Raw genomic sequence first — 57671 nt, forward strand, 5'->3', positions numbered from 1 at the left:
TTAACGCTAAGGGGTTTTCTAAATGTGCACTGCTAGCGTCAATGCGCGCAAGTGTTTGCATAAAAGAGTCTGCGTGTAGCTGATAATCCCAGGTACTTCTGACTATTACTACATCATACTGGCTGTAGTCTATTTCTTTATCATGCCATGATACATCGTCAACCTGCCAGCCAAGCGCGGCTAAATGCGGTTTAACTAAATCATCGTAAACAAAGAAATTTTCGAGACCTGTAGTGGTTAAGAATGCACAACGACCCATGTAAAATCTCATCTTGGGATTTGAACTGGGCCGTAGCCTAAGGTAAAAACACACTGGGGTCGAGTGAAAAAAATTATAAACAAAACAAGCTTGACAGAGCATCACATAAGCACAGCAAACTACTTAGACAAAAATGTGCCTCTGTTTTGCCTGGCAACTTCTGTCATTAAAGTAGAAAAGCGCAAACTATCTTCGCCTAACGCGCGACTAGCTTGGCGAAAGCCAATGGCATGAATACGGGCTAGCTTCTGGCCATTTGCGTCGGTGTTTAGGCGATTTATGTTGGCTAAGGTAAGGTCATACGAACCACCCGAATAGTCATCGCCAAATACATAGAGGGCAAGGGAATCGGTTCGTTTAGCGTAAACCTGCAGCGCCCGCTCTATACCTTCAACGGGAGAACTATTTGAGCTACCCGACCATACGCTCATGGCTCGCAATACTCCACTACGCTGGGCTGGCGTGTCATTTCGCCAGCGGCCCGCGCTAGTAGACAATAAATACTCACCGTTGTCGGACATAACTTGAAAGCCTTTTACCTCGGGGTGATTATTAAGTACTTCTCGCATGCTGCTTATGACTGTCGCCCACATGCTTTTCATACTGCCAGAAGTATCCACAATAAAAATAACATAGTCACTATCTACCGGAATACCGCCTACTTCGTCATCACGCTCGGGTGCATCGCCAACACTTATAGCCGCTCGTTTGCGCTGTTCTAATACTACTTCAAGGCCAAAAGCTTCGTCGTTAAGCTGCTGTAAATTTTGCTGAGAACGGTTTATGTCTGCTGCTAAGGCTTGGGCTTTTGAATCATTGCTTGCTCCTTCTTGCTGCGCACTTTGCAACTTTGCTTGCTGGGCGGCCATTTGCGCTTCTAAATCCTCTAATGTGGTTTGGGCATCAGACAACGCGGTAATCGACTCGGTAATCGACTCGGTAATTTGCGCTACGTTAGCCGACTGGCTAAAATCAGCTTCCTCGCCGTTTTTCGCCAGTAGTATAAGCATAACGACCGCGCCAAAAGCACATGAAATCACATCTAAAAACGACAGGTTAAACACTTCTATTGGGGTACGTCTTTTCTTCATGGCCAAGTGCCAGCAGGGCTTATAAATGTGCCGCCTGTTACGCTAGCCCACTGCCAATATAACGCCGAGGCCTGTGGATCGCCTTCAAGGGGCAATAAAATGACATTGGTGCGCGCACCTGCCAATTTATTTATGTTTAAAGTACGTTGCATCACCGCGACTCTGCAAGCACCCGATATAGTTGCCTGCTGGCCTGGCAATGGATTACAGCCGCGCGAAGTAGAAAATCCGCTTGATGCGTTAATTAAAGACGGCAATCCATCAGTAATAATATATAAATCGGTCATGTCAGGCATTACGCTTTGAAGCTGCGCTAAGCCTTCTTGTAAGTTTGTGCCATTTTGCGGCACTAGGGCATTTACGTCGGCAACTAGCGCTTGTATGTTAGTACTTACCTTAGCGCTGATAACCGCCTGAGAGCCAAGTACCTGCGCCTTATCGTTAAAACTTACCACCGCAACGCGCGCGCTATCAGGCAGACGTGCTAGCATCCATTTAACAATATTCAAAGTTCGCTGCCACTTAGGACCGGCCTTTTTAACCGCATCGGGGGCAAGTTTGCGCTTGATAATATCAATTAAGCCCTCGTCGGTCATAGAGGCGCTGGTGTCTATTAAAATGCCAATTCTTTGCCCTTCAACAATAAGGCCTAACAAATAGGTTTCTTCATTGATTACAGGTAGCGCAATCGCATCATCGGCAGTTTGCGGCGCAATAGCGGCAACCGCATCTTCAAGCTTGGCAATTACTGCTTTTTTATCTGCTATAGCCTGCTGCAGGGCTTTTTGCTGAATGCTCAATTGCCCAATGCGCCTTGCTTGTTCGCTTGCATTAGCCTGCTGCTGCGATACTTCTTGCGCTTGATTACTCAAACTATTAGCAAGGCTTTGGGATTGATTTTGTGCAGCGGCAAGCTCTTGCGCTAAGGTTTCTATTTCGTCACTGGGAATAAGTGTATCGTCGTTAAAATTCACAATGAGGAGGATGAGTAAAACCGCCCCTAAGCCACAGGCCATTACGTCTAAAAAGGCGAGATTGAAACCGTTTTCACGTCTTTTAGTGACCATAATTAACGACCATAACTATCCACTGTAACTATCCACTGTAACTATCCACTATAACTATCCACCATATTCAACCCGCATAAACGACACTATTCCTGCTGGTGAAGCTGCGTTAACAAGTGTTTTTCGCAGTTCTTTTGCGTGTTTATTACCATTTCGTCTTGTCTGTTATTTAGCACATGTAGTAAATACATAAGAATAATGGAGATTATTAAGCTCACAAGGGTTGAGTTAAAAGCGACGCCGAGCTTGTCGACCATGCCTGAAATATCACCTGCCACCGCTTCTTCTGCCTTTGCCAAAGCAGAACCAATACCTCTTACAGTGCCAATAAACCCGATGCTGGGAATAGCCCAAATAAAATATCGGATCATGCTGTTACCCGATTCTAATTGCGCCGCGAGCATCTCTACATTTTCGGTAATGGCGTTGGAAGCGTGCTGCACGTTCTGGGTGTTTTTATAGCGGCGTAAACAATTAATCCAAGTCGACATAGAGCTGTTTTCTGCGTAGGCGCTTTGCTCTAATTCGTTAAGCGCTTCGCTGACATTAAGCGCTTGTGTTTTGTCATATGCCTGTAGGTAATCCATGGTAAAAAGAGGCTCTTCGTGAAACACAATGCGCTGGTATTTATACATAATCAAAAAACCACAAAACAGCCCAATAGTCACACTAGCCTGCTGTTCAAAGTCTTTTAATATAACCCAAATATTGCTAGTGGCACCGCTGCCATAGGCGGCAACGGCAGCTTCAGCGAACGGCCTTATTGCGCCTTGGTAAAGCAGATGTACAGCGGTAACTATGACTAAGAAAACAATCATAGATACCACCTGCGATGGGTTCATGCTTGAGGTATGCGCGCTGATTTTTGCCATTTAAATATCGCTCGGTAAGCTAGCTGGCGAGTCTATACTAATTTGCACCGCGGTAACCACGCCAGCGGCGGCTAATGCAGCAAGGCACAGGCCTATTAGGATAAGTTTACGTCTTGTTTGTTTATTCATTATTTGCTCTATTTAGTCCTTACGTCGCTCAAACTGAGCCTTGTTTACGTGTATTAAGCAACTGCTACCAATGCCGGTTAGCGTCTATTGTAAAGCCTATTCACGGCTATCATAACGGGCAATTCTAAAACCAATCGTTTCTTTCCCCGACGAAGAGAATTCGCGAAATGCCGCACGCAGCTCTCGTAAACGTCCAGTTTCATAATTTCCGCCTTTTATTACCCACGATTCACCGCGCGCTGCCCCTAGGTAATCAAGATGGCGCTTACTCATATCGGGCAAAGAAGTGGTGTAATAATCGTGAACCCATTCACTTACGTTGCCGTCTAAGTCATAAAGGCCAATGCGGTCGGCCTTAAAGCTGCCCACGTCGGCAGGCCCTGCCTTACCATCTTCGTAGTCATCAAAAAAGATAAGCTGGGCGGTATTCATACTTTTGTCAGCAAAATTCCCTTGATTGTCCCGCAGTTTCTCTTGATTGCCCCACACGTATACGGTACTGACAGCGCGTTTCGCTTTTTTGGCAAGCCACTCCCATTCGCCCTCAGTTGGCAGTCTATAACCGTTTGATGAAACATCTGCGCCCATGTAGCGCCCATTATTGAAGCGGTAAAAAACCGGTAAACCTTCTTGCTGACTCAGCCAGTTGCAATATTGCGCCGCCTCTAACCAGCTTATGCCCGTAATGGGTAAGTTAGAATTTACGCCAGTGCTGGCACCCAAAAAAGCACTAAACTGCGTTTGGGTGATTTCTTTTTCAGACACCCAAAATGGCCTTGAGAAATCAAGATCTACTTGATGTTCGTTGCGCCGTCTGCCAGTTTCGTTGGCAGGTGAACCCATGGTGAATGCGTCACCGTTGAACTTACGCATAGCAATACCCAGGGTATTGATGAACAAAGGCTTACCTTCAGCCTTTCTAGCAGCAAATTCAGTGAGCAAGTTTATGTTTACATTATTGGTCTTGTTAGCTTGAGGAGTAAAGCTTGTGCTAGCACTTCTAAAGCCTTGTGCACTGGCTGTTACACTTTGCTTTACCGCTAAAAAACGCGCGCTTACGGGGCTTTTCTGTGTGCTATTACCGTTTATACTCAACGCGGCGGGCACATTAGTGGTAATGGTTACTTGACCATATAAGGGCGTTAAGCTCACGTTTATGCGTGTGGGAGTCTCTTTGTTTACGTTTATGGTATTAATGTAAGACGTATGCCCCGCTTTAGTGTAGTGGATTTTATGCGGCTTATTAGCCGCAAGGTCAATTTGGCCTAAGCTATATTCAATATTGTTAATCAGCAACAAGCCGTTGTTTGGCGACGCGCTAATATTCAGCACACCAGGCTTTGGCAGTAGCTGGTAATTTCTTACAGGCGATAAAGTATTGGTCTGCACTGCAATTGTCTCTTCTATAGTAAGGTAGTCGTCGCTGCTTAGACGCACCGCATATCGGCCACCTTTCGCGGCAAATATCAACGGGGTTTTCCCCTGATTATCGCCGTCTATGTTTACCTCTACTCCTGATGGAAGCGAGTTAATGGTGATTATTCCGCTCACCTCCCCTAACCTAGCCGACAGTTCTACAGTTTGCGCACGCACTAAACTAAGTGATTGTATTGAAGCTGTAAAATAAGGGTTAGTGGCCCTTAACTGATAGCTACCTGGCGCAGTTTTATATTCAAGTTCAGCGCCTATATAAATTAATACACCATCTAAAAACCATTGCGTTTGCGCTAAATATTGCGTTTGTGAGCGGCTGTTTTCGCCTAAAATAACTTGCGCATTAATAACCGCAGGGCTTGGCATTAGCATAATGTCAATTGTGCTGGGGCTTTGATCATTGATACTCACAAGGCTAGGCTCAAACGTGGGTGCACTCACTTTTATGCTCACCTCACCGCCTAAAGTATACACACTGCTGTTACCTACCCAAGCAAAGCCTGATACTAGCTCAATCTTCGCACTGCTAAGTGCGTCGCTAGGCCCCACCAGCACACTAAACCCTTTGATAAAAAACAGCCATAGCCCGAATGCGCCAAGCACCCCCAGCGTTAGCAGGCCTGTCAGCACATACACACCGGCTCCTTTACGTTGCGCTCGTTTAATTTTTGAGTCGATGGGCTGCATAGTCGTGATTATTCTCTTTGGTCTTATTTAAATGCGTTCATCGCATATTAAGGTGAGTGATATGGGCGTATTGGCGTCAACCGTAAATTCAAGGCGTTTATTTCGGTAACCTTGTCGTTGTCCTTGCAATACGTATTTTCCGGGATTCAGAGAAATTATTTTTTGTGCATGCTCGCCCACATGACCTACGCCTACGACTGTAATGTAGGTAAGCCCGTCTGAATTTATGCGCACCTCAACGGGTTTATTATATTCATCAATACTCTTTGCCACATTTTCGATTTGCTGCTGCAAGCTAGGCGACAGTAAAGACGCTAAAAAGGCAGTTTGCACGGCGCTAGACGCTGCCTCTCTTATATTGTCGTCAGCCAATCGCTTGGGCGCAGCAAAAAAAGGGGCAAGTGATTGTTTAGCCGACAGTACTTGCTGCGCTTGGCTTCTATAATTCTGCAAATCTGTGTCACTTGGGTGCTTTGCTAAGGTAGATGACACTAGCGCACTTACCTGCGTCCAGTCATCGTTTTGTGCGGCGCTCTTTATACTCTTTTTTGTCGCGGTTAAGCTTTGCTGGGCCCTAGCCTGATATATTTGCGCGCTGAGTGCTTGCGCCCCTTTACTGTTGGGCTCAATTGCTTGTGCCTGACTCACTAGCTGCTGAGCTTTATTTAATGCGTTTGCACGCAACGCTTGTGCAGCTTGCCCTAAATACTTGGCTAGCTGCTGCTTGTCGTGCTGAGCCTGTGCGTTTGCCAACGTTTGGGCCAACTCACCGCGCAAGGGATCTATTTCAATAATATCGGTAATAACCGCTACCTGCTTAGGCCAATTATTCTCAGACACCGCTATTTTTAACTCTTGCATTAATTTAGAGGCCTCACCAAAGGCATAAATTCTATTTTCTAGTGCCATTGCTTTAATATTACTGGGGGAAAGCGCCAACGCTTTGTTAACCTGCAGCTGAGCTTGCGCCATTTCATCATTGCTAAAGGCTTGTTGACCATTGCTTACATGAAGCGCTATCTGGGCCTGCCATGCATTTATTAGTATAGTTGATTTTTGCGCGAGCTCTTCAATAATCTGGGTCGATTGGACAAAAGCTCCTTGCGCAAAAGCGGTAAGGGCTTGGTCTTTTATTAACGCCAGTTCACTTACTTTGTTAGCCCGAAAGTCAGTCATCATTATTATTTCGTTTATACTGGGCTGGACATTAAGCTCGTATTGAATTAATGCTTGCTTAAAGGCTTCACGAAGCGCTGCCATGTCTGCTTGCGACATACTTACCTCAGCCTGAATTATCTCTGCGTCGATTTTTTCAGCCGGCTCAGCGCTAAGCACGTAGTACAATACAATGCTCACCAGCGTTATTGCAGCAACAATACCCGCGCCGCCGAATAGCTTTGTCTTTTGCTGCTGATGTTGTTTCCTATGCGCCTGAATTTGTGCATCGGCTTTGTTATTCTCGCTTGACACCTATCTATCCTTTTTTACACACAGTGACCAACCAAAGTATCCTTGCTATAAACAAACGATACCTTTATTGCCTTAGAGCTGAACGTCTGGCGTTTTTTCTTCATCAAATACTTTGCGTAAATGCGTTTTCCACTGCATGTACTGTTCCTGTGCGGTACCCTGCAGCTCAACAGTTTCATTTTCAAATTCAATTACCGTGGGGCTAACGCTTAGGTCGAGCGCTTGGCCTTGCTCTTCAATAACTGCGCTTTGTACTTTTAAGCGTGAGTTGTTTTTAAACGCTTCGTTTATCGCCCAGATTGAACCAATACCGGTCGCAATTGCGCCAAGCTCGAACTCAGATGTGTCTCTACCTTTGCTACCTTTAGTGTTGGCGTTTTTGATTAAAATAGCGGTTAGGATCGCACCGCCAATCGCCAAAGCAGTGGATGTATTACGTTTTCTCTGCGCTTCACGCGCCGCAATTACTTCAGGCAGTGTTTCTTCTTGCCAAGTCGCGTAAGCGGAGCGGGTTTGTGCTTGAAACACTTCGAAATTATCCTGCAGGCGGTCAACAAACAGCAGTTCTTGTGCTCTTAAATCTTCTATACGCTGCAGCATTGGATCGTTACCGTCTGGAATACCGGTTAATTCAAACTTGTAGTAGCGCTGCCCGTTTTTGCGTTTGAGCGATGAAGTCAGATATTGCGAGTAATTTTCAGGTGAGTAATAGCGTGCATAGCGCATAAGTGACATGTTCTTTATCGCTTGCTTGTCGCTTGTCGATAATTCAGCCAGCAGGCTCACAACATAGTCGCTGGCTTGATTGAATACGGGCTGATAAGGGTTTTTGCCCGCGTTTTGCTGATCGCGCAGAAATCCGCGAGAGACGGTATGCTCAAATGACCTGTTGCCAAGTATTTCGCCGCTGCTGTCTAGCACCGTTATTTCAATTTCAACTTGCTCACTGTCAGACTGTTTAATTTCGCCCAATACAAATAGATCTGAAGGCGTGCTGGCGCTTGGCACCACGCTGACGCTAGCAAATACTTTTTTATTATCTAAGGCCTCTTTCATTTGGGATGCAAATAACTTCGCTTCGGTACGCCGCAACTGCGGCCAAATGCCGTCTTCTACTAACTCATCACCGTCGATTTCACCGAAGCTATCTAAGGGTAAGCCGGGAGAAAACGTAGGGATCGCGACGTCCAAAAAAATCTCCGCGTTTATAAGCTCTGAGGGAATTTGCGTATTACTGTTAGGCCTAGTTTGTATGTCTGATGGGCCTACGAGTATCGGTGCGTTTCTACTGTTAGATGTTGTGCTTTCACAGCCCGTTATCACCATCGCGGCGCTTAATAGGGCCCAACAACACCAGCTAGCGACTCGTTTGTCAGAACGTGGCACACTGCTGTGCTTCGTTATACGTGATACTAATTGCTTATTCTTTACTATCATCTGTATTCTCTTCAGTATTATTAGCCGCAGGCATAATTGTTGTATTGCTGCCTAAGCCCCTTTAGCATATCAGGATCTTGCGTTTTTGTGATCTCTTGATACAACAGCTTACAAATTATTCGGTCGTTGTCTTTAGGTGCAATGATACCTCTTACAGAAGTTGTAGAACTCTTACCTGAGATGCTAGCGCCTATTCGATTTTGCATTGGCGGTATTTCATCGTTGCCGTTTGTGCCTGCTGCGTTAGCTTCCTCCTGTAAACTGCCCGCAGAGCCGCCGCCTGATTCAGCCAAAGCAGTTTGACCGCTGCCTGCGTCGCTAGCGCCTTGACCCGCTCCACCACCAGGCTTGTTTTGCGCTACCGCACTCACGCAGGTACTGTAACTATCAATAGATGCATACAACGAATCGTCAAGCAGTGCAATACGCTCTTCTTTTGTGAGTAAGGCTTGATTTACGTCATCAAGTGCAACTTGCGTGCATTCGTAGGCCGACGTTAACGGTACTGATGTGCTTTGCCACTCGGACAAAGCCGCTAAGGGATAAACGAAAAAAACCATTGCCACCATGCTTTTGTAAGGTCTCATTCGCGACAAAGTATCCACTAGGCGTATAAAAGAAAAGTCAGCAAAAATATTCTTTTTCTGTTTTTTGTACATGCGCTTCAACTTGTAGTAACTACTTTACAATTAGAATAACACAGTCTTAAAAGGTTCAAATGAGTCAATGAGGTTTGTTTGTTCTGTTGTCAAGAATTAATCAGTGTTTTCATTCTCAACATATTGTTTTATAACATTTGCAATTCGTGGGTCTTACTACACATAAGATGCAACGTCATTACCGCTGACACATTGGCTATTTTATATTGCTTAAACACCGCATTTGGGTAATTACTTTGCTGGCGTTTAATTTCAGCTATGTAGCCTGCACATAGGGGTGTCAAGGCGCTTCATTTGTGAAATGTTTCACCAACTTCAGCAGTGCCGAGTCTGTCTTGTCTTGTCTTGTCTTGAAAAAAAAGACACAGGTGTTGCTCAGTATTGCTTGAAAGTATAAACTTAAAGACGGGGCTGTTTGTCGCCACGGTAAACGTTTTGAATTAGAAAAAACCGACACCTACCTTGGTTTTTTATTGGTGGAATACAGGATACTTTACATGATTAATACCAAAATATATAAAGCCGTTTATAGTTTGTCTGAAAAGCTAATGGCAGCGGCTAGTGCGAACAATCAAGACGCCTTTAATGCACTCTATGGTGAACTAGAAACGCTGTGCATGAAAAACGAAAGCACTGATAAAGACCATCCTGAACAGTGGGAAACCCTTGCTGACTTCACTGAAGAATTAAACGATGCATTAATCGTTTATGAAAAGGCACTTGCAAAAGCCAGCGCGATAAATTCAAAAGACCATATGTCCTCTATCGCATATTCCATGGCGACATTGCAGATTGAGTTAGCACAAACTGGCAAGGCGATTAAAAGCCTGCAAAATGCAAAAATCAGTGCTAATAAAATTGCAGACAAAGAGCTAAAGGCAGAAATTGACGAGCTGCTTGAAAAAACACAAAGAGCCTAACACTACTGCCATCAAATATATTATTTGAAGGTATGCACGAACAAACTTTCCACTTTTTCCCGCGCCCATGGTGTCCGCCTTAAAAACTTGAGACTGGATTTAATAGACGGATCTGACTTAAAACAATTAATATTAATGCGCTGAGCTAAGCCTTCCCAGCCATATTTGCCTTGCAGTTTAGTGACTACTTGCTCAAGCGTTACTCCATGCAGTGGATTGTTAGCTTGCTGATTATTATCGCTCATAAAGTTTACCAAATTAATGTGTTGGTTATAACGTGAAATAAATAACCCGTTAAAGAATGTCATGCACACTGTCTGTGCTTATATTTTTTGTAAATTGGGACTTTTTAAAGCTTCACACGGTCTTATTATAGCGTATTAATTTAGAAACCTTTATGCTTAGAATTATTCTTTTTTTGGGGACCAACATTGCCATTTTAGCCTTGTTGAGTGTTACCTTTAGTTTATTTGGAATACAAGGCTTATTGGCGCACAACGGCGTTGATCTAAACCTTACATCCTTGCTTATTTTTTCAGCGCTTATTGGCTTTGCAGGTTCTTTTATATCGCTGCTTGTTTCAAAGTGGATGGCCAAACGCTCAATGGCTGTGCACGTTATCGAGCAGCCTAGTAACGCCACCGAGCACTGGTTAGTGGAAACGGTGCGCGCTTTACAGTGCAAATATTTACTGAACGCTTACCTCGTATACTTGCCGAAAAAGTGGGTTACTCTGCGGAAGCCAATACCCCCCTTTTACGCTGACATTACTGACGCCAAGTCGGGCAAGAGATTCAAGGCTATAATAAAAACCAAAGTAGTCGTAGGCTTCGTAAATAGCCTGGTAAAGCCCCAGTTGACCATAATAGGGAATGTTTTTATCCATTTGCGGATTTACCCGTGAATACAGTTCATTCTCTAGGAAAATGATATATTGCAGGCGTTCTTGTGGCCCAAATACTTCGCACTTTCCAAATACATTAAGCACTTCGTTTTTAGCGCAGCGTGAATTCGAACGGCGCATTCCCAAATCTTCGCCCTCTTGTTTGACCGAAATAATGGCCTCATAGCCGGCGCGTCCAAAAGTGGCGCCAGGGCTTACCGTCTCAGAATAAGCTTGGCGCATAAGAGAACCGAAATTTGCCTGCTTTGGTCCACCGTGGAAAATCACCAAGGAATTAGGATTGAGTATTTTATTATAAGCCGATAAGAACACATAGTTGGCACAGGAAGAAATGCAAAAATCGATAACTTCTACCGACATTTTGTGTCTGTTAATAAAATTACCTAACATCATGCCGGCGTATAAATCACCGCCTGAACTTCTTATTTTCAAGCGGTCTTTGCGCTGATAGAGCGCAATCACCTGCCTGACCTTTTCGTAGTTTATTTCGCCTGAGTAAATAATTTCACCACTGTCATTTCGACTAACGCCAGATATGCTTTTTTCCAACAGCGAGGAGAAGCCGAAGGTTAATAAGCCCAGCACAAGAAAGAAAAACAGAAAACAGGCAGCTGTTGAGCGTGAGATTTACCTTCTCCAGTGGCTAATTAAGTGAGAATTACTAAACTTATTTTGCTGAAGCCTTGACCGTAAGTTGCGCCTTGCCGACTTTGTACTAATGCGCCTTACCGACTCTGTGCTAAAAAGCTTTATCTTTTGTACTAACATTTTGTAAAACTAGATTGCTAATCGTCATTGAGTTAATTAATAATTAATGTACCGCTAGCTAACAGTCAATACGCTGGTATGCTCTTAGGCACCCTTTTGGTATGTATTTGGCAACCAAAGCACTTGAGTATTCGCTGCTATGAAGCGTACAATCTACGTAAATGAAACGTGATATGAAGCTAACGCTGTGAAACCAGAACAACAGGCATCTTACGAAGCTATAAAGGGTCTTGACAAGGTTTACCTAGTTGGTGGCGCTGTGCGCGATCAATTACTGGGCTTAACATCGCATGACAAGGACTACGTAGTAGTAGGCGCAAGTGCAGCGCAAATGAAAGCTTTAGGTTTCATTCCTGTTGGAAAAGATTTCCCCGTGTTTTTACACCCAGAAACGAAGGACGAATATGCCTTGGCTCGCACCGAACGTAAAGTTGGTGCTGGGTACACCGGGTTTAGCGTAGATGCGAGTCAAACCGTTACTTTAGAAGAAGACTTGGCTAGGCGCGACTTGAGCATAAACGCCATGGCACTTTCGACTAGCGGTGAACTAGTTGACCCCTACAATGGTAAAGACGATCTTGAGCATAAGATCCTTCGCCATACCACAAACGCTTTCACAGAGGACCCTGTGCGAGTACTCCGCCTTGCCCGGTTTTTAGCGCGATACGGTAAACAGTGGCGTATCCATGCTAGCACCAAAAAACTGGTTAAGCAGATGCTGGCGGCAGGCGAACTGCATCATTTAGTGCCCGAGCGCGTGTTTAAAGAGACTGAAAAAGCCCTTAGTGAGCATGAGCCTCAGCTTTATTTCGAAGCATTAAAAGAGCTTGGCGTATTAAGCGTTTTATTTCCAGAACTACACGATATGGTTAACGTACCACAGCCGCCACAGCATCATCCTGAGGGAGACGTGTTTATTCACACCATGCTGGCAGTGAACCGCGCCGCACAGCTTAACTTTGATTTAGCCACCCGCTTCGCTACCCTTACCCACGACTTTAGTAAAGCAGTCAGCTTTCAAGAAAGGGGGGATTTGCTAGGTCATGAAGGCGCTGGAATTGCAGTAATTGACGCATTTTGCGCACGTTTACGGGTGCCAAATAAGCTCAGAGACTTAGCCAAACTGACCAGCTTGAACCATTTACACTGCCATAGGCTGTTTGAACTAACACCTAAAACCTTGCATAAAGTGATTATTGACAGCATGAACGCGCTGAAACAGCCTGAAAGATTTACGCAGTTTTTACAAGCGTGCCAGTGCGACGCTCAAGGGCGCGGACCGACTCTCATTAACAGTCCCTATCCGCAGCGTGAATATGCCCAATATTTGCTTAATGCACTTCAAGGCATCAACACCAAAGCCGTCGTAAAGCAGGCCATAGGGGAAGGCAAAACAGGTCCAGATTTAAGTGAAGCAGTTCGCATTGCTCAGATTCAATGTATTAAAGAAGCGGCTAGAATATTTCATAACCGACCTTCGAGTTTTAACAAGGCGGCATTAGCCGCAATTAAAGCGCCTTCCAAATAGCCCGCCTCTGCGCTTGCAAACTCACTGCCAGCAAAATATAAATTTTCATTCAATAGCGCATTTTCGCAGGCTTGCATGTCTATTTGGGGGTGTCGTGAGCCTTCTGACTGATCTTGACCGGTGCAGATTTCGGTATCGCTCGCCCAATCTTTTATATAACATTTTTCGAAGCGATACGCATCGTGTCCGAAAATATCAGCAAGTTGTTTAAGGCAAGCTTGTTTTAGCGCCTTTTGCGACAGTTGTAGACGCTGCGTGGCTGGAATACCAATAAATCCGAACAAAGCAAACCCTCGGGTTTGAGAGCAACACGCATCGTGAATTTCAACAATAGGACCAACTTGGCTGAACACTTGTCCCGACAGGCCTTTTTCTCGCCAAAACGGAGTGGGATAAGTTACAAGCACTTTGGCTTGCGCCGCCATCCATGTTTGCGAGTACCCTAGCTGTTGCTGTAGTACATTGTTCATCCAACTAGCTTTGCTAAAATCACGTGCAATAATGCGCGGCGGCAGTGCAAATATAATATGCTGGCAAGTGATCTGCGACTCTTTAGCGTTAGCAACGAAATTTACACGCCACCTATCACTTTGTTTAGTAACGCTCGTCACTCTATGCTTGGCATGTAAATTTTCAGAATTAATGTTGCTTAATAATGCTCGTATAAGGGAATAGGAGCCGCTTTTGATTCTATATAGAAGCTGAGCCTGTGTGTTAGATATTCTTCTAGGCTCTTTTATGTTTTCGAATTGATACAGCACATCTCCACTGGCATGTTGCTCAAATAAGCAAAGGCCCATACGCATAACGAGTTCTTGCATAAGTAAATGGTGAGGGAAAATCCATGCTGGACCTACATCATAGAATTGAGGAGCAAATACGCCGATTTGCTCGCCGCTTTCTACCACGTCGCCCGATGCACCTTGCACACCCTTGCCCAACGCAACCGGTACCCCTGCCACACGGCCGCCAAATAAAGGCTTGGCGTCGAACAGCTGATAATCTATTCCGCGTGATTCAAGTTGACTCGCGGCGTAAAGCCCTGCTAAGCCTCCGCCTACTATCGCTACATCAGTACTTCGCATGCTATCTCTATACTTTGCTAGTTTTTATCTAACAACAACTTTATACGCTGCTGCAACACGGGTATAACTTGATCTTCAAACCACGGATTCTTTGTTACCCAAATATTGTTGCGTGGACTCGGATGCGGCATAGGTAGTTGCTCAGGCCAGTAGTTTTGCCACACTTTAACCGTTTCGCTAAGCGTAGACTGCCTCGCCTTTTGTAAATGCCATGCCTGTGAGTAGGCCCCTATAAGCAGTGTTAACTGAATATTCGGCAATAAAGCTAGAAGGTCGCCGCGCCATATGCTTGCACATTCCTTAGTGGGCGGAAGATCACCCGATTTACCGCGTCCAGGGTAACAAAACCCCATCGGCAGTATTGCAACATGTCGTGGATTAAAAAAATCAGCCTCACTTATTCCCATCCAGCGCCTTAAGCGCTCTCCGCTTTTGTCTTTAAACGGTACGCCTAGTGCATGCGCTACGCTGCCCGGTGCTTGACTGGCAATTAAAATTTTGGCTTGGGCGTGGACTTGCACTATTGGATTTGGACCTAGGGGCAACTTACTCTCGCACACATTACAAATAGCCACTTTTTCTAGTATGCGGCTAAGCTTTTGCTGCGTGCGCGCTATTGCGTATTCACTGGCAGACTTTACCTGCAATTATAATTTATCCACACACTGCACAATAAACTGCTTTAGCTGATGTTCATTAAGCGCCCCCGATATACGCTCAATCTCTACTCCCTTATGGAAAAATATGAGTGTGGGAATTGAACGGATCCGCACTTGTGTGCCTGTTTTCTCAGCGTGTTGAGTGTCTAGTTTGGCAAAGAGTAAATCGGTAGATTCAGCGGCAACCTTTGTAAAGGTCGGCGCCATAGCCTTACACGGGCCGCACCAATCTGCCCAAAAATCAACAATAATAGGCAAGTCATTCTTTTCAATATAGCGATCAAAACTGGCATCATCTAAATTGACCGGTTTACTACTAAACACAGGCTTCTTGCATTTCCCGCAGTTTGCTTCGGCAGTAGTTTTGCCCTGAGGTATTCGGTTTATTGCGGCGCATGATGAACACACTATATGCATATTGTTTCCTTTATATAAATAGCACCATCATTTAAACGATATGTTTTCGGCCCTAGGCTTACGGTACTTTATTTGAGTCCCTGTGTCTTTAAGAGACTGTTTTTTAAGTGCTCATATTTAGTTACTATCTTTGGCGCACTATGGTTTAGATATTTAAATACGCCCTCGGCAACCACTGTAGTGCGAGTTTGCAACAGCGCATAATGAAATTTAACAAACTTGCATGCGCTTGGACTTCGGGTGCATAATGCGCTACTCAGTATAATAAAAATAAAAAGGAAGCATTTAATGCAATCCCCTGATACTGGTCATAGACAAATAGACCGTACTCACGACACTCGATTTTTTGGCCACCCCCTTGGATTATCAACATTAGCTTTTACTGAAATGTGGGAGCGCATGAGTTACTACGGCATGCGCGGGCTTTTAGTTGTGTTTATGGCCCTTGCGGTTCAAGAAGGTGGTTTTGGTCTTACCGAACAATCGGCTAACGCAGTGTATGGCCTTTACACCGGCGCCGTATATTTTACCGGTTTACTTGGCGGCTGGATGGCCGATCGCCTCATTGGCGGGCAAAAAGCGGTTTGGTATGGTGGCATTATCATTATGTTTGGCCATATTTCACTGGCCATACCCGGCACCAATACGTTTTTCTTTGGCCTTATATTGGTTGTATTAGGCACCGGCTTATTAAAGCCAAACATTGGCGCCATGGTGGGTCAACTTTATTCAGATATAGACCAGCGACGTGACAGCGGCTATACGCTTTATTATTTAGGCATAAATATTGGGTCTGCTATTGGCGGAATAGTATGCGGTTATATGCAGATTGAATATGGCTATCACGCTGCTTTTGGTGCCGCGGCCGTGGGCATGGGCATAGGCTTAATACAGTACAAGCTAAGCGCGGCGAATATAACGGCGGTGTTCGACAAACCCACGGTAAAAATGTCGAGCAAAGCGGTAAGGTTAAGCTGGTCTATTATAGCCGGTTTAATGATGGTACTGGCCATTGTGACCGTGCTTGCCATGATAGGATCAATTACAATTAACCCTATTGCAATTACGGGTTACATTGCCACCATCGTTTTTTCTATCTTTATTTTATATTTTGCGGGCATTTTCTTTAAAGGTAATCTTAGCGATTCAGAAAAAAGAAACGTCGGCGCGCTATTTCTGATTTGTATTGCGTCTATCTGCTTTTGGGCTGGCTTTGAGCAAGCGGGCTCTTCGTTTAATTTCTTTGCTGAGAATAATACTGACAGAATGCTTGGCTCTTTTGAAATACCCACGCAGTGGTTTCAGTCACTAAACCCAATATTTATTATTGTTCTATCGCCTTTTTTTGCCGCACTATGGATAAACTTAGCCAAGAGAATGATAGTGCCCAGCTACAGCGTAAAATGCGCCATTGGCCTAATTATTATGTCGACTGGCTTCTTTGTTATGTTCTTTGCCGCGCAGTTTGCCGCTGGCTCAATGAAGGTTGCGCCTTCTTGGTTAGTGGCTACTTACTTTTTGCATACCGTGGGTGAGCTTTGCTTAAGTCCGGTCGCCTTAAGCGCAGTAAGTAAACTTTCACCTAGACGTTTTGCGGGTCAGCTAATGGGCGTATTTATACTTACCTACTCAATTGGCAGCCTTGCAGCTGGCTTACTTGCAGGGCTCGTTAATGCGGGCGATGCGGTAGTGGAACCTTCGGTATATATGAAAGTTGCTTTATTTGGCACTGCTGCAGGCATCATATTATGGTTGTTCTCGTTTAAAACAAGGCAGTGGGAAAAAGTGGAAGGTAAAGAGCTTTAATACTGACTGCGTGAGAACCACTATTAAAAACGAGAAAAGGGTAATGTTAGCGACATTACCCTTTTTTACGCCGGCTTATTATGTATTATAAAGGCGGGTCAACCTGCTCACGCGTACTGGTATTCACCCTAAACCAGCCAGCAATGGAGTAGCGGTCACGCTGCGCTGGTTTAACTTCATGTTCAAACTCTTCGCTTAAAAACAAGACTAGGGTCCCGTATTTTGGCAGTACTTTAATACCCTCAGGATTGCCAGGCTGATTATAAATAACCAGTTCACCGCCCTGCGTGTCTTGCCACTGAGGATTCAAATATGTCACCAGAGACAACACTCTATTAGCTTGACCTTTAAAAGCGTCTACATGCTTTTTGTAATAATTGCCTTTAGCATAATGAGAGAAATGGCTTTCAAAAGAAAATAAGCCCATCAATAAATGCCTGTTTAAATATAGCTGTAGTGCTTGCGTCCATTTAAGCCATTCTTGGCCTGCAGGGCTGTCACCGTAAATCCACAAGGTTTTATCGTTGCGTATTTGTGCATTTAACTGCTGATTAGATTCACGCCCAACGCGTGCTAGATTAAATTTGTATTGCGGTAAATTAACGACATGGGTATGTAGAATGTCAGTAAGCCCCAGGGGCAATGCATTCACTTGGATACTATATCCGTCATTGGCAAGGTCGTTAACAATTTTGGCAAAAAGCGCATCGCTAGAAGCTGCGCTTTTTGTTGGATATTGCTGAAGTAGTAGAGTCACGTTTATTACTACGCATTTTTATTTCGTTTTACGCCTTTTTTAATATTTGTGCAATGTTATTCGGTGTAAGTTGTTTTAAAGCTTACCTTGTGGCACGTCTACGCTGGCTTCATGCTGCAATTGCAACTCGTTCACCGATACAGTGTGTTCACCGTCTGAAATTGACCAGCTCCAAAACTGTTCTTTGCCTACCTGCTCTGTTAAGGGCGACAGGGTAATAGTCAAGCTACGTGAGGGGTTTACCGTAAATGGTGTGGGTAGGGGAAATAAAATTTGGTCCCAATGCGTGGGGATGTCTTTAGGGCCAGTACCAAACTGAATACCGGGGCTTAACTGCGCGCTAAACCAGCCGCATAGTGCGTATATGCTTGTTTTTTCGCTTGGGCTTAGCGTAGCGGTAAATACTCTTGGCCTATCACTTTTTGTGATAGTGTGCATATTAAGAGAGCCCATATCGGCAATACTGTCTAGCAAGCTTTCTGCATCAAAAGCGACCAGATCAGACTGCTGAAAAGGAACATGAGCTATAGGCGAAAAATCTAAGTCGTAGGGTTTGTCTTGCAAAAAACGTAAATCTTCCAGAACATCTTCATCATTCACAAGCCCCACGTGAAGGCTGAGCTGGGCGGGGATCATTACACCGCCTTCAGCCAAGAATCGGTCTCTTACTGTAAGTAAAGGCTCAAGCATTGCCTCATAAAATAAGCAGTGGCCCATCCATTCTGACACTATCACATCTACCTTTTCGTCAAGCCGCAGCGTTTCGTGGTCGTCGTGATAAAAATCAATATTTTTAAAACCGTTTGCAAGGGCTATATTTTGTGCATTTTTAATAAAAGGCGAGCGATCTACCGCGATGACTTTTGCCGCACCGGCGCGCGCTGCAAACATAGATAGCACGGCGCTGCCGCAGCCAAAATCAAGCACCGTGTGCTGAGGCTTCACCACCGCGTTTATCGATTTTTCGTAAGCTTCGGTGCGGATAATATCTTGCAGCATGACTTTGTGCATGGCCACATCGCGATAAGACATGCGGTGTAGGCCACCGCTGCCGTCAGTTTTATTGGCGCTTATATCGGCTTTTGCCATGTCTTTTAAGTGAATAGTTTTCGTCATTGCAGTCTCACGATGTAATTTGAGCCGTATTTTAGCAGGACACGGGCTTTGCATATAGTGTTTCTATGCAAGCTATTAAGCGAAATGAAAGCTTATGCACATTGCCTATAGGAAGTTAACTCAGACGCGATTTTCTCATTAGTTAAATAAATCGCTATGTGAACCAATTCGAGCAAGTTTTAATGTATTAGAATCAACTTTGTAGATTAGCACTAAATCCGGTTTTATGTGGCAGTCCTTGAAGCCTAGCCAATTTCCAGATAAGTTATGGTCCACATATTTAGCGGCTAGAGAATTGCTTTTTTGCAGTTCAGAAATTATTCCACAAACTTCAATCACGTCAGTAATTGGCATTTTAGTAATTTTTTTAAAGTCCTTTTTAAATTGTGACGAATACTCTAAACCACACATACTTAGTGATTATCCAGTTCTTTAATTAATTGATTAATATCAGTTGCAGTATGACCACCGCCGTATTCAAGCTCTTGAATGGCTGCCATGGTATTTAGATTTGCTTGTTTAGTCTTCACCTCAAATGGGATTCCGCCGCTATTGATAACAGCCTTTGCGAACATCTTTATTGCTTGAGAAGGGCTTAAGCCAATCTCGTCACATATATTGATAAACGCTGTTTTAGTTTCTTGGTCAATACGGGTACTTAGCATTTCTGTTTTCATTTACGGAGCCTTTTATTGAATTTGTAATGCAATGTATTACAAAAGATACATTAATACAGACAACTAGACAATCTATCTTAGGTGTCTTGCGTTGAAAAATTGCTATTTCAGACAGAGCACCCGATGAAATTATGGCAGACCTTTTAGTAAAGAGATCAATGAGTGAAAACCTATAGGCTTACAAAGAGTGCTGAAAAAGACTTAGAAAGAATCTAATTTGATGACGCCTCGGTTTTTTATGCACACATGCTGCGCCGAAAGTCCTGTCATTTTATGCACCGCATTCTCTGGACTCAAGACATTTAAAAACGTTTTCATTAAATTTATTGTTCGTAATCATCGCTAACTTTGCAAATCCCATTGGTGACAGACTTCGATTGCAGTTAATCTGAGCCAGAACACGTTCGACTGGCGAAAAAAACCGTTAAAATAACAAATTCGGAACTTATAAGAAACGGCAATCAACCAACAGAACAACTAAGAAAAAATCAATTATACGAACGCTATTCACACCTTGGTAAACGCAACTTTCTGAAATATGGATATAAGGCCGTTGATATAATGAAGTCTAATTCAATCAAAAAGCAGCTAAAACCAATGTGGTCAAGGCTTCAAAAAGAAATGGATAAGTAAAAATTTGGCTTTTCATATAAAAAAGCAAAGACCAAATAAAATGTAGTCTCAAAAAATCAATTATAACAATGAATAATGTGTATTTTTGTCCGTTTAAATTCTATAAATTTAGGCAAAATTATCCATTTACCATCTAATAAAACAACTACGCATTCATCCCCGCCACATATCCACTGCTCCACGCCCACTGAAAGTTATATCCCCCTAACCAGCCGGTTACATCAACCGCCTCGCCAATAAAGTACAGGTTCGGATGAGACTTCACTTCCATTGTCTTTGAAGATAGATGATCAGTGTTTACCCCGCCAAGCGTGACCTCAGCGGTTCTATAGCCTTCTGTGCCATCGGGTCTAATATTCCAATTATGCACAAGATCCACAAGCCTTGCCTGCTCTTTATGGCTTAGCTGCTTTATAGGAACATTTTCAAACTTGTGCAAATCAATAAAGGTTTCTGCAAATCGTTTAGCGAACTTGGTCGCCAGAAGGTTTTTAAGCGACACATTAGGCTGCGTAGATATTGATTCATTTAAGAAGGCACCAAAATCATCCCCTGGATATAAGTTTATAAACACTTCTTCACCCGGATGCCAATACGATGAAATCTGCAAAATAGAAGGACCCGACAAACCGCGATGGGTAATCAGCATGTCCTCTACAAACGACTTATTTGGGGTAGACACTTCAACCGGGATTGAAACGCCTGATACTTCTGCCAATGGCGTTTTAAGCTCTGGCGGCAAGGTAAAGGGCACAAGGCCTGCGCTGGTGGGCAACACTTCAAGCCCGAACTGCTTGGCAACTTTGTAGGCGAATGGGCTTGCCCCGAGCTTGGGCATAGACAATCCGCCTGATGCAATAATTAAGCTTGTGCAGGTGTAAGTGTGCTTATCAGTGGTAACACTATAGCCACCCTGCTCGCGTGCTTTTACTTCGCTAATATCGGTTTGGTAAGCAAAGGTCACGTCGTTTTTTTCGCATTCTGATACCAGCATGGCCACAATTTCTTTGGCTGAGTCGTCGCAGAACAATTGTCCCAGAGATTTTTCATGGTATTTAATTTTGTACTGTTCTACTAAGGCGATAAAGTCCCATTGGGTATATTGGCTTAGCGCCGATTTGCAAAAGTGGGGGTTTTCGCACAGGTACTTTTCAGGCTCAATGTAGTAATTGGTGAAATTACTGCGGCCACCGCCCGATATGAGTATTTTTTTACCCGGTCGTTTGGCATGATCAATCAGCAATGTTTTACGTTTACGGCTGCCTGTGGTAGCGGCGCATAATAGGCCTGCCGCCCCTGCACCAATGACAATTACATCAAAATTCACTATTTATTTCTCGTATAAATTTAACGCGGGGATACTAACATTTCTGGACAAAGAGGTTTAGCGCTTACCTAACTATCATGTAAAAATAAAAAAAGCGCCTGGCAACTTAATGCTCAAACGCTTCATTGATACTGCAAAAATTATAAGGACTGAAGCATCGTTTCTGCGTCAGACACATCAAATTTTCCTGGCGCTTCCACGTTTAAGGTTTCCACTACGCCATTATCTACAAGCATGCTATAGCGCTGTGAACGCTGGCCACCAAAACTGTCGGTGTCCATATCAAGGCCAATTTTTTTGGCGAAATCACCGTTACCATCGGCAAGCATAGTGAGGTGTTCGGCGTTTGAAGCTTTGCCCCATGCGTCCATCACAAAGGCGTCGTTAACCGATAGGCAAAGAATGCTGTCCACGCCTTTTGCATGCATTTTATCTGCAAGGGCTACGTAACCGGGTAAATGTGATTCTGAACAAGTGGGTGTAAATGCACCAGGCACAGCAAACAAGACTACTTTTTTGCCTGCAAATAAATCGTTTGTGCTGGGGTTTTTCATGTTACCGCCAGCAATGGTGCTAAAGGTTGCTTCAGGTAATTTTGCGCCTACTTCAATCATGTTAATTCCTTAAGTTTAGGTGGGGTTTACTTAATCTATGTAAATACGCTCTTTAACAATTAAACGAGCATTAAGTTGCGTTACTGATTTAGCAAATATACATCAAAACGATGCTTTTTCGAGCTTATTGCCATATTTGGCTGCAAAGCGTGATCATTTTCTACATTTGGCGCACCTGCGGGTCTTTTAATTACGATCCTTTGAGGTGCAAAGTTTATAGCTGCGGTTAATAGATCGGCGCTGTCTTGGTCGGGGCCCAGTAAAAGTTGAAATGCACGCATCTCTTTTTTCACCAGTGCCGATTTTTTCTTATGTGGAAACATAGGGTCTAAATATACGACATCTGTTTGCGTCTTTTGCGCCGAATTATTCTTAAGATACAGTATTGCGTCTTGCTGCAGTAAACAAAGACGCTCACATATTGACAAACACTCTAGATTCTCGCCCGACTCACCTGCAACTTGCGCTCGCACTAGAGCGTCATCAAGCAGTGCGCTGATAACACCGCTTCGCTCAATCATCGTCACATTTGCGCCCACACTTGCCATTACAAAACTATCGGTGCCCATGCCGGCGGTGCAGTCTACAACATTTACGCTGTGCTTACCCTTTATCCCAATGGCTTTGGCAATTGCTTCGTTGCGGCCTCCGCCATGCTGCTGGCGATATTGCAAATTAGCGGCGCCAAAGTCAACCATAATATCAGACCATGAGGGCTCACTAGAAAGGCGCAATACAAGTCCCTGAGTAGTAAAAACTAGCTGCCACTGCGCTTGGGAAAACTTCTGCTTTTGCTTGTTTGCAGGTATAGTGTGTACTTGCAAACCAAGTTTTTTACTGAGCAGTTTTGCGCGCTCATCAGCGTTAATACTGCCACTGTCTTCAACCAATATAACGGCATTATTTATTAGAGGCTGCTTGTCTTGTTGAAGCACATCCCCAGGCGATTTACGCATAGAGCTGTTATCACTTATCTGCGACGCTTTGTCGGTTGAATGGCTCACCTGCTTAGATTTTTTACGCATTTGAATATTCACCTTTGTAAGCCAACCATCGGTTAATTAAAGCCGCTGATTGCTTGGGATGATCGCGCCACATGGTGACCGCTAATTCTTTAACCTGTGGAATGAGCGCGGCGTCGCGCACTAAGTCTGCTATTTTAAGATCAGCCACGCCCGTCTGCTTAGTGCCTAACACTTCACCAGGACCGCGTATTTCTAGGTCTTTTTCAGCAATATAAAAGCCATCGTTTGACTCGCGCAGCACGCCCAAACGTTTAGAGGCTGTTTTTGACAGCGGGCTTTGGTACATAAGTACGCAATGGCTTTCTATTGATCCCCTGCCCACGCGTCCTCTAAGCTGATGCAACTGCGCTAAGCCTAAGCGCTCAGGGTTTTCTATAATCATTAAGCTCGCGTTAGGCACATCTACCCCGACTTCTATTACGGTAGTGGCCACTAACAAATCCAAGGCGCCCGATTTGAAGCTGTCCATTACCTCCAGCTTTTCTTTAGGTTTTAAACGGCCGTGCACCAGCCCTACTTTTAAATCGGGCAGCGCATTAACGAGCGCGGCTGCGGTATCTTCAGCTGCTTGGCACTGCAGCATATCCGACTCTTCAATAAGCGTGCATACCCAGTAAATTTGGCGCCTTTGAGCAACGGCGAATGAACGTACTCTTTCAATAATATCGCTGCGCCGAGTGTCTGGCAGTACCACCGTTTTAACCGGTGTACGATTGGGCGGCAGTTCATCAATAATGGAAGTATCGAGGTCGGCATATGCGGTCATTGCGAGGGTTCGCGGTATAGGGGTTGCGGTCATAATGAGCTGATGCGGATATTTCCCGAGCACCTCACCTTTTTTACGCAATGACAAGCGCTGATGCACGCCAAAGCGGTGTTGCTCATCTACTATCACCAGAGCAAGGCTTTTATAGTTCACCGCTTCTTGAAAAACAGCGTGGGTGCCGGCCAAAAATTGTATTTCACCAGACGCAAGCGCCTCTAAAGTAGCCGTGCGTGCTTTGCCTTTTAGCTTGCCGGCTAACCAGCCTACCTTTATGCCAAGCGGCGTTAACCATGCATCAAAGTTTTTCGCATGTTGTTCGGCCAGTAATTCGGTAGGGGCCATTAACACGACCTGATAGCCTGCACTAATAACTGACAGTGTTGCCAGTGCAGCCACTAGCGTTTTGCCCGAACCAACATCGCCTTGTACTAAGCGCATCATGGGCTGGCCACGGCTGAGGTCTCTTTCTATCTCATTAACCACTCTTGACTGCGCGCCAGTAGGTGAAAACGGTAAATTAGCCAAGAATTTAGTTTTAAGCGCAGCGTCTAGCGTAATCGCAATTGCAGGATCAATATCAGACTGCGCTCTTAGTTTCAACATACTTAACTGGTGCGCCAATAACTCCTCAAGCACTAAGCGTAACTGAGCGGGGTGTTGACCTTCATCGAACATCGCAAGATTTACATCGGGTGATGGTCGATGAACCATGTGCAGTGCATCAAGCAAGCCTAACTGCCCTGAATATAAGCCCGCTGGCAGCAGGTCAAGTAATGCACCTTTGTCTAACTGCGCCAAGGCTTGTTCACTTAACTTACGTAAGGTAATTTGATTAACGCCTTCGGTGGTGGGGTAAACCGGCGTTAGATGTTCTTCCATTTTAATGTTTGCTGTGTCGGTCACGACTTTATATTCTGGGTGCATGATTTCCCACATACCATTGTTACTTGCGCGTACCTCACCAAATGCGCGAATAGTGGTGCCCTCTTTAAAGCTGTTTAGCTGGGCCGCCGAAAAGTGAAAAAAGCGTAAGTTAACAATGTCGCTGCCGTCAGACACCTGCACAATTAACATGCGTTTACGACCATACTTTATTTCTGCATTAAGTACCTGCGCAACAATGGTGGCGTGAATACCCGCATATAAATCGGCAATTAAATACACGCGAGTGCGGTCTTCATACCTAAGCGGTAAATGAAAAATAACGTCTTGAAGGTTTTTGAGGCCTAGTTTAGCCAGTTTTTCAGCTACTTTAGCGCCTACGCCTTTTAGGGTAATAACCGAGGTGTCGGTTAACGACTGCATGCATTACATCTGTGTGGTGGTGAGAATATGCTAAGAGTATCAAACCCTTGATTTTTCGCCAACTGTTCTTCAGCCCTGCCCTGCTTTATTCTCACCATCTGTCTTTATTTTCAGCTCGTACCACATTTTCATAAAATCAGATGTAAGCTTGTGTTCAAGTGAAAGGGCTAATTCAGTGGGGCAAAACAAGGTGATTCGTACTCTAAAATCGCCTATATCGGTGGTGCTGAAGCGTATTTCAGGCTCGGGGCCTGAAATGACAGCATCGAGCTTGCGCTCAATAATTGAATTGTATCGCGCGGCTACTTCACTAAATTCTTCACAGTATAGATTGGCTCGGTTTAGCAGCTCATCGTATAAAGGAAAGCCGTTATAGTTTTCGGTTTTTACAATGGTAAATGAGTGAGTAACGTAGCGTTTGATAAAATTGAGGTTTTTTATGGTGCTTATCACAAGTTTGCTATTGGGCACCGAAATGGTCCGTCGTGTAATCTGATAGGTCTTCATGTCAATTTCTAACAAGCGGGTTTTCACCCAGTCTATTTCAGCTACTTCGCCACAGTCGCCGTCTATTTGGATCCAGTCACCTTCCCTGAAAGGTCGAGTGCTAATTAAATACAAGAACCCAATAATAGATTGTATAAATTCGCGCATGGCGAGCACAATAGCCACAGCAAACGCGGCAATAGACAACGCAAAGTTTTGGATTTCGGCTGACCAAATAAGCAGTAATAGCAGCACGCTTATTAAATTTATAACATGGCGAATGCTCTGAGAAATATGCTTATTTTCACGCTGTTTGCGGCTGCGGGTTTTACGTGCAAGCACACTTATTAAGAACTTTATCAAGGCGGCAACCAGTAATATGGCAACTGACAGCAAAGCGGTATGGTTTAATATTTCAACGAGCATAACTACCTGAGTGGAACAAAGTTTGTCTAAAAGATGATTAGGTACACAATAAATTCAAGCAATAGGATAGCATAAATTTAGGCTAGAATAATCCTGTTTACTCAAGGAGGTGTACTTTGACTACCAAGGTAAAACTTCACCGTTTGAATGCCAAAAAGTACCCGTATTACTCATGTCCAGTCCTTCAATGCGCTTAAGCAAACGTTCTACAGAAACAGCAGCGGTAATATCCCCGTTATTATTTACCATATCGGTTTGCACATAGCCTGGGTGCAACAAAGCAACAGCAACCTCCTGCGCTTTTAAATCATGCGCCAGTGACATACCTGCAATATTCAGCGCAGCCTTCGACATACGATAGCCATACCGGCCGCCCGTTGTATTGTCGCTTACCGATCCCATTCGGCTAGATATAAGGGCTACTTTGGCGCCCCTACCGAGTTGCTGTCTTAGTATTTGCGTGACGAGTAAAGGCCCCACCGCATTAACCCGAAATTGGTATTCAATGTTGGCCGCCGACATATTATCTAAACTTTCGTCGGTTAATACGCCTGCGTTGTTAATTAACAAATCAATTTTTACACCCCGCAGTGCCGACAGCCGTTGCTCTAAGTCATCAGCATTACCTATATCAACATGTTCAATCACTACCGCTTTAGTGCTATTAAGCTCTTCGCTAGTGCTGCGACACAGTGCGTACACCTTATCGCCTTTAGCTAAATACTGCTTTACAAACTCAAGGCCAATGCCACGATTAGCGCCAGTAATGACGACAACTGCCATAAAAACTCCTTATTCTTGGTTAACTGCTTAATACTAGTTTCAAATGCTCGTATATAGTAATCTTGATAAATTCAAATACAAGCGTAATTTTATACGAGGTTGAATTATGAACAAACTGATTAGGTTTTCACTTGTAGGCTTATTAGCAGCGGCATCGGCGCTGTCTATGGCACAAGACAAAGTTGTCATGCAAGGAACTGATAACACCATTATTTATGGCGAGGTCCTAGAAACATTCACTATGCCTTGGGCCATGGCTTTACTGCCAAGTGGCCAAGGTTTGGTAACTGAAAGGACCGGTGCGCTATGGCTAATTGACGAAAGTGGGAAAAAGCAGTTCCAAGTAAGCAACGTTCCCAGCGTTGATGCTAAAGGGCAAGGCGGCCTTGGTGACATTATTGTGCACCCTGATTTTGCCGACAATGGCGTAGTGTTTTTGTCTTATGTTGAGCGCGATCCTAAAGACGACGAGTTTAGCGGAGCGCTTGTTGAACGCGCTACACTTACACTTACCGCTAATAGTGCAACACTTAATGAACGAGAAGTAGTGTGGACACAATCGCCAAAAACAACGGGAAACGGACACTATGGCCACAGGCTAGCGGTATCACCCGACGGCTACCTTTTCATCACATCGGGCGAGCGCCAAAAATTCACGCCTGCGCAAAACATGGCCATGAACTTAGGCAAGGTTGTCAGAATTAATCAAGACGGCAGTGTGCCAAAAGATAACCCGTTTTACGACAATGGCGAGGTCACTAATCAAATTTGGACCTTGGGCCACCGTAACCCTTTAGGGATCGATTTTGATGCTAACGGAAAATTGTGGGTACATGAAATGGGTCCCAGACACGGCGATGAGCTCAACTTAATTGAACGCGGCAGAAACTATGGCTATCCGGTAGTATCCCAAGGTGACCACTACTCTGGCGTCACTATCCCTAATCATGAAGAAATTCCAATATACTACTCACCCATTGCTGATTGGGTGCCTGCAATAAGTCCTGCAGGATTTATTATATATAAAGGAGAAAAATTTGCCGACTGGACCGGAAATGGATTTATAGGCAGCTTGTCCGCCCAAGCACTCGTTCGGGTAAACTTTTTTACCAACGACAGCCGCCCTACCTTAGACGCAAAAGAAGCCGCTCGCTATGAATGGGGCAGCAGAGTAAGAGAAATTGAACAAAGCGCCGGCGGTGACATTTATGTCTTGGAAGATGGCAGTAGCGGACGGTTGTTGAAACTAAGTTTACAGCCCTAAGCTCAGAAATTGTCAGTGTAATAAAGAGGATCTGGTCAACCAGCATTAAATTCCTTGCAAACAGGCATGGTTCTCTTTTCTTCTCTACATGTCACAAACGCTAGATAACTATTTAACTTCTGTTCATCTTTTTTTTATCTCAACGTTAAAAGTGTGTCAGGACATTTTTAATATCAATGGCGTATCCTATTTGCATGTTGGTAGGAAATGAAATTTCGCTGCAGAAATATCGGCCCACTTAGCAGGCATTTAACTTAGGCAAAAATGCTTAATAAGCTGTTCACTTTTTTGCAGAAAATCTTTTAATAAACTTAATAGGAAATAAAAAATGAACGTTAATAAGTTCTTAGGCATTGCCGCAATCGCTTTATTATCTAATCAGGCGTTTGCAAGCGCAGTAGTCGTTAATCAAGGTCTCTTAGAACAAGAAGTGTTGGCGGCCCAACAAGGTTGGTGTGCCGCGCTTGTTGATATAAGTAAAACTCACGAAGATGAAGGACAAGCCGCTGCAAAAGATCTTGCTAAGCAGGTTATCGATGCAGCCTATGGTTATCAAATGGGTGGGGTGTTATTTAAACCTACACTTACCGTAAAGCCTCAAACATTCCGCCCTACCAGCGAAGGTGCACTTTCTTATTTTGTTGGCGGTAATGAAAGCTTCCCAAGTGATTCAGGCTTTGCACTTAAAGGTTGGCAGAAATGTGAAGTTGACAATAATGCCGTTTTCATTGCAGGTGATAGCGCCTCTACGATTGGTAAAGTTCATTTTACTGCAAAAGACGGCAGCGTTACATCAGTAGATAAAACATGGGGCTTTGTAAAAGATGACGCCGGTGACGTGCGCATTGTGCTACACCACTCATCTCTTGAATTCCAAGGGTAATTACATGCTTTACACTATGATTGCAATAATCTAGTGACGCTAGTTTAATTTACATGCCGAGCTTGTCTCGGCATTTTGCAGTTTAAGAAACCGATTTTATACCGATGGTTAATATCTTCAAGAAAACCATGCGCAAGCGCTTAGAAACGTCGGCGTTACCCTAGAGCACCTCTCGTAAGTCTTAGGCTAGTAAGATAAGCACGTGCACTTACCATACTTGTCAATCTATAATAACACTCTTTTTGCTGGGGTATTTTAGTGCAATACAGTTTGAAGCAACGCTTTGCCATCACCGCAACTACACTTTTCTTATTGGTTTGCCTAGCCTCGGCTGCTCTTCTTTATACGGCACAGCAATACAATTTTTATATTGAGCAAAGTGTACGAGTTCAGCAAGTTTACTCTAGTTATAGATCTGTCTCAGACCACACCTACCGCAAATTAAGTGCGCTTGGTCAAATTGTTGAGGAGAACACGCTCAACAATTTGAATGCGCGTTATGGCAACAAAGAGGCACTGCGCGCTGCATTAAGCGGGGTAAGACGAAGCATTGTCGCTAAATTTGCTCATTTAGGTGATGCCGCTGATGTTGTTGAGTTGGAGCATTTTAATAAGATAGAGCTTTTAGCACAAGAAATTATCAGCGGGAGTAAGCTAGTGCGAGAAGCGGTCGAAAAAGGCCAGCTAGAAGCAGCGGTAGTAGCCTTAACAAAACTTCGTAGCTTTGAGGTCGAAGGCAGTTTTATTCGACTGATTGATGACGCGATTGATGAAGAGTTAAGAAAGGTAAGAAAAACACAACTGGTGGTACAGGATCTGAACACGCTTTTGTCTCAGCTTTTAGGCCTTATTTTCTTCTGTTCTATATTTTTTGGCGCCTTCCTGCTTTTCACCACGTGGCGCGCACTAACGCGTCGATTGCAGACCTTTGAGAGTGCAACGGGTGCTTACTTAGCCGGAAATTTTTCTGCTCGTGTAGACAACAATGTTAAAGATGAATTTTCAGGTCTTGCAGTGGCGCTCAACAGTATGGCTTCTGAAGTAGAGAGGCAAAGGCAGCGAGAAAAGAACACGCAGGAAAATCTCGAAGCCATTATTACCAGTCGGACGCAAGAGCTACGCACTAGCAATGAGAAGTTAGAGATGATAAGCGAGACCCGAAAGCAGTTTCTTGCAGATATTAGTCATGAACTTCGCACACCGCTTACCATCATTCAGGGAGAAGTAGATCTTGCCCTTCGAGAACCCGCTACAACACCAGAACAGTTTCGTACCGCATTTCGTCGAGTAAAAGAGCAAGTTCTGCACACTGCCAGGTTCGTTCAAGATTTACTTTTTGTTGCAAGGGCTGAAGATGGCAAAGCACCGATCCACAAGTGCACAATGTCAATTGTGCCTTTGATCGTAGATATTTGTGAAGACTTTGCGGTCATTGCAGCACAAAACAATATTAATATTGTTAGCCGTTACCCAAAAAATGAAATAGTCGCTAACGTCGATACCAGTAAAATTAGGCAAGTCTTCACTATCTTGCTCGATAATGCCGTTCGCTATTCGTATCAAAACTCCACTATAGAGGTGGATATTCGCGCGAGTAAAACAGCGCTTATTGTCGAGATTAAAGACACTGGTATTGGTTTAAAATATAATGAAACGAGTCAAGTTTTTTCCAGATTCTATAGAGGCAGTGAAGGTTCGGGAAAAGCCAGCGGTACCGGTTTGGGTCTGCCTGTGGCGAAAGCGATTGTAGAGGCCCACGCGGGCACTATTACATTACAAGGTAAATCACAGGGCGAAGCGGGTGAAGGTTCAACAGCAACAGTGACTCTGCCTTTAGCATTAAATAATGAGGCTACCCAATGAGAATTTTAATAGTTGAGGATGACGACCGAATTGCGGACTTTCTGATGAGAGCACTGCAGGTGGAGGGACACAACGTTACTCGATTAGATTCTGGCAAAGACGCCGTTAGTGTCGTTCGTGGCGGGGACTTTGCGTTTATTCTACTCGATATTATGCTGCCCGGTAAGTCTGGCATAGCGGTTTGCCAAGAACTGCGTTTTAGAAAAATAAATACGCCCATTATTATGCTGACAGCTATGGACAGCACAGAAGATATTATCAATGGTTTAAAAATAGGGGCTGATGATTACATTACTAAGCCCTTTGATCTTGACGAGCTAATGGCCAGAATCGAATCGGTGTCTAGAAGGCAGCAAGGGCTAGATGTAGTCAACACCGAGCTTTGTATTGCAGATGTTCACATGCATACCGACTCTAAAATAGTTACCGTAAGCGGCAAAGATGTATCGCTAACGGCCAAAGAACTCTCTATCCTTGAATTACTAATGAGCAACCCAAACAAGTTATTCTCCAGAGAGCGCATATTAAACAATATCTGGGGCGCCAATTCCGATCCCTTAACCAACGTAGTTGACGTTTATATTGGTCGTATACGAAAAAAGCTCGGAAAGGATGAATCTAGCTTTATCGAGACGGTCAGAGGTTTAGGATACCGTATCGATCCCCAAGCTGGAGCAAAGCCGTCAGCAAATTTGCCTAAACGTTTAGACTAGACTGCGTTTCGTTTTGTTTATAGCTTGCTAAATAATGCAACAATGCTGATTTCAAAGATACTGGTCTTGATTGCCTCATGGCTTTTGAACTTGCTGGTTCGCCTGAATCGCCGTAAGTGCAATGGTATACACGATGTCGTCAACCAAAGCACCTCGGCTTAAGTCGTTTACCGGCTTGCCCATTCCCTGCAGCATTGGCCCTATACTAATTAAATTCGCGCTACGCTGAACGGCTTTATAAGTGGTGTTGCCGGTGTTTAAATCAGGAAATATAAACACCGTGGCTTGGCCCGCTACCTTGCTGTTGGGCGCTTTTTTAGCCGCTACGCTTTCCATTACCGCAGCGTCGTACTGCATAGGTCCGTCAATCAGTAGGTCGGGGCGTTTTTGTTGAGCAATTTTAGTGGCATCTTTCACCTTTTCAACATCAGCGCCGGTCCCCGAACTGCCGGTGCTATAGCTCAACATAGCGACTTTGGGTTCTATGCCAAACAGTGCGGCTGAGTCAGCAGACTGTATGGCAATATCGGCTAACTGCTGTGCGTTTGGAGCAGGGTTGATAGCACAATCACCATATACTAGCACCTGCTCTGGCAGCAGCATAAAGAAAATAGACGACACTAAGGACGCACCCGGAGCAGTTTTTATAAGCTGCAGTGCGGGGCGAATAGTATTTGCCGTAGTATGTATTGCACCCGATACTAGCCCATCTACATGACCTTGCTGCAGCATCATAGTGCCTAGCATTACGGTGTCTTGCAGCGCTTCTTTTGCAACGACCTCGGTCATTCCCCGGTGCTTACGAAGTGCTACTAAAGGCGCAATATATTGATTATGCAAGTCCTGCGGCCGTTGAATAATGAGGTCTTTAGGCAGTTTAATACCTTGCTGCTTCGCTACTCTGTAAACATCTTCGGGCTGCGCTAACAAAATACACTTAGCAATGTTCCTTTGGCTGCATATTGCCGCTGCTTTAATGGTTCTGGGCTCGTCACCCTCAGGCAAAACAATCGTTTTTTTCGCCACTTGGGCCATACGCGTAAGCATATGCCTAAATGCCGGCGGCGACATTTTTGTTGCCAAGGTCGACTTAGTCGACAGCGTGTTCAACCACTGCTCGTTCATACAGGTGGCCATGTGATCCATCACCTTGTTAACACGCTGTGTGTCATCCACCGGCACTTCTTGATTGAAGCGCTGCAAATTCGCGGTTGCCTGCCACGTATTGTGCTTTACTAGCATAATGGGCAAACCTGTTTGCAAGGCTTGGTCGCAAAGTTTGAGAATGTTTGCATCAGGCTTATAACCGCCGGTTAGTAATAAAGCGCCTATTTTAGTACCGTTTAAAGACGCTAAACATGCGGCCAATAGTATGTCGCTACGATCCCCTGACATGATCAATAGCGCGCCAGGCTTGAAAATAGAGGTCATGTTATGGATCTCTCGGCCGCACAAATGCACACTTCTCAAACGACGATGCGCATAGTCGCCCTCGTTAAGCATTTCAGCTTTCATGTGCCGCTGAATATCTTTCACCCGAGGCGCTAACAGTTCGAAGTTCCATGTTATGCACCCAACTAAGGGGAAGGATTTTGAAAACACTGGCAGTGCCGATAGGTCTTTAACAGTGGCGAGCGACTTCATCTCTTGATGGTCATCCAGTAAATCAGCACCTAAGCGCCCTTTTACGTCTGAAGGCCCGCCTATTTTATTTAAAATGCAGCCCACTACGCGCCTGCCACTATGGCCACCGTAGCTGTCAGCGACAATTTCTATTTTGTCGTTAAACTGGTCCATAGACGAAGCGTCAGGCGCGCCAACAAGTATAATTTTAGCGTCGAGTGCGTTGCATATATCGCGGTTTACTTTGACCGCATAAGGATGATCGGTGGTCGAAATTAAGCCTTCTATAATAACAAGATCTTGGCCTTTTGCTTGCGCTTGATACATCTCCACTATTTCTTCTAAGAGCTCGTCTTTTTTATCATCGCCAATGAGCTCTTCTGCATGCGCCGAGGACAAAGGCGTGGCCATTTTAGTAAAGCCCATATTGCGTAGAATGCTGGTAGCTTTGTCGATAGTGTCATCACCGCGTCTTGGCTGGGCAATAGGCTTGAAAAAGTTTACGTTTAAGCCACGCTGCTGCAGGGCGCGCACTAAGCCTAAGCTTACACTAGTTAAGCCTGCGTTTGAGCCAATAGGAGTTAACATTATGCGATGCGTCATTACTTACCTTGTTATTTTGTCATTAAAACGTTCTTATAAACGCTTTGCTTTTTACTACTTGGCGAAACGAGCACTGTCTTGGGCTATTACCCATTCTTCTTTGGTCGCGATGGCCAGTACGGGTAAAGAAGCCGGTTGGTGTATACCGCCTGAGCGACCAAATCTCATTTCATCATTTAAAGCTTCGTCTATCACTAAACCTAAGTGGTACAGTTGAGACACCACTTTACTACGCACATAAGCTGAATTTTCGCCAATGCCGCCGGTAAATATTAGGGCGTCTAATGTGCCCACAACAGCCATATAAGCGCCGATGTATTTAACTAAACGGTAGCAAAACATGTCGAGTGCAAGTTGAGCCTGTTCATTGCCAAGCTTGGCTTGTGCCTCTAACTCTCGGCAGTCGTTGCTTAGCCCTGAAATACCTTTTAAGCCCGATTCTTTGTTCAGTATCGAGTTAACGTCGGCGGCGCTGTAACCTAGCTGTTCAATCATATAGCTTGGCAAACTTGGGTCCATGTCACCGCTTCGCGTGCCCATTACTAAGCCTTCCAGCGGTGTAAATCCCATGCTGGTGTCAACCGCCCTACCGTGCTTAATGGCGGCAATGCTGCAGCCATTGCCCAAATGTGCGCTAATCAAATTACATTCTTCATACTCTTTATTGAGCATTTGGGCCGCTTTATGCGAAACGAAATAGTGACTAGTACCGTGAAAGCCATATTTACGCACGCCGTGGGCTTCGTATAAAGAATAAGGTAATGCGTATAGGAATGCTTCTTTAGGCAAAGTTTGGAAGAAAGCAGTATCAAAAACAGCGACTTGAGGCAATAATGGAAAAGCTAGCTGCGCGCTGCGTATGCCCGCTAAATTTGCTGGATTATGCAAAGGTGCCATGTTTGAAGTTTTATGTATAGCCTGGATCACCGCCTCGTTTATTAAGGCCGACTCTGCAAAAAATTCTCCGCCGTGAACCACTCTATGACCTACCGCAACAAGCTGCCCCTTAAGCTGTTTGAACTGGTTCAGTATTTCAACAATAAGCTGCAGCGCTTGTGTGTGATCTGCCTTTGCAGGCAAAGTAGACTTGATTTTCTCTCCTTGTGCTTCATAGGTGAGGCGGCCACTGGCTGTGAAGAGGTTTTCAACTAAACCTTTCAGCGGTGTTTCGCCCGTAGAAGGCGCAATAATGGCGAATTTAATAGATGAACTGCCGCAGTTCAATACTAATATGTATGGCCCATTAGTAGACATATATCCTTGCTTCCCAAGTTTCACTAGCCCTAGTGGGTAGCATTCATTATTTTAGCTGCAATTAATTACGTAGATGAAGCTCAAATTTCATTTGTTGATGTACTATGCGCACCACGAAAACAGCGTTCTTTCGTTTCTTGAAAAAAACAATATGCTTACCCACTAAATAACTAAAGTAGTCACTTCTGGTATGAGATTCGCTTCTGCCCAACTCGGGGTTATTAGCTAGGTTGACTATAGCCTCTTCAATAACAATGGCATAAGTATCGGCCTGCGTTTCGCCATATTCTAAAAACGTATAACGAAATATAGAAGCCAAGTCATCAACAGCCCTAAGTGAAAGCTTGTAATTACTCATTACGAAGTCGTTTTTTTTCCGCCTTAATCACATCATTAATAGTTAGATTACTTTCCCCGCTCAACTCTCCTTCAATTAGCGCAAGCGTAATTAATTCTCTTTCAGATTGATTTCTACGGATCAAGTCACGAATATAATCACTTGCATTTGCAAATTTCCCGCTGCTAATTTGCGCATCTATCCACTCTCGCATTTCAGCAGTGAGTGATACATTTAACGTAGCCATATTTTACCTTACTTTTGCTCGCGCAAGAATCATTGGCAAAGATTGCCATAAATATTGTGCTAAGTGAACTGAATTGACAAAAATACCTTTATCAAACGATGTGATCAGAGCACGCTTTAGTTTCACCAATACGTTTAATAAGCGATAATACACCGAAGAAAGAACGTAGTATGCTGGACTTCAGTCTCGTTTTTGTGATTTGAGTTTGTGTAAACGGTAAGTTTTAAGGTTAAGGTTTGATATATTTATTTGCAACAACGTTACTATGGGCTTTTTCGTTTAGTCTGATTGGTGTCTATCTAGCAGGGCAAGTTGACGCTTGGTTTTCAGTGTTAATGCGAGTTGCGCTAGCAATGCTGATATTTTTACCTTTCTTAAAATTTCGCACCGTTTCGAAATCGCTGGCGATTAAATTGATGGCCGTCGGCGCGGTGCAATTAGGACTTATGTATGGTTTTTATTACCACTCTTTCTTGTTTTTAACAGTACCAGAAATCTTATTATTTACCGTAATGACACCTTTAATCGTCACGCTGTTAAATGACGCATTAGACAAACGTTTTAACCCATGGTTTTTTATGGTGGCGGCCATCGCTACTTTGGGCGCAATAACTATTCGCTATGACGGCCTTAGCAGTGATTTTATTATTGGCTTTTTTATTGTGCAGGGCGCAAACCTATGTTTTGCCAGTGGCCAAGTATTTTATAAGCGCATTATGGCTAAACAGCAAAACCTGTCTCAACATACTGTTTTTGGATACTTTTTCATTGGGGCTTTTATCGTTGCGGTGGTTTCTTTTTTACTTCTTGGCGATATATCAAAGCTACCTCAAACTAACCTGCAGTGGGGCATACTAAGCTACTTAGGGGTCGTGGCATCGGGTCTAGGCTATTTTGCATGGAACAAGGGCGCAACACTGGTTAATGTTGGCGCGCTAGCGGTTATGAATAACCTACTGATACCTGCTGGAATACTGGTGAATGTTTTAATTTGGAATCGTGATGCCGACATTGTTCGGTTGAGCATTGGCTCTGGCATTATTCTACTGGCACTGCTTATTAATCAGAAATTTTCCCACGTAATAGATCCGAGAGCACAAACATGAAGTGAATATCTACCTTCCACGCGAGAATTCTGAGCTTAGACGATATTTCTACACTTCACAATGCACTACGAAAAAGGGCCCGTGTTAATCTGACCCTATTATGCGCGTTGCTAAGCAATCAGTTTAACTGGACTCACAAAACCTTCCGGCTTAACGGCTAAGACTGAACAGTCAATTTGGTTTAGAATATTCTCTGCAGAGTTGCCCATAAGAAACCCCGGAAGACCAGTACGCGCAACAGTGCCCATCACGATAATATCGGCGGCTATTTGCTCTGCAAATATGGGGATTTGTTTACGCGGGCGTCCCACCAGTAAATGTGTTTTCGATTTAATATAGGTCGAGGCGTCTGACCCCACTTTGGCGCGTATTTTGTCCATTAAATCATTCATTTTTTGAATATACCGCTGCTCGCTTGCTTCTAAGTCGCTGTCTATTTTTTCTTTAGATTCATCCGTAAAACCAAAGCGCATAGCGTCGTCACTGGCCGCATCCCATACGTGAACGATGTCTAATTCGGCAGACTCTGATATTGCTAACCAACTTGCCAATTCGAGGATCTGGAAATTGAGCGCTTGCCTAGTGCTCAACTCTTGCGATGGATAGTTATCGTCAACATCTACCGACGCCAATATCTGCAGATGGTTTTTATGCGCTTTTGGTTTAACTAACATTAATGGGCAGGGACACTTACGTAATAATTGCATATCATCAGTGCCGAACAAACGATCTAAAAGACCCCCACTTTGTGCCGTTTTTAGCACAATGTCGTGTCCATTGCGAAGCACCTCGTAAATGATTTCTAAAAACGATACGCCAACAAGTACCTTCGATTGGATCGTCAATTTGCTATTTAACGCAGAAATAACCTCGTCAAGCTTGTTTTGCTGCTGCGCCACTATCACCTGCATATAGTCAGATGACTTGGAACGATCAAACTTTCTTATATTTAAAGGGGTCCAATCCATTATATCAATAACGGTTAGACTAGCTTGATTATTCTCTGCCAGTTTCACCGCATGCGTCAATGCAGAATTCTTTTTATCATCGGCGCTAACAACACATAAAATCTTATTAAATTGCTGCATATCATTCCCCTTTAATTACGTTGCCCTTCTCATTTTTAACCAAGCATGACATTCATAGTAGCGAGATAGTCGCGGCATAGTTGAGTTACCTCTAAAACAATATATTCGAATCAATGTTAGCGTTAAAAACACTATTTTGTTTCAGCTTCCCTTAGCTTAGATGTGTTGTACTTGTCAAACCACGCTAAAATGTTGCCAATTTTACGACTTAAGTTAGACGGCTTAGCAGCAATACCATGATAAGCACCTTGAATCCGCACCAGCGAGCTTTCTACACCTTCTAAGCGCAGTGCACCATAGTATTGCTCGCTTTCACCCATGGGGGTGCGAACATCTAATTCACCTGTAAGGACCATTGTTGGGGTGGTAACGTTGCCAACTAATTTAAGCGGTGACCTGTCCCAATATTGGTTGATATCATTCCAAGGAAAATCGGTAAACCAGTAGCGGGTCATGAACGTGTAAATATCACTGGTGCCAATCATACTTACCCAGTTAATAACCGGCTTGGCGACAACGGCTGCAGCAAAGCGATCTGTTTTACCGATAATCCATGCGGTTAACACACCACCGCCAGAACCGCCCGTTACAAACAGATTACTGCCGTCTATGTAGCCCTTTGCTATTACCGCATCGACCATGTCCATAAGATCGTCGTAGTCTTGTGATGGGTAGTTTTTGTCAATCAAATTGGCAAACTCGGTGCCCATTGACGTTGAGCCTCTAGGGTTGCCATAAACAACAACGTAACCCGCCGCAGCAAACATTTGTACTTCTGTTGAAAACTCAGGGCCGTAAGCGGTGTGCGGGCCCCCATGGATCTCTAAAATAAGAGGATACTTTTTTGCCGAGTCAAAGCCAGGCGGCTTCACTATCCACGCCAGCAGTTCACGCGCATCAACACTGCTCTTTACTTTGATAAGCTCAGGCTTGTTGAGTGTTTTGTGGCCAAAAATATCCCTGTTTAAATCGGTTAACTGGGTTATTTCCCCGCGCTTATCTACCACTGCTAAATCGGCCGGGCGATCGCCTGTTGACAAGGTAAATATGATATCGCCGTTATCGCTGGCATCGAAGTTACCCGAGGTATATGGCCTGCCAAGACTCATGCCCCCTAATGCGTCTGTTTTCACGCTAATTTTTCCAGATAGGGTCACATAAGCTACATGTTTCTTACCTTCACTGTCGTAACTAAAGTACAAACCTTTGCCATTTTGTGACCACTGCACATCACCCACCGACCGGTCTAAATCAGGTGTTAGATCCTTAACGTTTGAACCGTCGGTATCCATTACAAAAAGATGATTAATCTGATTAGACTTACCGTTATCATCAAAACCCGTAAATGCAATCTGCTTCCCATTGGGACTTAACGTTGGATTACTCTCAGGCCCAGAGGTTTTGGTTAACTTGGTTAAGGTGGTGTCTTTGATATTTACCAGCAGTAAATCGCTGTTAAATACGTCAAATTCGCTGTCTTTACGAATATTAGCCGACATTACAATATGGCTGCCGCTTTGGGTATACATTAATTGGCCACCATAGTCGAAGTCACCCGAGGTTATTTGACGCGGTGTGCCGCCAAACGCGGGCACCACATACACCTGCATATTGCCGGGACGGTTCATACCCACGCCGTCGCGTTGAAATAAAGTTTGATCAATATAGTGAGCTTCATCAGCCCATACTGCACCTTCGGGTTTAAATGACAAGCTGAACAAAGACCTAGGTTTTGAGGGTGTGAACATTGCGAAAGCAAGCTGTTGACCGTCGGGTGAAAAACGCAAACTATTTGGGCGCATGGCTACGTCGGTCACACGGGCGGTATTGCCGCTGGCCATGTCGCGCAGATATATTTGTATTTTACCTTCTTTGCTCGATAAATAGGCCATTTTGGTGCCGTCGGGTGAAAACACCGCATTGGAGTGGTTATCTTTGCTCGACAGTAACGGCATATGATTAGTGCCGTCAAGCGACACCGTCCATAAATTAGTGCGCTTAGCATCTAGCATAATATCCATACTGTTACGCTCGTAAAGCACGGTTTTACCGTCGGGCATCACAATGGGGTTCGCGGCATATTCTAAGTTGAATAGATCTTGATAGTTAATCACACTGTTGTCTAAAGCGCCTTCGTTTTGGCTGCTGTGATTAACTTGTAATGCATTTACTGAAACACTGCCTAGTGCAAATGCAAGGCCCAACAACACTGAGCTAATCTGTTTTTTCATTTTCATATCTTCTTCCTGTTTAGGCAAAACTGCTTAGCCTAGCGCTGACTATTACTTACAGTATGTGCTGTACCGAAAATAACGCTTGGTGGGTTCATGTAAAAAGGATAAACGATGCACCTACCATATACAATAGCGTTGATAAGTAGTGGCTATTTTCAGTAAGCGCTAAAACGCAAAAAAAAGAAAAGACTATTTAGCATTAGCCTCTATCTGCAGAAGCGCATTTACCTCGCTTTGCTCCTGCTCTGTAAACAGACGTTTGAAGTTTTCAGGCTGCACGTTTATACGCCGCCTCAGCTTGTGTGAAATACTCGCATTGGTATGCGCTAGCTGATCAACAAATTGTTCAATAGATATATTTGGGTAGGTAAAAACGCCGCCGCTATGAGCGCTGGTCGGTGCGTTTAAAATATCGTTGTGTTCTAGAAAAGATTCGTGCTTAAACACCGCTTGAGAATGCACAAAATCACTCTGGGTTGAGCGCAGCATTGCCGCTTCGCTTATGGCTTTTACGCGCGTACTGTTTTCGCTCTCTTCCCATGTTACGCCACATAGACTAACGCTATAGGCAAAGGTTTGCCCGGCTGTCACTTTTTGTTTTAGGTGGGGATGTTGAGTATCGTTGAGTTCGCTTAACAAAGCGGCTAAAGACGATACGTTTAAACTTTCAAAGGTAACTGGCCCATATTCACTTTCGTAAGACAGCTTAAGGGTGTTTAATAAGTAATATACTTGGCCTGTGTCTCGCCAGATAGAGGTTTTAATTTCTTGTTCAGACGTAATTTGTTGGTTGTTTCTGCGTTTGGCAAGCCAGTTAATAAGCGGCTTTATGCCCTTGCCTAAATTCATCTATATACTGGGCCTTATAAATATAATGAGAACGGGTGTATTTTTGTTTACGTAAGCAAAGCAAAAGTAGTTTATTAATGTTTGGTAAAGGCTTTGGCCTTAAAACCTCAAATGATTCATTCAAAGAATAGCGTCATGAAATGCGGCTTAGCTTTGCTCAATACAACTACTAGCATTGAAAACGTATAAGGGCTTTGCAAAAAACAAAGCCCTTATGACTTACTGAGTACTTACTGAGTGCTGCGCTAATTAAAACTTATATTCAAGCCCTACGTAATAAAATGCGCCGTTAAACCCAAACGGGGCTGAGCGTCGTGAGTATTCAAATACACCTGGGCTGCTGACAACAATGTTGCCGTTAGCATCTTCAATTGTGCCGGTGCGTGAATTACCAATCTGATTTTTGTCGGGTGTTACATCAAACAGGTTATTTGCGCCTATATTTACCGATATGCTGTCGTTAATGGTGTATTTCACGCGAAGGTCGGTGAGTATTTCAGCACCATAGGTTTGAGTGCCACCATCGGTAATGGTGTATTCACCGTAGCGATTGAAGGCAAGGTTCACATTAAAATCGTCAATCACATATAGCCCAGACAGGCTGATGCGATCTTGTGGCTGCCACGACTCAATAATGGATATATCTTGCTTAGAGAATACGTCATCCGTGCTTAAGGTTTCTAAACCACTGCCTACTGGGGTAAATAAGTCAACCACGTCGGTTTCGGTAAAGTTACCCGCTAGGGTTAAGTCTAAGGATCCGCCGGCTAGGTCAGTATTCCACGTGGCGACTATGTCTACGCCTCTGGTTTCAGTATCGGCTCCGTTTAAGAAGAACTGGCCAGCACCCGCTCCAGACGCCACTAGCGCTGCATCGAGGGTGTTAGAAAGACCACTTCCAAGACGGTTACTCACCACAATGCGGTCTTCTATATCAATAGAGTAGTAATCAACTGTTATGTTTACTTCATCGAGTAAAGTGAAAACAGCGCCTACGCTCCAGTTGGTTGATTTTTCTTCACTAAGCTCTGGAATACCAATGGCTTGGGCTAAAGTAGAGTCGTTTCTAAATGTACCAACCTGTTGGGGAACCAGCACACCTGCGTCGTTTACAACAAACTGCGTGCCGACGTTGTTAAAAAACAACTGCTGCATAGAAGGTGCTCTAAAACCTGTGCTGATGGCACCTCTTAAATTGAAATCCTCATTTACATGATAATTTGCCGCCACTTTAAAGTTAGTGGTGTCACCAAAACCGTCATAGTCATCGTAACGCATAGCGGCGCTGGCAATTAAATCTTCGGTCACTGAATATTCTGCGTCTATATAAAACGACAGCACGTCACGGCTTTCATCTACCGCCGAATCTGGACCAATACCATTGAAGCCTTGAATGGCAGCAGATGCGTTTTCGCTGCCCACGCCGCCGCTCAAGCCGTTAAATATATTCACTCCGTCGATCGTATCGTAGTCGAAATAAGAATACTTTTCACCGGGAGTGACGCGATATTCATCTGTACGGATTTCGGCACCAAAGGCTAGCTGCAGATTGTCGTAGGATTGGGTAAAGTCTAAGTTGATAGTTTCAAGGCTTAACTCAAGACCATATGCATCGGCCTCACGCGGGATAGTGTTGCGTATTTCAGCCGCTGACAGGCCACGTTCATAGCGCAGCTCATTGGCGAACGACGAGTTGATAGAATCGCTCGTGCGGTAGTCAATAGTGTTTTCGCCGTAAGTGTACGAAATGTCTAACGTAGTGTCGTTGGTAAACGCAATTTCGTAGCCTAAGTTAAACGAGAAATCATTTATTTGTGAATTTATTTTAGGTAAAAAGCCTAGTGGAATAGTCGCATCGCCATCTTGTAGCTGCGCATTCCCGCCACCGTTTGCGTTATGACGGAAAAAAGCGGCCGATTCGTTGTCGCGTGAAGAGTAAGTCAAGAAACCATAAAGCTCACCTTCACCTAGGGCATAGGCGCTGTTTAATGTGAGTGCAAACTGTTCAGATTCAGCGTCACCGATTCTAAAGGTTTGACGCTGCGCGGTAAGCTCTCTAGGATCGCCCGCTAATACATTACCGTTATCAAGGGTAGTACAGCCTCTAAACTGGCAAGAGCCATGCAGGCCTGCTCTATTAGTGAAACCACGATCTCTAAAGTTGAGGGTCGCGTTTATAAAACCGTCGTCGCCAAGGGCAAAGCCTTTGGAGAAGTTGACGTTGGTGGTTTCGCCATCGCCTTCAGAAAATTCGCCGTAGGAAATATCGGCACTGCCGCCTTCGCTGTTGTCTTTAAGCACAATATTAATAACACCGGCAATGGCGTCAGAGCCATACTGCGCGGCGGCGCCATCGCGCAGCACTTCAATGCGCTTAATTGCTGATGCTGGGATAGCGTTCATGTCGGTACCCGCGGTACCGCGGCCTACCGAGGTGTTTATGTGAATAAGTGAGGCTTGATGACGGCGTTTACCGTTAATTAATACCAGGGTTTGATCGGGGCCTAAGCCACGCAGTGTAGCAGGCCTTAAGGCGTCGGTTCCATCACTAATAGATGAAGATGAAAAGTTGAACGAAGGAGCAATGGCCTGAAGCATGCGGCCAACTTCAGTTTGCCCTGTGTTAGAGAGCGCTTCTGCCGATAAAATATCAACCGGCACCGGTAAATCTTCAATTGAGCGGCCTGCGACGCGGCTACCTATAACTGAAATGTTTTCGACTTCTTGCTCAGCGCCTGTTTGTTGTGCAATGACAGGCAGAGCAGGCAAACCAAGCAATAAAGACATTGCGATACACGTTTTTTTAGGTGATAGCATGGTGGAACCCTTTTATTATTAATTGATATTCGTGAAAATATAGATGTAAGGAGTGCTAGTGTGTGCTTAGCGCTTAAGAATTTTGTAAATAAATCATATATCTATACGGATAATTTGCAATTTAGTCTCAATTATTTAACATCTGTACAGCAAAATATAGATTTGGTGCGAAAGTCGCAACTGTACTATGGTCTAATGTTGCAAATAATAATGTTTGAGGGCTAAGGAAAAAAATGAATTTGCGTAACATTCTAAGGCTATGCGCTATTGGATGTGCATTAACTGCGTGTAAAGCTAACCATAACTTGCACAATAGTAACATGCCTGTTTATGAAGCGGCGCAGTGGCAACATTTCAATAAACTGACGCGAGCCCACACAGGATCTATTCAAAAACAGGGTGATTTGTACTTGCCCCAAAGTGAGTCAGTACGAGGCTACGAAGCATTCGAGTCTTGCACTGACTACACAGATAAAACCACCAGCATCTCACAAATATGCAGCAAGACGATTTATAGCGATAAGGGTAAATTTGCGATAAACACCCCAAAAAAAGCAAAAAACGGCGATTTACTGTTACTTTTTTTGAGCCGAACTGACAATCCACTGCCCCACCGTATAAACGGATGGGACCTTGCCGCCTCATGCCTCAAAAGTAACAACAGCCAACAGCATTGCCGACAGGTACAAGACTGTGAAACCTTACACGATGATTACTGTGTTGACACCGACAACAACGGCAGCAAAAAGGGTGAAGATTTAGCCACCGTCGTATTCTATAAAACGTTTGATGAAAACGATACCCAGTTCAACTTTGATTTAAAGGGTAGTAAACCGGCATGGGCTGTTTTAGTGTCGGTGCGGGGCGCCAACAATACAGATCCAATAGGCTCTATTGCCACTGAGGCTAGCGACGATAGCAACGACAGTGTGTTCCCATCAGTAAACGCCAACGCGGGTGATTTACTGTTGTTATCAATGGCGTTTGACGATACTGCCGATATAAATGCCTTCGCCGCGCCACATGGCTTTCAAACAATCGCGTGGGTAGCGGGTAACGACGAAGCCGGCAGCATATATGCGCAAATAAGGGAAACAAACAGTGAATCCGGTACACTTAAAACCCGTGGAAAAGGCGCTTTAAAAAATAAGGATGCGCTTATTTCTATCGTGATAAACGCACATTAAGCTGCCTTATAAGGCAATATAAACAGCAAAACCTAGCCAACTTAGCGCCAGTAAAGCCCATGGTATAAATTTCAAATAATTATTCTTGGGAGACTCTTCGCGACTTTCAAGATTTTCTTGTTCGCTTTCTCGGCGTTTCATTTCTTGTTTACGCTTTTTGTCTATCTCGCGTAGTTTTCTACCCTGCTGTTTCTTATATTCACCAATGCCTTTTTCAATCCCTTGCGCAATCAACTTAGTTTGGACTTTAGTCTGCCCAGCTTTTTGCGTGCCTTTTGCGAGTTTAATCGCCTTGTCTTCAACTTCGGGAGAAACTTTATTTTTCATATATTTATTGGCCGTTTATTAATTAGCACTGTTGGAGTTTTAAATAGTGTCAATAATAGTAACGCCACTACCAGTGTATTGACAGCATACAGTAGGAGCCTATAATAAAACGATTACTATGTGCCGATTTATTACCGACCCACTATCTCAACGCTTGCAGCATGAAAGGAAATTATTAATGTCTAATATGGTCATAACAGGTGGTTCTTACTTCGTGGGCTGGGGTACACTTGCGCTTATCAACTCAGGACTAGCACAAGGTAAAGGACGTGGAGGTTTATTGTGGTTTTTTATTTCCTTACTGCTAGGCCCAATTGCTACGCTGCTGCTAGTGATAATGCCCGACATGCGTAGATTTAGCTAAGCTAAACGCCGGTTCCTATTACTTTTGTGAAAACTGTAGCGCCTGCCACCACTGCTCGCTTGCCTCAATTTCACCATTGCCATTAATAAAAGGGAAAGGTAAATTCCTTTTTACGCACTGCGCATACAACACCGGAAACCCGCCTTCAAACAGAACTAGCTGAGCTTGCTCCTCGCTAAGCCGGTTATGCTCGTACATACCCGCATTGTCTCGCTGACGCTGAGCTTCATATAATATTAAGGCCGCCGCCACCGACACATTCAACGACTGCACCATGCCCAACATGGGAATAGCAATAGAGTAGTCACACATAGCTATGGCTTCGCTAGTTGCACCGGTTTTTTCTTGGCCCAAGACAATGGCCGTTGGTTTGGTGAAATCTATTTTCCTAAAATCAACCGCGTTTTGGTCTAAATGCGTTACCAGCACCTGCATATTTTGTGACTTAAAATATGTAATAGCATCTTCGGCACTTGAATGGCGCTGCATGTCTACCCAGACTTGGCTGCCCATGGCAGTGCTTCTTAGCAGAGGCCTGTTATTTTCCCATACCGCGTGCAGTCTATGCACGCCTACCGCATCTGCCGAGCGAATAATGGCAGACACGTTGTGTGGTTTGTGCACTTCTTCTAGAAGAAGGGTTAGGTCAGGCTGTCTTTTTGATAATAAGGTACGTATTTTATGATAACGTACCGGTGTCATAGACTGAGAATGCGACATTTACTCAGGCAATACCATTACCGCATCAATCTCTATTTGAGAGCCTTTTGGTAGCGCGCTCACCTGCACCGCTGCGCGCGCTGGGTAGGGTTCTTCAAAGTAACGGGCCATTACTTCATTCACTTTGGCAAACTGACCTAAGTCGATTAAGAATATATTCACTTTTACTAAATGAGACATAGTGCCGCCGGCTGCCTCAATAACCGCCTGCATATTTTCAAACACCTGTACCGCTTGTGCTTCAAAGTCTTCTGAGACCATCTCCATAGTGCTAGGAACGAGGGGGATTTGCCCCGACAGATAAACCGTATTACCGGCTTTAACCGCTTGACTGTAAGTGCCAATAGCGGCGGGAGCATTGTTGGTTTGAATTACTGATTTAGACATATTTTCTCGGCTTTCATAAGTGGTTTTTAATCAGTGGCTAAGTTTATAACAAAATAGCCAATAAGCTTAATATTATTTCTGTAAACGCGCTTTAGCGCCCCACAATAAAAAGTGGTTATACTGCGCATTTTTGCGCTAAAGTACTGGGCTTGCCATTACTACACTTATTTCACTAAAGGATACACTACACAATGTTTAACAAATTTGTTTTGTTGACGCTAAAAGGTCTCTTTACAGTGCTGCCTTTCGCCATTACTTTTTACTTAATAATATGGGTAGCCACCAGCACAAAAAGTTTACTTTCACCTTATTTACCCGAGCATTACTACTTTCCGGGCCTGGGTCTTATTACTATTATTGCCAGTTTAGCGATTATTGGCCTAATGGTGAATGCCTATATCGTCACCATTATGATTAATGCAGGCCAAGGCTTGATTGAGCGCGTACCGGTGGTCAAAACGCTTTTTGGCGCCACAAAAGATGCGGTAGAGTTATTTCAAATCAAAAAAGATACTGGCACCAAAAAAGCGGTTACGGTAGAAGTAAGTGAAGGCGTTCGTTTAATTGGCTTTATTACTAACGATAAAGTGGCTAAAAAACTTTTCCCGACTGAGGATAAAGTAGCGGTTTATTTACCGATGAGTTACCAACTCGGCGGGTATACGTTGTATGTAGACCCGTCAAAAGTAAGCGATTTAAATGTAGATGTTGAAACTGCGATGCGCATAGCGGTCACCGGCGGCAGCTCTATGCCTAAAAGCGTCGCTAGCGCTACTGAAAAGAAGTAGCGCGCAAAGCTTACACCCTGCCTACGATGTTTTAACTTTAGTTTTGGGCTTACTGTGACGGGACACTTTTTGCAGTTCAGGCAAAATACGAATTTTTCGCATAATGTTCGCAAAATGTATACGGTTGCGCGTGGTCATTTCTATATCCACCACCAGCAGGTTGTCTTCTCGGTCATGAGTTTGCATATTAATAATTGAGGAGTCGCACGAGGCTATTGCCGCGGTTAGCGAAGCGAGCGTGCCTTGCTGATTAAGCGCTTCAACTCGTACCGAGGCTTTAAAATCTCCTTGCGCATTGCTGTCCCATAGCATCGGTAATACACGCTGAGGCTCTTCTTTGGCAATTTTGCGGATATTGCTACAGCCCGTTTGGTGAATAACAACCCCCTTTCCGGGGCTTAATATAGCCACAATTTCGTCGTCGGGAATGGGGTGACAGCAGCGTGAAAAGTGCACCATTAGCCCTTCCGTGCCGCGAATAGAAACGGTGCTCTTTTTACCTGGTATTTCGGTGTTATCGCCCACTAAACGGCGCGCTATCATTGCACTAATTTCGTTACCCATGCCGATATTAGCCAACAGCTCCTCAAAACTAGTGGATTTTGTTTCTTCTACCACGCGGTCTATATCGGCTTGCGCTATTTCATCTAGCTTAATCATGCCCAATGCGTGGCGCAGTAAACGGTTACCCATATTTGTAGCGTCGTCTGCATGCTGACGTTTTAAGAAATGACGAATGCTAGAGCGTGCTTTAGCACTCACCACAAAATTCAGCCAGTTTGCGTTAGGCTTTGCGCGAGGTGAGGTAATAATTTCCACACTTTGACCGTTTTCAAGCGGTGCGCTAAGCGAATAGTTGCGGTGATCAACACGCGCCCCTACGCAGGTATCACCAACGCCAGAATGCACAGCGTAAGCAAAGTCAACTGCGGTTGCCCCAGTGGGTAATTCGATAATTTTGCCTTTTGGAGAGAAAACATAAATCTCGTCGGGAAATAAGTCGGACTTTACCGTTTCAATAAATTCAACCGACGTACTGGCATTTTGCTGCAGTTCAACTAATGACTGCATCCACTGATTTACACGCAGCTGAGAATTGTTGTCTTGCTCGCCGTTTTCTTTATAGTGCCAGTGCGCCGCTATTCCCTTGTCGGCCATGTGGTCCATTTCCTCGGTGCGAATTTGCACTTCAACCGGAATGCCATGGGGGCCTTTTAAAGAGGTATGCAAAGATTGATAGCCGTTACTACGGGGAATGGCTATGTAGTCTTTGAATCGGTTTTCGATGGGCTTGTAAATGCCATGGATTGCGCCCAGCACGCGATAACAATTGTCGACGGAATCGACAATAATACGAAAGCCATAAATATCCATTACTTCATTAAACGACAGCTCTTTGCTGCGCATTTTGCTATAAATAGAATATAAATGTTTTTCACGGCCCTGCACTCTGCCGTTAATGTTGTATTTCTTTAACCTGTTGCTTAAATCTTGCTGAGTGCGCTCTATAATTTCTTTGCGGTTGCCGCGGGCTTGGTTAACTGCACTTTTGAGCGCTCTGTAGCGCATAGGGTACATAGCTTGAAAGCCTAAATCTTCAAGCTCGTTCTTGATGTCGTAAATACCCAAGCGGTGCGCGAGCGGTGAATAGATCTCAAGGGTTTCTAGCGCAATACGACGACGTTTTTCAGGTCTTAGCGAGCCTAACGTGCGCATGTTGTGCGTTCGGTCTGACAGCTTAATCAAAATAACGCGAATGTCTTTGACCATCGCCATCAGCATTTTACGGAAGTTTTCTGCTTGCGCTTCTTGTTTTGAGCTAAATTTAAGTTTATCGAGCTTACTGACGCCTTCCACTAGTTCAGCCACAGTCTCACCAAACGCCAAGCTCAAATCTTCTTTACTATATTCAGTATCTTCTATAACGTCGTGCAGCAGCGCCGCCATAATCGTTTCATGGTCAAGCCTCATGTCGGCTAAAATACTGCTTACCGCTACAGGATGGGTAATGTAGGGGTCACCACTAGAACGGGTTTGTCCTTCGTGCGCGTCGCGGGCTAAAATATAAGAAGCACGCACGTAATCTACCTGCTGCTGTGACAAGTACGCACTAATCTTCTTCTCTAAGCCTTCAAATAAATACACCTAAGTCCATCACCGTTATAAAAATTGTCTATACGCTATAGAATACGTTTATTTTAGTGCTTTGCACAACAAAAAAACGCCGATTTTAGTCGGCGTTTTTAATATTTTCCTATTAGCCTGTAAAGTATTTATTTTACAGCCCGACAAACGCAATTAGTTGTTCGCTAGTATACTTGCAACAGAGGCAAACTCAGCCGCTTCTTGCTCGCGTTCGTCTTGTAATTCAGTTTGCTCAACAGTTTTGGCTGTTACAAAACCCTGTTCAATTTCACGCAGAGCGATTACCGTAGGCTTATCGTTCATGGGATCTACCATTGGCTCTTTGCCTTCAATCGCTAGCTGACGGGCGCGTTTAGCGGCCACTAATACTAGATCAAAGCGATTACCAATTTGGTCTACCGCGTCTTCTACTGTTACACGTGCCATTAAGAGCTCCGTTTTGCGTTAATTTTTAAAAATGGTGCGAAAGTATACTGTACTTCTCAACTTTAATATAGCTTATTGTACTATTTACCAGCAATTCTCGGTAAACAACGCAATATAGTCCACGTGTCACTAGAAACAAGCGCTGAGTTGTAATCAAGTTTTTGTAAATATTGCATTGTGCTCCGCTTGGCCTGTAAAAATTTCAAAAAGGCTCACTAATCATAAAAATTATCCTTTCTTTTTCAACCGCTTATTTTTGGCACGATTATCGCACGACAGAATCGCGTGACAGATTCGCATGACAGAGTTGTGACAACACAACAGATAGCAATACGATAGAACAAACGAGTTACGCCTTCAGTTATACATTTTTGCTAGCTCGTTTTTAATTAATTTAGGAGGATCAACAATTATGATTAGTTTTAAGCCGGGTGATACGTTTCCAGATGTGCAGGTAAAAACGAAAGACTCAGAAGAAACATCCCTTATTCCACGCCTTAACGAAATATCTGGTCAAACCAATGACTCAGATTGGTACGCTATTTTCGTTTATCGCGGCAAACATTGCCCAATCTGTGCCAAATATTTAAATATGCTACAAGACAAGCTAGATGCATTTAAAAAAATAAATCTTAATATCATTGCAGTTTCAGCTGACTCTATAGAGCAGCTAAACGCATTTTACACAGACCATATTAGCGACGTAGAGTATCCGGTATTCGCAGGATTAACGGTTGACGTGATGCAAAACATGGGGCTTTATTTGTCTAAGCCTCTGTCGGGCAAAGAGACAGATCATATATTTCCTGAGCCAGCGCTATTTGTAGTCAATCCAAAAAGAGAGATACAAATAGTTGAAAAATCAAATGCTCCCTTCACGCGCCCTGAAATAGACCAGCTATTAAGTGGCATTGAATTTTCCCAGAAAAACGATTATCCCATAAGAGGTGATTTTACTGTTTAGCGTGTGACGGATGACGTGTGATGGTAAAATGCACGCCTTTAAAAGTCGATTGCTTTAACCATTACTGCTTAAGTAAAGAAGCAAGCAGATCTTTGTGTCGGACTTGCTGCTGTGCTAAGCCTAAACTATGAGACTTGACGATAGTAATGAGCTGCTCTAAAGCATCGGTAAAGTTGTCATTAACAATGACATAGTCAAACTCAGTGTAGTGTGACATTTCTTGCTGCGCCTGTTGCATGCGGCTGTCTATTACGCTGTCGCTGTCGCTACCGCGGCTCACTAAGCGCACGTATAACTCTTCTTTTGAAGGAGGCAATATATAAATAGACACCACCTCAGGATTTATCTTTTTAATTTGGCGAGCGCCCTGCCAGTCAATGTCTAAAAGTACGTCAATACCCTGCGACAATTTATCACTAATGGCGACTCGCGAAGTCCCGTAGTAGTTTTCAAACACCTTTGCGTGCTCGTAAAAGGCTTCTTGCAATACCATCTGCGTAAATTGCTCTACCGTTATATAGTGATAGTGTTCACCGTTTACCTCACCTTCGCGCTTCAAGCGAGTGGTGTGGGAAACCGACAACTGCGCCGCATTAAGTAAATGGCCTTCTTGTGCACGCTGCAGCAGAGCACTAATTAAGCTCGACTTTCCTGCCCCCGACGGCGCAGCTACTATAAAAAGATTTGCGTTAGCACTTGCCATAAGACCCTACTGTTTGTTAAATAGACCAAGCCCAAATTGCTGGGCACTTGAAGTGGATACTGGCGCTTGTTAATAATCGATCCAAATATCTGCACTAAAGTCTGTGCTTTTGTTTGTCCGTTAGTTGGTCTCTTATGCTACCATAGCGACGTGCAAATTGGACAATATGAACGCTGTTGTTCATATATTTTGGTCATAAAAGTAGCGCCCTTACCCTTCAATAATTTAGGCTTGAATATTAAGGTCGTGAAAATTGTATGAAAGAAAGCGTTTATCATCAACTTATTGATGATTTGTTTATCGGCATTGAAGAAGCGCTTGACACACTTGTCGCACTTGACACACTTGACAGACTGCGCAATTTTAAGGAATTATCTGCATGACTAGTAACACCTCTTCACGTGTACTTTTACCCAGCGTGGATGTTGCCCCTAACACTGCGCACAAATCGACTATAATCTGGCTGCATGGTTTAGGCGATTCAGGCGATGGTTTTGCCCCTATCGCGCCGCAGCTTAAGCTTGATCCCAGCTTGGGCGTAAAATTCATATTCCCGCATGCTCCAGAGCGCGCGGTAACGATTAACAACGGCATGAAAATGCGTGCTTGGTATGACATAAAAAGCGCCGACATGGGCAGTCGTGCCGACATAGAAGGCGTACTTGAATCGAGCGAGCAGGTTAAGCAACTTATTCAAAATGAAATAGCAAACGGCATTCCTGCACATAAAATTATGCTTATTGGCTTTTCGCAAGGCGGCGTAATTGCGCTGCATTTAGGTACGCGTTTTGAAAGTTCGCTGGCAGGTATTGCTGCTTTGTCTACCTATATGTGTGCACCAAATTCTCTGGCCAGCGAAAAACACGCCGCCAATCAGCAAACGCCAATTTTGTGCTGTCATGGTTCTCAAGATCAAATGGTTCCCATGTCCCAAGGTAAAATAGCCTACAGCACACTGCAAGACAACGGCTATAATGCGCTGTTCAAAGAATACCCCATGCAGCACAGCGTATGTATGGAAGAAGTGCAGGACATCGCAACATTTATAACGGCACAGTTGTCAAAATAAAGCATGTTTGAACCAAACGGGATCTGATAAGCACTATGCAAAAAACAAGTATGCAAACAACAAAATCGGTCATAAGAATTGCCACGCGTAAAAGCGATTTAGCCATGTGGCAGGCCCATTATGTGCAAGACCAGTTACTCAAACACTTCCCAAACTTGACCATAGAGCTGGTGCCAATGTCGACCCAAGGCGATAGAATTCTTGATTCACCACTGGCGAAAATTGGCGGTAAAGGCCTCTTCATCAAAGAATTAGAAGTGGCCATGCAAGACGGTTTAGCCGATTTAGCCGTGCATTCTATGAAAGATATACCCGTTGCTTTTCCTGATGAATTTGGCCTGCACTGTATTTGTGAGCGTGAAAACCCTTTTGATGCGTTCGTATCAAACGCCTTTGCGCGTTTTGATGACCTGCCCCAAGGTGCTGTAGTAGGGACCTCAAGCCTGCGCAGACAGGCGCAGCTAAAAGCAGTTCGACCTGATCTGACCATTAAAGATTTACGCGGCAATGTTAATACCCGTTTACACAAGCTCGACAAGGGAGAATACGACGCGATTATTCTTGCTGCGGCCGGCTTAATTCGACTAGATATGAAAGCCCGTATTAAACATGAGCTTGATCCCTTAATGTGCTTGCCTGCCGTTGGCCAAGGCGCGGTTGGCATTGAATGTAGAAATGACGACGAAGCCCTAATTGCCATGCTGCAAAAACTCAATCATAGCGAAACCGCCCTGCGCGTTAGCGCAGAACGTGCTATGAACGCAAAGCTGTTGGGCGGTTGCCAAGTGCCTATAGGCAGCTTTGCACAATTTAGCTATGGCGATAAAAAGGGCATTGGAGAGCTGTCGATGAGCGCATTAGTTGCCTCGCCAGATGGCACAAAAATACTGAAAACTAGCGCTAAAATAAACTGTGCAGTAGACGACATTGCCGCGGCCAAAAAAGTCGGCGTTAGTCTGGCCGATGCGCTACTTTCTCAAGGTGCAAGGGCCATTCTCGACGCCTTATAAATTAGGTATATCCGCATGATTTTTTTGATTGCTAGGCCTGCTCAGAAAGCTAAGCAAACTGCGCTTTTCTTTCAGCAGCACAATCTAAACGCACAAGCGCTTGGACTGATTGACATAAAACTGGCGACAACTCACGCCTACCTTGCACAATTGAATGCGGCAAATCCCAGCTGTATTATTGTTACTTCAAGCTATGCGGCGCAGTGGCTACTGCGCGCTACGCAAAGCGCTGAGACGCGCCTAAATTTCAAGCAAATTAATTTTGTATGTGTGGGCAGTGCCAGCGCCGCATTAATCGCCAATATTGCCGATAAATCCAGATTATTTACCGCGTCACCTGAAAACTCGGAGGGTGTGCTCAACGCATCGTGTTTACGCATGGTAAACAATGCAAATATCGTTATACTAAAAGGCAAAGGCGGGCGAAATTTAATTGCCGATTCGCTTTACCAAAAAAATGCCAATATTGTTGAGTTACACGTTTATGAACGCATCGCCAATATGTCAGCAATTCATGCATTTTCTTTTGAGACCAGTAAAATTAGGTGTATTATTGCCACCAGTATTGAAATTACCGAACTTCTATTGGCCAACCTAGACCGCACTTACTTGCAAACTTGTGTGTGGATAGTCGCCAGCGAACGGATAAAAGCATATGCTTGTGCACATGGCATTGAACAAATTTTGCTTAGCCAAGGTGCCAGTAATCAGGCCCTGCTAAACTGCGCCAATCAATTAGTGAACACCAGGAGTTGCACGTGACTAAACCAACCCAATCACCAAAAGACAAGCCCAAAGAGATTGAAGACGCCACGGTAATTAAAGACACTACAAAGCCGTCAGCTACCGCGGTTGATAAAAAAACGGATACGCCTGCTAAGACCGGTGCACTGTGGTTTTTTACGAGTATAAACTTACTTATACTAATACTGATTTGTGCAGCTGCGTACTGGTACTACACACAAATACTAGGCTCTGAGACAATCAAACAAGCCGACATCGCTGCCCTTAAACAAGACTTTAAAGCGCAATCTCGTCGCGTAGAGTCTGATCTGAGTCAGCTAAAGCAAAGCGCACAAAGCCTTGAAAACAATATAGTTAGCGTGAAACAAGCAGGCTCACAAAATGTATTGAATGCAGAAAGTCAGCTCACCCAAAAAATGACAAATGTGCAAAATGAACTCATTCAAAAAATGACGAATGTGCAACAAGAACAAGTCCAAGTAAACCGTGACGCCGCCGCGATAAACAAACGTTTAGATGAAATGTCAAGCCGCAGGCCGTCTGACTGGCTATTAGCTGAGGCGAATTACTTAGTGAATATGGCGGGGCGAAAGCTTTACTTAGAAAATGACGTACGCACCGCCATCACCTTACTAAGAGAAGCAGACGCGCGCTTAAACGATTTGAACGACCCGTCATTATTTCCTGTTAGAGCCTTAATTTCAGCCGACGTTCAAGCCTTAGCCCAAATTAACGCGGTGTCAACCAACTCTATTGCTTTGGCATTAGAAGCAATGCTACCGAACTTAAGTAAACTGCCCTTAGATACACTGCAACTGCCTGAAAATACTGATTTAACCGACTTAAGCCTAAGTGAAGACGTACGCGACTGGCGTTTAAATCTTAAAAAGACGTGGCAGTCTATCGTAAACGATCTTATTTCGATTGATTATGTGAACCAGCCGCTTGAGCCATATTTAGCCCAGCGTCAGCAGTGGCTAATTGAGCAGCAGCTTAATTTTGCCTTAACCCAAGCGCAGAGCGCTGCCTTAAATGAGCAAGTAGCGTTTTATCGCTCAGCAATACAGCGCAGTATTAGTTTACTGGTAGAACACTATCAAGTGGATAATACGCAGGTCAGTCAACTTTTAGTCGCCCTACAAGAGCTGCAAAATATCGATTTTTCAAGGCAGTATCCATCAAGCCTTTCCTCGCAGGCTTCACTCAAAGCGATTATTGAAAAACGTATAGAAGGGCTCTACAACAATTCCAAAACGCCTGTTGATGATACCTTGAGTAAGCAATTATGATTAGATTTATTGTCTGTATTGCCATTTTTTTAGGTTTACTGTTTTTGGGCTATACACTAACGGCAATTGAAGGCCGCATAATTATCGATTTCGCGGGCACCATTATTCAGGCTTCCTTACTCGGTGGCTTCATTGCAGTGGTACTGCTAGTTTTGACGCTCTGGCTAAGCCTGTGGGTAATTAAAAAGTTCGTTGGATTAGCCACTGGTTCACGCACATGGATTGGCCGTTTGTCAAAACGCCAGCAAAACCAGGCGTTTTATCAAAGCATAAATGCGATGTTAATGAATGAACAGCAAGCGGCACTAAACCTTATTCGCAAAACCAAAAAAGGTAATTTTGAAGGCAGTAATTACTTAATTGCCGCCGAGCTTGAACGCCAAGCCGGCAATCTGCAACAAGCCCAAGCTGACTTAATAAGCGCAATGGACTTCCACAAAGCTGAACCACTTGCCTTAATGAAGCAGGCTGAAATATGTTTGCTTAATAATAAAAGCGAAGAAGCCATGAACCTGCTAAGCAGTGTTACGGGTAAAATTCGCAACACTAAATCTTTTATTAGCCTTAAATTGCAGGTATTAAAAGGCCTTAGCGATTGGCCACAAATTCAAGCCTTAGCAAAACAGAATAAAAGATTGCTGGGCGATGACTATTTTACCTGGGCAACTCAATGGACTACTGGCGAATTTGCCGCTATTGCCAGTAAGCATGGAGCCAACGCCTTAACAGCGCATTGGCAGCAGCTAAGCCGCAGCGAGCGTAAAGACCAAGCTAATCAGCTTATTTATTTGCAGCTATTGATTGACCAAGGCCAATCGGCCGAGGCAGAAAAAGAGCTTGTGGCTGTTGCAAGTAAGCAGCAGCATAAAGGCTATTTCAAATTATTCAAACAGCTTAACCATCCTAACCCAACGCTGGCCATTACATTTATTGAGCAAGAGATAAAGAAAAGTCCTGACGAAGCCGGGCTTTATTCAGTGCTAGCTAACTTGGCCTACAACACAGGTGATTATGCACTCGCCAAAAAAGCCGTAAGCAAAGCCCTAGATCTTGATGGTAGCGCAAGCGACAAGGCCTTATTAGCCTGCATTCTTGAAAAAAGTAATAATTTTGAGCAAGCCAATATTGTGTATAAAGGATTACTACAATAATCTGCTTGTTGCGGCAAGCCTTTCTTAGCCGCTTCTTGCGCTAACAACAGATAAATTTTGCCTTACGCTTGAAATTGAGTATGCTTTAAGATCAGCATTTTTTTCTTCATATCAAATGTCAGAGGGAGTTGCATATGTACTTAGTTACCAACAGATCTGTTTCAAACGGCACTACCATAAGAGTATTTGGCGATAAACCGAATGCTAAGGGCCCAAACGAACTTAGGATTGTAGAGGTCAACGAAGTAAATAAGAAATGGAAAGTGTCTGCGATAAAAGATGCATTAACACCCGCCCAAGTAAAGAAACTTGCCCAAGATCACCACCTAACTATAGATACCAGTTTGCCATGGCATGGATCCTTAGAAGTAGCCTGTAAGCTTTTTACCCAAGCGAGCGAAGAAAATAA

Annotated in this window: 57 protein-coding genes and 1 pseudogene (2 of these 58 cut by a window edge); 20 read left to right on the forward strand and 38 right to left on the reverse strand. The window is 44.1% G+C overall.

The features are described from left to right. The 9 genes from BAE46_RS03840 to BAE46_RS03875 form a co-directional block, all read right to left on the reverse strand. Positions 1-259: the 5' end (the start) of an ATP-grasp domain-containing protein gene (locus tag BAE46_RS03840; RefSeq protein ID WP_006002301.1), read on the reverse strand. 608 nt of this gene lie to the left of the window's left edge; 259 of the gene's 867 nt are visible here — the first part of the coding sequence; the start codon lies at positions 257-259; the stop codon falls past the left edge of the window. A gap of 119 nt (positions 260-378) precedes the next feature. Next, the gene (locus BAE46_RS03845; protein ID WP_070111785.1) at positions 379-1350 is read right to left on the reverse strand and encodes a hypothetical protein; all 972 of its coding nucleotides are present in this window, start codon (positions 1348-1350) and stop codon (positions 379-381) included. Further along, entirely contained in the window at positions 1347-2417 is a 1071-nt protein-coding gene (locus BAE46_RS03850) for a VWA domain-containing protein (protein ID WP_070111786.1), read from the reverse strand. Before BAE46_RS03850 ends, BAE46_RS03845 begins: the two co-directional genes overlap by 4 nt. Positions 2418-2503: 86 nt before the next feature. Continuing rightward, entirely contained in the window at positions 2504-3289 is a 786-nt protein-coding gene (locus tag BAE46_RS03855) for a MotA/TolQ/ExbB proton channel family protein (protein ID WP_070111787.1), read from the reverse strand. Continuing rightward, positions 3290-3418, reverse strand: a complete 129-nt coding sequence (locus tag BAE46_RS15075) for a hypothetical protein (protein WP_006002310.1) — start codon at positions 3416-3418, stop codon at positions 3290-3292. 96 nt (positions 3419-3514) lie between these two features. Further along, the gene (locus BAE46_RS03860) at positions 3515-5539 is read right to left on the reverse strand and encodes an SUMF1/EgtB/PvdO family nonheme iron enzyme (RefSeq protein WP_070111788.1); all 2025 of its coding nucleotides are present in this window, start codon (positions 5537-5539) and stop codon (positions 3515-3517) included. A gap of 27 nt (positions 5540-5566) precedes the next feature. After that, complete coding sequence (locus BAE46_RS03865; RefSeq protein ID WP_070111789.1) at positions 5567-7009, reverse strand: hypothetical protein; 1443 nt, start codon at positions 7007-7009, stop codon at positions 5567-5569. Positions 7010-7081: 72 nt separating this feature from the next. After that, positions 7082-8446, reverse strand: a complete 1365-nt coding sequence (locus BAE46_RS03870; protein ID WP_158309251.1) for a hypothetical protein — start codon at positions 8444-8446, stop codon at positions 7082-7084. A gap of 20 nt (positions 8447-8466) precedes the next feature. Next, the gene (locus BAE46_RS03875) at positions 8467-9105 is read right to left on the reverse strand and encodes a hypothetical protein (protein ID WP_070111790.1); all 639 of its coding nucleotides are present in this window, start codon (positions 9103-9105) and stop codon (positions 8467-8469) included. 497 nt (positions 9106-9602) lie between these two features. Here BAE46_RS03875 and BAE46_RS03880 point away from each other — a divergent pair, with 497 nt between their 5' ends. Further along, the gene (locus BAE46_RS03880) at positions 9603-10025 is read left to right on the forward strand and encodes a hypothetical protein (RefSeq protein WP_006002328.1); all 423 of its coding nucleotides are present in this window, start codon (positions 9603-9605) and stop codon (positions 10023-10025) included. Positions 10026-10045: 20 nt separating this feature from the next. Here the strand turns inward: BAE46_RS03880 and BAE46_RS03885 are convergent, their stop codons facing one another. After that, on the reverse strand, positions 10046-10270 hold the full coding sequence (locus tag BAE46_RS03885; protein ID WP_070111841.1) for a VF530 family protein: 225 nt from the start codon (positions 10268-10270) through the stop codon (positions 10046-10048). A 152-nt stretch (positions 10271-10422) separates the two neighbouring features. On the opposite strand from BAE46_RS03885, the pseudogene BAE46_RS14975 reads away from it, so the two are divergent. Then, positions 10423-10692, forward strand: a pseudogene (locus tag BAE46_RS14975) (protease HtpX); the annotation flags it as partial. 21 nt (positions 10693-10713) lie between these two features. Here BAE46_RS14975 and BAE46_RS03895 read toward each other — a convergent pair. Beyond that, positions 10714-11478, reverse strand: coding sequence for a Clp protease/crotonase-like domain-containing protein (locus BAE46_RS03895; protein WP_083256784.1), 765 nt, complete (start codon positions 11476-11478; stop codon positions 10714-10716). Between the two features lie 406 nt (positions 11479-11884). Between BAE46_RS03895 and BAE46_RS03900 the strand changes: the two genes are divergently transcribed. Further along, positions 11885-13225, forward strand: a complete 1341-nt coding sequence (locus BAE46_RS03900) for a multifunctional CCA addition/repair protein (protein WP_070111793.1) — start codon at positions 11885-11887, stop codon at positions 13223-13225. Here BAE46_RS03900 and BAE46_RS03905 read toward each other — a convergent pair. The 3 genes from BAE46_RS03905 to trxC are packed head-to-tail and all read right to left on the reverse strand — an operon-like array spanning position 13162 to position 15386. After that, positions 13162-14310, reverse strand: a complete 1149-nt coding sequence (locus BAE46_RS03905) for a flavin monoamine oxidase family protein (RefSeq protein ID WP_070111794.1) — start codon at positions 14308-14310, stop codon at positions 13162-13164. The genes BAE46_RS03900 and BAE46_RS03905 overlap by 64 nt on opposite strands. Before the next feature lie 17 nt (positions 14311-14327). Then, a complete protein-coding gene (locus BAE46_RS03910) occupies positions 14328-14957 on the reverse strand; it encodes a uracil-DNA glycosylase family protein (protein ID WP_083256785.1) in 630 nt (209 codons plus the stop codon). Further along, entirely contained in the window at positions 14958-15386 is a 429-nt protein-coding gene (trxC, locus tag BAE46_RS03915; RefSeq protein WP_070111795.1) for a thioredoxin TrxC, read from the reverse strand. Between the two features lie 288 nt (positions 15387-15674). Between trxC and BAE46_RS03920 the strand changes: the two genes are divergently transcribed. Next, positions 15675-17192, forward strand: a complete 1518-nt coding sequence (locus tag BAE46_RS03920) for a peptide MFS transporter (protein WP_006002340.1) — start codon at positions 15675-15677, stop codon at positions 17190-17192. Positions 17193-17277: 85 nt separating this feature from the next. Here BAE46_RS03920 and BAE46_RS03925 read toward each other — a convergent pair whose 3' ends face one another. The 10 genes from BAE46_RS03925 to BAE46_RS03970 form a co-directional block, all read right to left on the reverse strand. After that, on the reverse strand, positions 17278-17949 hold the full coding sequence (locus BAE46_RS03925) for a 2OG-Fe(II) oxygenase (RefSeq protein ID WP_070111796.1): 672 nt from the start codon (positions 17947-17949) through the stop codon (positions 17278-17280). 75 nt (positions 17950-18024) lie between these two features. Continuing rightward, positions 18025-19065 (reverse strand): class I SAM-dependent methyltransferase, encoded by a 1041-nt coding sequence (locus tag BAE46_RS03930; RefSeq protein WP_070111843.1) that lies wholly within the window; start codon positions 19063-19065, stop codon positions 18025-18027. Positions 19066-19203: 138 nt separating this feature from the next. Continuing rightward, positions 19204-19476, reverse strand: a complete 273-nt coding sequence (locus BAE46_RS03935; protein WP_006002346.1) for a type II toxin-antitoxin system RelE/ParE family toxin — start codon at positions 19474-19476, stop codon at positions 19204-19206. A gap of 2 nt (positions 19477-19478) precedes the next feature. Then, a complete protein-coding gene (locus BAE46_RS03940) occupies positions 19479-19742 on the reverse strand; it encodes a type II toxin-antitoxin system RelB/DinJ family antitoxin (protein WP_006002348.1) in 264 nt (87 codons plus the stop codon). 778 nt (positions 19743-20520) lie between these two features. Next, positions 20521-21705: a BaiN/RdsA family NAD(P)/FAD-dependent oxidoreductase gene (locus BAE46_RS03945; RefSeq protein WP_040519868.1), complete on the reverse strand. Its 1185-nt coding sequence runs from the start codon at positions 21703-21705 to the stop codon at positions 20521-20523. Between the two features lie 137 nt (positions 21706-21842). Continuing rightward, positions 21843-22316, reverse strand: coding sequence for a peroxiredoxin (locus BAE46_RS03950; RefSeq protein ID WP_006002357.1), 474 nt, complete (start codon positions 22314-22316; stop codon positions 21843-21845). A gap of 80 nt (positions 22317-22396) precedes the next feature. Beyond that, complete coding sequence (locus BAE46_RS03955) at positions 22397-23341, reverse strand: class I SAM-dependent methyltransferase (protein ID WP_006002359.1); 945 nt, start codon at positions 23339-23341, stop codon at positions 22397-22399. Continuing rightward, positions 23334-25412, reverse strand: a complete 2079-nt coding sequence (gene recG / locus BAE46_RS03960) for an ATP-dependent DNA helicase RecG (RefSeq protein WP_070111797.1) — start codon at positions 25410-25412, stop codon at positions 23334-23336. Before recG ends, BAE46_RS03955 begins: the two co-directional genes overlap by 8 nt. A gap of 69 nt (positions 25413-25481) precedes the next feature. After that, positions 25482-26324: a mechanosensitive ion channel family protein gene (locus BAE46_RS03965; RefSeq protein ID WP_070111798.1), complete on the reverse strand. Its 843-nt coding sequence runs from the start codon at positions 26322-26324 to the stop codon at positions 25482-25484. 120 nt (positions 26325-26444) lie between these two features. Next, complete coding sequence (locus tag BAE46_RS03970; RefSeq protein WP_006002364.1) at positions 26445-27107, reverse strand: SDR family oxidoreductase; 663 nt, start codon at positions 27105-27107, stop codon at positions 26445-26447. Positions 27108-27213: 106 nt separating this feature from the next. On the opposite strand from BAE46_RS03970, the gene BAE46_RS03975 reads away from it, so the two are divergent. The 4 genes from BAE46_RS03975 to BAE46_RS03990 all read left to right on the forward strand — a co-directional run bounded on the left by BAE46_RS03975 (position 27214) and on the right by BAE46_RS03990 (position 31830). After that, a complete protein-coding gene (locus BAE46_RS03975; protein ID WP_070111799.1) occupies positions 27214-28371 on the forward strand; it encodes a PQQ-dependent sugar dehydrogenase in 1158 nt (385 codons plus the stop codon). 328 nt (positions 28372-28699) lie between these two features. Then, the gene (locus BAE46_RS03980; protein ID WP_006002368.1) at positions 28700-29254 is read left to right on the forward strand and encodes a hypothetical protein; all 555 of its coding nucleotides are present in this window, start codon (positions 28700-28702) and stop codon (positions 29252-29254) included. Positions 29255-29512: 258 nt separating this feature from the next. Further along, entirely contained in the window at positions 29513-31117 is a 1605-nt protein-coding gene (locus BAE46_RS03985) for a sensor histidine kinase (protein ID WP_006002370.1), read from the forward strand. Next, positions 31114-31830: a response regulator transcription factor gene (locus BAE46_RS03990; RefSeq protein ID WP_051987252.1), complete on the forward strand. Its 717-nt coding sequence runs from the start codon at positions 31114-31116 to the stop codon at positions 31828-31830. Before BAE46_RS03985 ends, BAE46_RS03990 begins: the two co-directional genes overlap by 4 nt. A 75-nt stretch (positions 31831-31905) precedes the next feature. On the opposite strand, the gene pta is transcribed toward BAE46_RS03990, so the two are convergent. The 4 genes from pta to BAE46_RS04010 form a co-directional block, all read right to left on the reverse strand. Further along, positions 31906-34056 carry a phosphate acetyltransferase gene (gene pta / locus BAE46_RS03995; protein ID WP_070111801.1) on the reverse strand — a complete coding sequence of 717 codons (2151 nt, stop codon included), beginning with the start codon at positions 34054-34056 and terminating at the stop codon, positions 31906-31908. Positions 34057-34110: 54 nt separating this feature from the next. Beyond that, a complete protein-coding gene (locus tag BAE46_RS04000; RefSeq protein WP_006002377.1) occupies positions 34111-35310 on the reverse strand; it encodes an acetate kinase in 1200 nt (399 codons plus the stop codon). Positions 35311-35371: 61 nt separating this feature from the next. Then, a complete protein-coding gene (locus BAE46_RS04005; RefSeq protein ID WP_070111802.1) occupies positions 35372-35668 on the reverse strand; it encodes a type II toxin-antitoxin system RelE/ParE family toxin in 297 nt (98 codons plus the stop codon). Then, positions 35661-35894 (reverse strand): type II toxin-antitoxin system ParD family antitoxin, encoded by a 234-nt coding sequence (locus BAE46_RS04010; RefSeq protein ID WP_006002382.1) that lies wholly within the window; start codon positions 35892-35894, stop codon positions 35661-35663. The genes BAE46_RS04005 and BAE46_RS04010 overlap by 8 nt, the downstream gene beginning before the upstream one ends. 236 nt (positions 35895-36130) lie before the next feature. On the opposite strand from BAE46_RS04010, the gene BAE46_RS04015 reads away from it, so the two are divergent. Further along, positions 36131-37000, forward strand: a complete 870-nt coding sequence (locus BAE46_RS04015; protein WP_070111803.1) for a carboxylate/amino acid/amine transporter — start codon at positions 36131-36133, stop codon at positions 36998-37000. A 110-nt stretch (positions 37001-37110) separates the two neighbouring features. On the opposite strand, the gene BAE46_RS04020 is transcribed toward BAE46_RS04015, so the two are convergent. The 4 genes from BAE46_RS04020 to BAE46_RS04035 all read right to left on the reverse strand — a co-directional run bounded on the left by BAE46_RS04020 (position 37111) and on the right by BAE46_RS04035 (position 43988). Further along, the gene (locus BAE46_RS04020) at positions 37111-38088 is read right to left on the reverse strand and encodes a universal stress protein (protein WP_070111804.1); all 978 of its coding nucleotides are present in this window, start codon (positions 38086-38088) and stop codon (positions 37111-37113) included. Positions 38089-38219: 131 nt separating this feature from the next. Next, positions 38220-40325: a S9 family peptidase gene (locus BAE46_RS04025; protein WP_070111805.1), complete on the reverse strand. Its 2106-nt coding sequence runs from the start codon at positions 40323-40325 to the stop codon at positions 38220-38222. Positions 40326-40511: 186 nt separating this feature from the next. After that, positions 40512-41171 (reverse strand): hypothetical protein, encoded by a 660-nt coding sequence (locus BAE46_RS04030; RefSeq protein ID WP_006002389.1) that lies wholly within the window; start codon positions 41169-41171, stop codon positions 40512-40514. 249 nt (positions 41172-41420) lie between these two features. After that, a complete protein-coding gene (locus BAE46_RS04035) occupies positions 41421-43988 on the reverse strand; it encodes a TonB-dependent receptor plug domain-containing protein (RefSeq protein ID WP_006002391.1) in 2568 nt (855 codons plus the stop codon). A gap of 233 nt (positions 43989-44221) precedes the next feature. On the opposite strand from BAE46_RS04035, the gene BAE46_RS04040 reads away from it, so the two are divergent. Beyond that, positions 44222-45175, forward strand: coding sequence for a hypothetical protein (locus tag BAE46_RS04040; protein ID WP_006002395.1), 954 nt, complete (start codon positions 44222-44224; stop codon positions 45173-45175). 6 nt (positions 45176-45181) lie between these two features. Here the strand turns inward: BAE46_RS04040 and BAE46_RS04045 are convergent, their stop codons facing one another. Next, positions 45182-45502 (reverse strand): DUF2956 domain-containing protein, encoded by a 321-nt coding sequence (locus tag BAE46_RS04045; protein ID WP_006002396.1) that lies wholly within the window; start codon positions 45500-45502, stop codon positions 45182-45184. 178 nt (positions 45503-45680) lie between these two features. Between BAE46_RS04045 and BAE46_RS04050 the strand changes: the two genes are divergently transcribed. Then, positions 45681-45866 (forward strand): hypothetical protein, encoded by a 186-nt coding sequence (locus BAE46_RS04050; protein WP_006002397.1) that lies wholly within the window; start codon positions 45681-45683, stop codon positions 45864-45866. Positions 45867-45884: 18 nt separating this feature from the next. Here the strand turns inward: BAE46_RS04050 and trmH are convergent, their stop codons facing one another. Together trmH and BAE46_RS04060 are read right to left on the reverse strand one after the other, a co-directional pair. Next, positions 45885-46568, reverse strand: a complete 684-nt coding sequence (trmH, locus tag BAE46_RS04055; protein WP_040519914.1) for a tRNA (guanosine(18)-2'-O)-methyltransferase TrmH — start codon at positions 46566-46568, stop codon at positions 45885-45887. A gap of 18 nt (positions 46569-46586) precedes the next feature. Continuing rightward, positions 46587-46973 carry a RidA family protein gene (locus BAE46_RS04060; protein ID WP_006002399.1) on the reverse strand — a complete coding sequence of 129 codons (387 nt, stop codon included), beginning with the start codon at positions 46971-46973 and terminating at the stop codon, positions 46587-46589. A 191-nt stretch (positions 46974-47164) separates the two neighbouring features. Between BAE46_RS04060 and BAE46_RS04065 the strand changes: the two genes are divergently transcribed. Next, the gene (locus tag BAE46_RS04065; protein ID WP_070111806.1) at positions 47165-47761 is read left to right on the forward strand and encodes a DUF502 domain-containing protein; all 597 of its coding nucleotides are present in this window, start codon (positions 47165-47167) and stop codon (positions 47759-47761) included. Positions 47762-47782: 21 nt separating this feature from the next. Here BAE46_RS04065 and spoT read toward each other — a convergent pair whose 3' ends face one another. Continuing rightward, positions 47783-49906 carry a bifunctional GTP diphosphokinase/guanosine-3',5'-bis pyrophosphate 3'-pyrophosphohydrolase gene (gene spoT, locus BAE46_RS04070; RefSeq protein ID WP_006002401.1) on the reverse strand — a complete coding sequence of 708 codons (2124 nt, stop codon included), beginning with the start codon at positions 49904-49906 and terminating at the stop codon, positions 47783-47785. A 153-nt stretch (positions 49907-50059) separates the two neighbouring features. Further along, complete coding sequence (gene rpoZ / locus BAE46_RS04075; RefSeq protein ID WP_006002402.1) at positions 50060-50332, reverse strand: DNA-directed RNA polymerase subunit omega; 273 nt, start codon at positions 50330-50332, stop codon at positions 50060-50062. A gap of 412 nt (positions 50333-50744) precedes the next feature. Between rpoZ and BAE46_RS04080 the strand changes: the two genes are divergently transcribed. Then, complete coding sequence (locus BAE46_RS04080) at positions 50745-51296, forward strand: peroxiredoxin family protein (RefSeq protein ID WP_006002404.1); 552 nt, start codon at positions 50745-50747, stop codon at positions 51294-51296. 61 nt (positions 51297-51357) lie between these two features. Here BAE46_RS04080 and gmk read toward each other — a convergent pair whose 3' ends face one another. Further along, the gene (gene gmk, locus BAE46_RS04085; protein ID WP_006002405.1) at positions 51358-51999 is read right to left on the reverse strand and encodes a guanylate kinase; all 642 of its coding nucleotides are present in this window, start codon (positions 51997-51999) and stop codon (positions 51358-51360) included. 257 nt (positions 52000-52256) lie between these two features. Between gmk and BAE46_RS15080 the strand changes: the two genes are divergently transcribed. The 7 genes from BAE46_RS15080 to BAE46_RS04115 form a co-directional block, all read left to right on the forward strand. Continuing rightward, positions 52257-52382, forward strand: a complete 126-nt coding sequence (locus BAE46_RS15080) for a frataxin family protein (RefSeq protein ID WP_006002406.1) — start codon at positions 52257-52259, stop codon at positions 52380-52382. Further along, entirely contained in the window at positions 52379-53068 is a 690-nt protein-coding gene (locus BAE46_RS04090; RefSeq protein ID WP_006002408.1) for an alpha/beta hydrolase, read from the forward strand. The genes BAE46_RS15080 and BAE46_RS04090 overlap by 4 nt, the downstream gene beginning before the upstream one ends. A gap of 35 nt (positions 53069-53103) precedes the next feature. Continuing rightward, positions 53104-54078, forward strand: a complete 975-nt coding sequence (gene hemC, locus BAE46_RS04095) for a hydroxymethylbilane synthase (RefSeq protein ID WP_006002410.1) — start codon at positions 53104-53106, stop codon at positions 54076-54078. A 15-nt stretch (positions 54079-54093) separates the two neighbouring features. Further along, on the forward strand, positions 54094-54840 hold the full coding sequence (locus BAE46_RS04100) for a uroporphyrinogen-III synthase (RefSeq protein ID WP_006002413.1): 747 nt from the start codon (positions 54094-54096) through the stop codon (positions 54838-54840). Beyond that, positions 54837-56111 (forward strand): uroporphyrinogen-III C-methyltransferase, encoded by a 1275-nt coding sequence (locus BAE46_RS04105; RefSeq protein ID WP_006002415.1) that lies wholly within the window; start codon positions 54837-54839, stop codon positions 56109-56111. The genes BAE46_RS04100 and BAE46_RS04105 overlap by 4 nt, the downstream gene beginning before the upstream one ends. Then, a complete protein-coding gene (locus tag BAE46_RS04110; RefSeq protein WP_070111808.1) occupies positions 56108-57262 on the forward strand; it encodes a heme biosynthesis protein HemY in 1155 nt (384 codons plus the stop codon). The genes BAE46_RS04105 and BAE46_RS04110 overlap by 4 nt, the downstream gene beginning before the upstream one ends. A 134-nt stretch (positions 57263-57396) precedes the next feature. Next, a protein-coding gene (locus tag BAE46_RS04115; protein ID WP_070111809.1) for an alpha/beta hydrolase crosses the window boundary here: on the forward strand, positions 57397-57671 show its 5' end (the start). 853 nt of this gene lie beyond the right edge of the window; the window shows 275 of its 1128 coding nt (coding positions 1-275); it begins with the start codon at positions 57397-57399; its stop codon lies off the right edge, out of view.

This window comes from Glaciecola punicea (genome assembly GCF_001756615.1).
Lineage (GTDB): Bacteria > Pseudomonadota > Gammaproteobacteria > Enterobacterales > Alteromonadaceae > Glaciecola > Glaciecola punicea.

Excerpts from the sequence above, each read along its gene's own strand:
- BAE46_RS03845 (WP_070111785.1), bottom strand. The coding sequence starts at position 1,350 with ATGAAGAAAAGACGTACCCCAATAGAAGTGTTTAACCTGTCGTTTTTA.
- BAE46_RS03850 (WP_070111786.1), bottom strand. The coding sequence starts at position 2,417 with ATGGTCACTAAAAGACGTGAAAACGGTTTCAATCTCGCCTTTTTAGAC.
- BAE46_RS03855 (WP_070111787.1), bottom strand. The coding sequence starts at position 3,289 with ATGGCAAAAATCAGCGCGCATACCTCAAGCATGAACCCATCGCAGGTG.
- BAE46_RS15075 (WP_006002310.1), bottom strand. The coding sequence starts at position 3,418 with ATGAATAAACAAACAAGACGTAAACTTATCCTAATAGGCCTGTGCCTT.
- BAE46_RS03860 (WP_070111788.1), bottom strand. The coding sequence starts at position 5,539 with ATGCAGCCCATCGACTCAAAAATTAAACGAGCGCAACGTAAAGGAGCC.
- BAE46_RS03870 (WP_158309251.1), bottom strand. The coding sequence starts at position 8,446 with ATGATAGTAAAGAATAAGCAATTAGTATCACGTATAACGAAGCACAGC.
- BAE46_RS03875 (WP_070111790.1), bottom strand. The coding sequence starts at position 9,105 with ATGTACAAAAAACAGAAAAAGAATATTTTTGCTGACTTTTCTTTTATA.
- BAE46_RS03880 (WP_006002328.1), top strand. The coding sequence starts at position 9,603 with ATGATTAATACCAAAATATATAAAGCCGTTTATAGTTTGTCTGAAAAG.
- BAE46_RS03885 (WP_070111841.1), bottom strand. The coding sequence starts at position 10,270 with ATGAGCGATAATAATCAGCAAGCTAACAATCCACTGCATGGAGTAACG.
- BAE46_RS03905 (WP_070111794.1), bottom strand. The coding sequence starts at position 14,310 with ATGCGAAGTACTGATGTAGCGATAGTAGGCGGAGGCTTAGCAGGGCTT.
- trxC (WP_070111795.1), bottom strand. The coding sequence starts at position 15,386 with ATGCATATAGTGTGTTCATCATGCGCCGCAATAAACCGAATACCTCAG.
- BAE46_RS03920 (WP_006002340.1), top strand. The coding sequence starts at position 15,675 with ATGCAATCCCCTGATACTGGTCATAGACAAATAGACCGTACTCACGAC.
- BAE46_RS03930 (WP_070111843.1), bottom strand. The coding sequence starts at position 19,065 with ATGACGAAAACTATTCACTTAAAAGACATGGCAAAAGCCGATATAAGC.
- BAE46_RS03935 (WP_006002346.1), bottom strand. The coding sequence starts at position 19,476 with ATGTGTGGTTTAGAGTATTCGTCACAATTTAAAAAGGACTTTAAAAAA.
- BAE46_RS03940 (WP_006002348.1), bottom strand. The coding sequence starts at position 19,742 with ATGAAAACAGAAATGCTAAGTACCCGTATTGACCAAGAAACTAAAACA.
- BAE46_RS03950 (WP_006002357.1), bottom strand. The coding sequence starts at position 22,316 with ATGATTGAAGTAGGCGCAAAATTACCTGAAGCAACCTTTAGCACCATT.
- BAE46_RS03955 (WP_006002359.1), bottom strand. The coding sequence starts at position 23,341 with ATGCGTAAAAAATCTAAGCAGGTGAGCCATTCAACCGACAAAGCGTCG.
- recG (WP_070111797.1), bottom strand. The coding sequence starts at position 25,412 with ATGCAGTCGTTAACCGACACCTCGGTTATTACCCTAAAAGGCGTAGGC.
- BAE46_RS03965 (WP_070111798.1), bottom strand. The coding sequence starts at position 26,324 with ATGCTCGTTGAAATATTAAACCATACCGCTTTGCTGTCAGTTGCCATA.
- BAE46_RS03970 (WP_006002364.1), bottom strand. The coding sequence starts at position 27,107 with ATGGCAGTTGTCGTCATTACTGGCGCTAATCGTGGCATTGGCCTTGAG.
- BAE46_RS03975 (WP_070111799.1), top strand. The coding sequence starts at position 27,214 with ATGAACAAACTGATTAGGTTTTCACTTGTAGGCTTATTAGCAGCGGCA.
- BAE46_RS03980 (WP_006002368.1), top strand. The coding sequence starts at position 28,700 with ATGAACGTTAATAAGTTCTTAGGCATTGCCGCAATCGCTTTATTATCT.
- BAE46_RS03990 (WP_051987252.1), top strand. The coding sequence starts at position 31,114 with ATGAGAATTTTAATAGTTGAGGATGACGACCGAATTGCGGACTTTCTG.
- pta (WP_070111801.1), bottom strand. The coding sequence starts at position 34,056 with ATGACGCATCGCATAATGTTAACTCCTATTGGCTCAAACGCAGGCTTA.
- BAE46_RS04000 (WP_006002377.1), bottom strand. The coding sequence starts at position 35,310 with ATGTCTACTAATGGGCCATACATATTAGTATTGAACTGCGGCAGTTCA.
- BAE46_RS04005 (WP_070111802.1), bottom strand. The coding sequence starts at position 35,668 with ATGAGTAATTACAAGCTTTCACTTAGGGCTGTTGATGACTTGGCTTCT.
- BAE46_RS04010 (WP_006002382.1), bottom strand. The coding sequence starts at position 35,894 with ATGGCTACGTTAAATGTATCACTCACTGCTGAAATGCGAGAGTGGATA.
- BAE46_RS04020 (WP_070111804.1), bottom strand. The coding sequence starts at position 38,088 with ATGCAGCAATTTAATAAGATTTTATGTGTTGTTAGCGCCGATGATAAA.
- BAE46_RS04025 (WP_070111805.1), bottom strand. The coding sequence starts at position 40,325 with ATGAAAATGAAAAAACAGATTAGCTCAGTGTTGTTGGGCCTTGCATTT.
- BAE46_RS04030 (WP_006002389.1), bottom strand. The coding sequence starts at position 41,171 with ATGAATTTAGGCAAGGGCATAAAGCCGCTTATTAACTGGCTTGCCAAA.
- BAE46_RS04035 (WP_006002391.1), bottom strand. The coding sequence starts at position 43,988 with ATGCTATCACCTAAAAAAACGTGTATCGCAATGTCTTTATTGCTTGGT.
- BAE46_RS04040 (WP_006002395.1), top strand. The coding sequence starts at position 44,222 with ATGAATTTGCGTAACATTCTAAGGCTATGCGCTATTGGATGTGCATTA.
- BAE46_RS04045 (WP_006002396.1), bottom strand. The coding sequence starts at position 45,502 with ATGAAAAATAAAGTTTCTCCCGAAGTTGAAGACAAGGCGATTAAACTC.
- BAE46_RS04050 (WP_006002397.1), top strand. The coding sequence starts at position 45,681 with ATGTCTAATATGGTCATAACAGGTGGTTCTTACTTCGTGGGCTGGGGT.
- trmH (WP_040519914.1), bottom strand. The coding sequence starts at position 46,568 with ATGACACCGGTACGTTATCATAAAATACGTACCTTATTATCAAAAAGA.
- BAE46_RS04060 (WP_006002399.1), bottom strand. The coding sequence starts at position 46,973 with ATGTCTAAATCAGTAATTCAAACCAACAATGCTCCCGCCGCTATTGGC.
- BAE46_RS04065 (WP_070111806.1), top strand. The coding sequence starts at position 47,165 with ATGTTTAACAAATTTGTTTTGTTGACGCTAAAAGGTCTCTTTACAGTG.
- rpoZ (WP_006002402.1), bottom strand. The coding sequence starts at position 50,332 with ATGGCACGTGTAACAGTAGAAGACGCGGTAGACCAAATTGGTAATCGC.
- BAE46_RS04080 (WP_006002404.1), top strand. The coding sequence starts at position 50,745 with ATGATTAGTTTTAAGCCGGGTGATACGTTTCCAGATGTGCAGGTAAAA.
- gmk (WP_006002405.1), bottom strand. The coding sequence starts at position 51,999 with ATGGCAAGTGCTAACGCAAATCTTTTTATAGTAGCTGCGCCGTCGGGG.
- BAE46_RS15080 (WP_006002406.1), top strand. The coding sequence starts at position 52,257 with ATGAAAGAAAGCGTTTATCATCAACTTATTGATGATTTGTTTATCGGC.
- BAE46_RS04090 (WP_006002408.1), top strand. The coding sequence starts at position 52,379 with ATGACTAGTAACACCTCTTCACGTGTACTTTTACCCAGCGTGGATGTT.
- hemC (WP_006002410.1), top strand. The coding sequence starts at position 53,104 with ATGCAAAAAACAAGTATGCAAACAACAAAATCGGTCATAAGAATTGCC.
- BAE46_RS04100 (WP_006002413.1), top strand. The coding sequence starts at position 54,094 with ATGATTTTTTTGATTGCTAGGCCTGCTCAGAAAGCTAAGCAAACTGCG.
- BAE46_RS04110 (WP_070111808.1), top strand. The coding sequence starts at position 56,108 with ATGATTAGATTTATTGTCTGTATTGCCATTTTTTTAGGTTTACTGTTT.